Source organism: Ferdinandcohnia salidurans (assembly GCF_042680725.1).
Taxonomy (GTDB): domain Bacteria; phylum Bacillota; class Bacilli; order Bacillales; family Bacillaceae_L; genus Ferdinandcohnia; species Ferdinandcohnia salidurans.
The window spans coordinates 1-46,240 of sequence record NZ_JBHUEK010000028.1 but is presented as its reverse complement, the minus strand read 5'-3'; the positions used below and the strand labels follow the sequence as shown (position 1 = coordinate 46,240).

Here is a 46,240-nt window from a genome sequence, read left to right as displayed (position 1 = left end):
CTTCCGCCACTACGGCGTGTTCGGGACTTTCACCCGTTAGTCCGATGCGCTGCCAAGCGCACAAAAGTAGCAAGGGGCGCGCCCCTTGCTTTTTTTGTGTGAAAGTAAAGAATAACTTTGAACCCTGAAGTGTGAACATAACATATACGGAAGCTAAAAAAGCATATCAATGAGCTCACTGCCACCAAGGTATACAAAGAGTAAAATAATTAATACTAAGTATAGATTAGAAGCTTTTCCATTACGATAAACAGGGTCAATTTGTTTAGAGTTTAATAAATATAATAAGCCTAATGAAAGTGCTGGCATAAATATGGATCCAAGAATGCCATAAATAAAAACAATTGCAACGGGCTCATTAAATAACAAAAGTAACATAGGCGGGAATGTCATCCAAACAAGATACGCGCGATAAGCTGGATCTTTTTCAGAAATTGGTTGATTTAGTTTATTATTCTTCTTTCCACCATTTCGTACTATTCGCACAAAGTCAGCAAAAAGATAAGAAATACCTTGCCATGGCCCTAAAACCGATGTAAACACCGCTCCGTAGAATCCTAGCAATAGAAGCCAACGTGCTACATTTCCGAACCTCTCACCATAAGCATCGGCTAATCCAAGAAGTCCCTGGTTTCCATTAATGGTCGTGCCAGTGCCGAATAATAATTCAGCTGCAATAATCATGATTGCCACTGCAAAAATCCCAGTAACTGTATAGGCTACGCCATTATCTATTCTCATTGTTGGCATCCATCGCTTACCGCTCCAGCCCTTTGCCTGTAACCAATACCCATAACAAGCTAATGTAATCGAACCACCTACTCCACCAATTAATCCGAGTATTGTCGCAAATGAACCTTTTGGCACAGAAGGGATTACTTGATACGTGACATCATTCGAACTAGCCAAAATAATAATTGCCGATCCAACCACTGTAATAAACATTATGCCAACAAACACCATCATGACTTTTTCTAATAAATGATATCTACCAAACCAAACTAATATAAAACCAGCGATAGAGGATACAATCGCTCCTAACCAGACAGGCGTACCAGGTATCAATGCGGCTAAAACCATTCCACATACAGTGGGTGCTGCAACTCCATAAATAATCCCAAATAAAATGGCATACCCTCCAAAATAAGAAGTAGCAACCCACCCTAACGAATGCCAACTTTGTAGAAATGTAGTACCTGTCGCTAGATACAATCTTCCTATCCCTTCACTAAGAATAAATTTAATGAATGCCCCTACGAAGACTGCCCACAATAACATTAACCCGTAATTAACACCTGCTATAGAAGCCATAATTAGGTCCCCTGCTCCTACACCAGTTGCAGCAACAACGATCCCTGGACCAATAACTGATAATTTCCCTTTTAAAGTTGATGGTGGATTAGCTAAAGGTTCATACGTTCTTTCTACTTTCGTTTCCAAATTATCAAACACCCCATTTTTTATTAGTTTTGTTTCAAAATACACAGCACTTCTGCTAAGGTCGATATGTACAAAATACCTTTTCCCAATATAAATGCATTAAATAAAATATCACTAAAATAATGGCTATTTTTTTATATACGTTATCACCCCACCTTTGTATTAATTTTCCTAATAATCTAAATATATTTAAACTTACCATGTAAGCGTTATCAATTCATTGGTTGTAATGTAAAAAAATAACCCTGGGTAATTTTACAAAATGTAAAATTCATTACTATTTTACTATTTCTTTTTCATCTATCTATTACTTTCTACACAAGAAAAAAGCGGGCTCCAATTAACCCGCTGGGACACAGGGACAGGTACACTGTCCCACTCTCTAAAAATACCTTTTCCCTAAATATGGTATAATTTTATACATAAGCTAATTAGTTATTATTGTATAGAAATTTAGACTGGGATGAAAATAAACGGTATTTCTAATCCATGTAGGAGGTTGTAAGGTTGGCTCAATTACAAGGAAAAACAGCAATTATTACAGGAGCGAGCAGTGGAATTGGTGCAGGTATTGCAAAAGAACTGGCTAGGGAAGGCGCAAATGTTGTCTTGGCTGCCCGTAGTATAGAGAAACTAGCCGAAGTAGAAAGAGAAATAAATGAACAAGGAAATGGAAAGGTCTTAACAATACAGACGGATGTAACAAATAAACAAAATGTTGAAGACTTAGTCAAAAAAGCTGAGGAAGCATACGACCACGTTGATATTTTTGTGAATAACGCAGGACAAATGCTTTCTTCGCAAGTTCGATTAGGAAAAGTAGATGAATGGGAAAGCATGATTGACGTTAATATAAAAGGAGTACTTTTCGGTATTCATTCCGTACTACCGTCCATGCTTGAACGCTCCAGTGGCCATATTATTAACATCGCGTCTGTTTCAGGCTTTGAAGTAACGAAGACCAGTACTGTCTACAGTGCAACGAAATTTGCAGTCCGCGCAATTTCCGCAGGACTAGAAAAAGAACTAGCTAAAACCGGTGTCCGGGTCACCAATATATCTCCAGGTATGGTAGACACTTCTTTAGGTAACGGTAGTCCACGGAATAACGAACGGAAAAAACTAGAACCAAAGGATATTGCAAAAGCAGTGGTATACGCTGTAACTCAACCGGATTATGTAAATGTAAACGAAATAACCGTTCGCCCTGTTTAATAGCAACTTAAATCCTATAGAACAAGAATCAGGCTGGACCCATTCTTGGATCCAGCCTGATTCTTGTGAATTGATTACAGTCGAGTTGTCAGTAAAAGTTTGGTTTTCAATAGACTATTAAGTTTCTCTGAGCTTAGAATCATTGCTAATACAAACATAGCAACACAAATTGGGAAGATCCCAATTGTTGATTGAGATGCAATAAAACCTAAGAGAGGTGGCATGAATGTAGTGCCTGTATATGCAACTGCCATTTGATAGCCCATTATTGTTTGAGAATGTTTTTTTCCAAAACGTGTAGGTGTCTCATGTAACATACACGGGAATATCGGCGCTAATCCTAACCCAATAATAATAAAACCTATAAGTGAGAAAATTGATGGCAACGGTAATACTAATACAATGGCACCTGTTAACGCGATTATTTGTCCCACCCTTATTAGAGTACGGTTCGTCATTTTAAAGGTAATAAAACCTGTTATCAATCTACCAATTGTTATTCCGGCATAATAAAAGGAAACCCATTTTGCAGCAGTTGCCGGGCTTAAATCTTTGACATTTACTAAGAAGCTACTTCCCCAAAGCCCAACCGTTGCTTCAACCGCACAATAAAACAAGAAGGATGCAAGAGCCAGCTTAACTCCTTTTATCTGCAATGGCCTTACATCTTTTACATCTTCTTCATCATATTGTGCAACTTTTGCAGCTTCCTTCCCTGCATTTAAGGTGATATTGTTGCTTTTTGTCACTCTATTCCATAAAGGCAATGTAAAGAGAAGGATGATAACTAACGTAAACTGAAGAACAGAAATAACAAGATATCCACTTCTCCAAGCGTTTTCCTCTAAAATAAACTGCGCCATAATGATTGGTCCAAGTGTAGCGCCTACTCCCCAAAAACAATGTAACCAACTCATATGATGTGCCTTATAATGTGTAGCCACATAATCATTTAGTCCTGCATCAACTGCTCCTGCCCCTAACCCAAGTGGGATTGCACATACAATTAACCAAGCAACCGATGGAGCAAAATGAAATCCTAGCAAAGCACCAGCAGTCATTAAGACACTGACAAATGTCACCTTGCCTGTGCCGAAGCGTTTAAGCACCTTGCCGCTAACTAAACTGGAGATAATTGTACCCCCGGCAATTGTCATAAAAAGGTATCCAGCAGTCTCGAGGGGTGCCCCAAAATCTGGCCGCATCGCGGGCCACGCTGCCCCCAATATCGAATCAGGTAAACCTAGGCTGATGAAAGCCAAGTAGATGATTAATAAAAGGAATGTAGTCATATTTAAACCTCACATTAATTTTTTGTGTTAAACCATTTCGGATTTACTTTACTTACTCGTTTCACTGATCAGAAGCTCAAGTCCAAGACTTTGCAATCCAAATAAATAATCTTGTTTCCAATCACTGATTGTAAGCTTTGGAAGATGTTTAGAGGGGATATATTTTGAGCTTACGATTAAGACTCTTTCTAATACTTCGTTTTCAACTTCATCTCTACAAAAAATGATGGTATGGGGGTTAATAATAGCTACAAATGATGCAACTAATCTAGTTATTGCATCAATCTGATTTTCATCATATATTCGTTGATTGTTAGAACTACTATCAATTTCCATTGCCTCTCCAAAATTTCGATCATTATACTGTGGGATAAATGAAACCTCTCCGGAGAAAAAAGTACTTCCTCGAACGATGTCACCGTTTATCATAATTCCTGCACCTGGGCCATTCTGACCAAAATACAAATAGATTAGAGATTCATTTTTCTTAATACCTCTGTTTGTATGATAGCCCAGAACTGCAGCGTTCATATCGTTCTCTACCACAACTGGTACAGCAAAACGTTCCTCATAGTATCCTTTTAAATCAAAACCTTGGAACCGTTCGTAACCTGGAATATAAAAGATTTGACCACTGTCGACCGAACCTGGAACGCCGATTGCAATTGAGCTGATTTTTGGATACTTAGTCATCGTATTTTCAATACACTTAGTCAATAAATCTAATCCATCATCATTTAATACACTCGGAAGTATTCCTTGTTCTTTTACTTCTCCCACGCAATTAAAAACAATATAATTTGTCTCTGTCTTCTCTAAGAAAAGGGCTAGGCCAAGCATGTACTCAGGATTGTACGAATACCTTTTTGCTCTTCTCCCACCGTTTGATTGATCTAAGCCGACTGAAAGAATTTCCCCATTTCGCTCCATCTCTGCTAAGAACTTACTGATTGTAGGAAAACTGATCCCCAATTTGTTACTTAGTTCAACCTTTGTTGCACTCGCTTTTTCTAAAAGAACTTTACGAATACCTATAAGAATCGTCCTTTTCATTGATTTTGGAGTGGTATTCATAACTGTTTCCTCCCTATCTATCAAACTTATTAAAGACCTTTAAAAAGTTTTGTGACTTATTAAACGTATTTAATAAGTACCCAATAATGAAAATCTTACCAGATTTAATTCCTGGAAGCAATCTAAGAGATACCTATACAAGTAGATCGCTTCAATGATGCAAAAAAACGAGACAGTGTCCTCTCCTCTGCCCCGCTAATATCGGCAAAAAAGGCTGAATAAAGGGTAGCTTAAATAAAAAAACCAAAGTGTAACAGAATTCTATGGAGCCATTTGTTTTTATAGAATCGAGGTTTCCAATAAATAAAAATAAAAAGACTGGATCCTATGGATCCAGCCCTATATCGGTTGGAATAAAAGAATGGAACCAATTTTGTTAATTTTACTTGGTCCAAAGAAGGAGGTGGTAACGACTAAAAATAAAAAGTATGGAACCACCAGAAAATACCACATAAAAAAAGTTGGAAACCTAATCTTGAAGGAAAGCACCCGTTACCTGAATATAGTTATTAATGTGCTACTGAATTAGTCGCTAGATAAAAAGCCATAAATACACTAAAACAACCTAAAAGAATAAGAATTGTAAAAACAATCTTTCTACCTATCTGTCCTAAGAAATAAGTATTCACTAATAAGTAGTAGATAATAGCAATTCCACCAATAAATAATAAAAATTCTTTGGTGTAATCACTTGAAGGGAGTGGACTTGTTATATTAGTTAATGCTAATCCACTAAAAATGAATATACCTATTATATTAAGCAATTTTCTCATACTTATTTCTTTACTGGTTGCAATTTCAACGTTTTGAGAAGTTTGAACATTGGTTTCCAAAATGACACCTCCACATTATAGACCTTAATAACTATACTGATTTATCGAATAAATGTTTCGTAAATATTCTATTTGCTTATTAAATAATCCTGCCCGTTTGAACAAGAAGTGACTATTATTTCTTATCTTTGTGTTTAAGAACCAAATAGTAAAACACCAAATACTTAGCACACAGTTTATATATTTATCGTATTAGTAGCTAATAATAAGATCTAAAGAATAGGCTCTGTTAAAGTCTATTGTTGATAATTTGATTTACAGGAACCTACGTTCTATATTAGGTTTAACTATTTAAAAGTAGGTGATGAAGGTGAGAGCAACTGATATTCTTAAAGCCATTCAAAAACTAAACCCAGCAGAAAAACACCGACTACGAGAGTATTTAATTGATGCTCTTACTGCATCTTCCTCGACCTCCCAGAACCGTGCTTGCGCTATTAACGACAAGGCTCCTCCTAGTTACCATTCACAAAATATAACTATTCTTTTAGAATCAGCTATTGCTAATTATGCTATCCTTACTAGTCTTGTTTCCACTTATCATTCCTACCTCTGTGTGTAGTAAATGTGTCCCTAGCAAGGGTGATAACTGGTAGCTAGCCTTTCCTCCATCGGCATTACCCAACTTCATTGGTACTACCCTGCTATCCTACTCCCTATATCGGCGTTTGGTTTCCTTACTTTGTATCGCTTGTACACCATACTCTTCTAACAAGAAAAGACCGATAGGGTCTCCCGAGTTGCCGTATCATATCAATGTGTAACGTGCCAAGGTCTATGACCCCAGAGAGGTTTCATTCTTCTTGCCATATACGAAGAATGAAATGTTGCTTTCTGCTGCAGGTAAAGCATCAGCCCTCTCGATCTACTAACATTATGGGGCTCTATCCCTTCAACCATTTGGCTTTCGGCCCGTCACCTAACTGTCTACGCTTAAAGACTAAAGTTACCCTTTAGCCCTCCAAGACTCGCTACGAGTGAATGGCTAGTTCTTACTCGACGGGAATCCCATCCGTTATATGATACGACCTATGCTCGGCCGCACACCTGCTTCGTTAGTTTAAAATATAAAAAACCAAATATGATTTCAAACATAAAATAAATTATCTCTCCCAAATTAATACAGCACGCTTTAAGATTGAATCCCAAGAATCTTTTCCAGTAGCGATCTTATGTTCATCGTAATCTACATAATAAACAGCATCAATTTTTTCACTTTCAGAAAACTCCCAGATATAATCCTGTTCATTAAGATTCTTCTCGTTATTAATTATGTTCCTTGAAGGGGAATCAGCAATTGTTTCTTTATAAGAGATAAAACTCACATTCTTTTTCTCTCCGTCAATTTCAATGGGCATTGGATGGGTCTCACTAACACTAGAATAACTTTTACCGTAATAATGAGAAACCAATTGATTATCATTTTTCATTTCGATTTCAATTAGATCTTTTGAGTATGGAATAACCCTTTCATAATGAAAAATATATGAAAAAGCTCCTAATAAAACTATAGCAGTAGTAAAAATGGAAGCAAATGAAATTATTACTTTTTTCTTACGCCATTTTTTATTTATCTGTTTTATAAGAGGGGCTTTAATTTCTGCTGGAATAAAAAGTTTACGTTTCATTGTTTCATATTCCCTTTGGCATTTTTCACAATGCTTTAAATGCTGGTCTACCATTTCTTTTGTATCTTGATTTACTACCTCATCAATATAAAGGGGCAAAACATCTTGAATAATTGTACATTTAATCTCTTTCATTATCCTTCTCCTCCATATACTCAATAATTTGTTTCCTTGCTCTGTAATAGGTCACCCTTGCCCATCCTGCACTTTTTGCAAAAAGAAACCCTATTTTCTCAAACGGTAACTCACCAAAAGTACGTAGTGAAAAGACCTCCTTATATGGCTCATTCATCGAGTGAAGAAACTGATGAACTGCGAAGGCATCTTCTTCATTCATCAAATGATTTACAATTTGCACCCCCATATCAGATTCTTCCACTATATCTGAATCTATTTGTCGTTTATTTCTTTTGTAGTGGGAGAAATATGTATTTTTTGCAATTGTAAAAAGCCACGCTCGAATATCTTTAGAACCATCAAATTTTTCAATTGCTTTTAACGCTTTAAAAAATGCTTCTTGCGTAATTTCTTCTGCTATACTCTCATCGTGACTTAATGATTTAATAAACAAATAAACTTCTTTAAAATATTCGTGATAGATTTCCTCAAAGTCCATCCCTATTCAGCCCTTTCACTTATATAACTTCTAGAATTCAATTACGTTACAAAAATATTTGAAATATTATAAGAAGGACAATTATGTTTTATCGGTTAACAATCTCCAAATGGTTCAAAATCAATCTAATTAATTTTCATTAAAATAAAAAGAGGCATATTCAAAAAAATATACCTCATCCTCCTCTATATGCTACTATCAATTAAGCACACCATCATTATAATATGTAATTAATTTTTATTAATATTTTTTCTCCGTGAAATATACCAATTGTTGAAAACTACATCAACTAAATGCCGGAAACAATTATGTAAGTGGGCTATTTGCAACGATTTCTTCTATTATATATCTACTAAGACTAATCCATCTTTAGAGCTTTTTAAAATCCTGTAATACCATGTTTAAAGCTAATCCTATTGCTAATCTATGTATACTTACCTTAGTTTCCCTTTTATCACCTGTATCTACAGTAAAATGGACTTGTTCTGCATCAGTAATATAAGTTTCTAAAGTTGTTAAGTTACGCTCCACATAAGACTCAAATGATATCTTTTCTTCTGTATTCTCAAAATATAGAACAACTTCATCAAGATTTCTTTTTGCATAAACTTCTTCCATATCCTCATCATCAAAGAAGAACTCCTGCAGTTCATAAGCTATGCTATCTTTCAAATAATACTTGTACGAGTATTTGTGATTGATACCCCATTGATCACGGCCGACATACCCCCACTGAGGTATTGGTGTTTTAAACCTTCCGCTATCTAAAATTACTAATTGAAAATCATCTAAAATCGTTTCATTACACATGATTTTCAAATTTTTATACATGAACTTAGAGTTTGTCTGGGAGTATACATAAAACTCCCCTTGTCTTCTATAGTATTCATCGTCGTCATATTCTTCTACAAGCTTAAACTCTGGTTTATAAATATTATAGTGTGTTCTGTTGTTTTCAACCCATTCAGATTTGTTCTTTAATCTATTTACTATCTGTTTCAATGGTGGTTGGGTTAAGCCAAGTCGTTTCTTCCATAGCATTTCAATCTGCTGCATATAAGCATTTTGACTAATCGGGGTATTCTTATCTCCAATTCTTGTGTATATGTACCCTTCTTTAATATTGCTGTACCTTTTGCTCTTTTTCTTTAAGTAAAAAGGTACACTATAAGAGTTTAATACTGTAAGGATATCAATTTCCTTATCCTCAATTTTAATTGTCTCAACCTTTATTTCCGGAATATTATCACCTGCAAAAACTGTGTTGGAAAGTAAATCTAGTATTGATACTTGCTTAACTCGGTTTTCATCATTAAGCCCAATAATCTCACCATCATCCGAAACTCCTATAATTATATAGCAATCTCTATCGTGCACAGTATTTGCAAAACTAAGAATGTCATGTAGCAGCCTTTCATTATCCTTATGCCACTCTTGTTTAAAGTCCCAATAATCACCTTCAGTTCTTTTGCTAATTAACTTATAAATTTTCTCCTCAATGTTACCTCTCATCACTAACCCCTTTATTAAACAGTGTATTAAAAAAGCTGTTTCCAATCATCATCGTAACGATCCATAGACATTGGCATTATTATTTCGTCAGAATACTTGTCTTCTCTTTTACGTAGTTCTTCAAGATGAACTGCCATTGACAACAAAATAATCCCTTCGCGCACATAAGTAAGTAGCCTCATAGCTGCATCTTTAAATTCATCAACGGTTATCGAATAAGCCAAAGGATCATCTCTATTCTCCCAAGATTCTTTTGTTATGGGATACAAAACACTGTCGTGAACTTTTAAATAACGATGCTCCAGATGGTGGCGAATTTTCGATATATGTTCAATTGCAGGTTCTATATAGTGATGCTCTATCTTTTGCTTCCCTATATCTTTACATAACCAGTAAAGTCCGATTAATGGAAGGTTAAACGTTTCCTCATCTGTCATCCTCGACTTTAAATTCACTTTTAAGTTATATGAATTTTTTCCTTTTCTAATTTTATCCTGCCATATAGAACGGTAGGACACATCCCTTTCCTTAATCCCAATTTCAAAATACTCATTTACAAAAAATGCAATCCGATCAATTAAGGAATATAAACTTCTATAGGAATATTTCATTTTCTCTATTGAAATACCGTAAGCTGGGTAATCTAATGTATTAACAAGGTGAACATCTTTATCTGAAAAATGGGCTCCTTTAGAAGACAAGGCATCATATACCATATATCTAGCAGACACAAATTCCTGTTTTATCTGATTATATAAACCATGAAACCTTGGTACTTCGTCAATTTTAGTAACGAAACTAGGTAAATGAAGGATATCAGTTGCAGAGACGGAATATGGAAAAGCATCATTTAACGTATTAAGAAAAAAGGTATTTTCAAGACACCACTTCCGATATCCTACTTCTGCATCAGAGTCCCCCAATGAGTATTCATCAAATTCATACGGTTCCTCTAAAAATTCAATCGGGTAAAACTGTTCTAATTTAGCGACTAAGCCCTCATAGTGTTTATAAGTATATTCTTCAATATTATCAAATTCCAATACTTCTTTTAATAATTGATAAGATTCATTAGCAAGAACAGATTGATGTCCTTTGTCATAATCAAATGTAGCATAGTCCATTAAAAAACCAGCAAAGTTCCCAATGGCAATCGGAAAATCCCTTCCCACACCAAATTTCAAATAAGAAAGTGCCTTCATAAGCCTGCCACATTTTTGTAGCAAGTTAGCATAGTTAGTGTATGCCATTAATAGATATGTAGTAAAATACTGACTTTCTTCTGACTCTTCCTTCAAATCTGCTTCCTCTTGATACAAAGTTAAATTTTCAATAGATAATCGAAACAATAATAAACACATCTCAAAATCTTGTTCGTTATTCATATCACGAGAATAACGCAAAGCATCCTTGAATTCTAGATGTATATAGTTGCTGTATGATGTCGCACCATGATAAGCAAGAATCCCTTTCTCAAGAAGGTTGTACTTTCCAGATTCGACCCATTTCAAACAATCCTGAGCTATTCTTTGTAAAGTGTCTGTATCTTTTTCATCAAAGGCTCTATCAGCAAATATTCCAACAGTATGCACATTTTCATTAACCATGGATTTTCCTCCTCATCATCTATATCTAATATTTTACAATATTAATAAACAAAACTGATGGTCTTAGTCAGATTCATTGCTGCTCATTAATTGTCTACTACATAATACAAGAGTTAATCTGACCGGTTTGCAGAAGCCCGTCCTTATTGAAAATCAATCAATTTTTTTCAATATTGACAAATGAATGTCGCTTCTCCCAAAATACACTATATATAGTGTTGTTAAGAAAGGTCTAAATACTATATACTGAATTTATTTTCTACATTTAAAAATTCCTTAGAAAGGTGGGTGTCATTATGCTAACGGAATTTAGTAAAGCTAGATTAAACAATCAAATACATTTGGGTAAAAAATTAACTAAAGCTTGAACTAAAAAAGCCGAGCAAGACATTAACAAAGAGCTTAGTTAGATTAAAAGACAAAAAAAGAGCTTCTAATGTGTTGCAGCACATAGAAACCCCTAAACAGGAATATTGAATGACTTTATAGTAACTTTTCTACTAAGTAGTCTTCTTTCATTGCGTTAGACAACGCCATTTGTTCTGATTTTGAAGAGCATAGAAAAAGACCTCATACGAAGTCTTAATTAAAATGTGATTCAACTAATTCAATCAATTTAACAGTCATCTCTTCTGAAACAGTATAAATGGTATGCGTGTCTTCTGTTTTCATAAGTGTACTTCTTTGCCCTTCATCGCCTATCCATAAATACAAACTAATGCGATTTTCTTTATCGTAAATGACTTCTAAATAATATTCGGGGTCAGCCATATTAACGATACCTTCTTCTTTTACCGCACTTGAAAAGACATTTTGAAAGACACTAAGGGATTCATCATCATCAAAGGAAATTGATTTGGAAATAGTGATGCTTGTAAAATTACTGTCAATTGAAAGTTTTTTAGAATGATTAACTGTTTGTTCATTAGTGATATTTTCTTTTGATTTGCAACCCAAAAGAACCAAAGTCAATAAAACTAAAGATAACGCTATTAATATTATTTTTCTCAAATATAGTACCTCACATGATTCTAAATTTTTTTCTAAAGCCGTGAATTCGTCCTTCTTCTAAAATTTCTTCCTTTAGTTACCTTGTATTCTTCATACTTCTAGGATATAACAAATTAATTCAAAGTCTTTAACTTTGCTATAAGAATTTCTTTCATCCTATCAGTTATTTGTCTATATGATCTTCTATAAGACATGACTATATCTAATGTGACTTCCTCATAATTATAATAAGTTCTTAGTTGCTGAACTATTGCAGGTAAATGTCTTATTTGGTATTGTTCCTTCGTTTCAGCACTTTCCGTTAATGCTTGGTCTGTCAAGGGCAGATGTTGTATGTATGACTTTATTCTCCCTCTTTCCTTGGTGGTCAGTGCACCCATAATAGTATATCTTGCAACTCTTTTATTAGGGTTAGATTCAATTAGCTCAGCTGAAACCTTCTTAACACGTTGTGCCAAAACTTGATCTACTTCATTCCAGTCAAATTTTATTATAGATTTAGAAGGTGGTAATTGTTTTTCCAACCATTCCTGATCATTTTTTTTAAGCCAAATATATGCCGTTTTACACTTTTTTTTGATTTCACTTCTCATTAATTCTCTATTACCCCTTATTACTTTTAATAAGATAGAACGATATTTTTCTCTATTTAATTGGAAGTTTTCTATTCTATTAAATTTTCCTGTAGATTTAGAAGGTGGTAGATTTTCTTCAAGCCACTGCTTATCATGTTGTTGTAACCACGTATACGACGCTTTACAATTATTTTTTATTTCACTTCTTGATAATTCCTTACCATTATCTAAAACATTCAATAATTTATTTCGGTGCTTTTCCTTGATGATCTGCATTTTTTCATTTAATACAAATACAGCAACTTCCTTATTGGGATTTACTTGATTGATATTACACCCCTTATATTTTTGTTTTACCACATTTTTCACAAAATAATGTGAGCAATACAACTTGTCTACTATATCCGCAATAGGTAACCCACTTTCCCACAAAGTAAGTATCTTTTCCTGTTTTGAATCTAGATGCTTTAGTTTCCTATGCTTAGCTTGTTTTTGATCTCCTCTTTGATTCCAATTTATAACATAACTAGTATCACAAAAACTACAAATAAAATTTCCTTTTATCTCCCCTGACATATAGGTTCTTTCACATTGATGTATAACATCTTGTTTATATTTAGGACAATACTTATTTTCACAACACCATGGGCCTTTTCCAAAAGGGATTTCACAGAGATAAGGTTTACTATCCCTTATAAAACTCTCAACAGATCCAGAAAGAAATTGAATATAAAGAAGGATTAGAGGTAAATTAATAACTAGTTTAGAGCCACGAAACAAATTATCCAGTGTGTTATGTTTAGCTAAATAATTAATATCTAGTCCAAAGTCTGTAACAACCTCGGATGAGTAATAATTCATAAAATCCTTTACTAGCTTTTTTGTCATAATACTATTTCCTGTTTTACTAATATATCCTTTAGAATTAAGCTGTTCTAAGAATCTTTGTTCTACTAACCATCTACTAATCTTTCTAGAATTATTTAAAATATAATCTAAATCTTTTAATATACTTTTTTGAATATCATCACTTATTCTAGGTTCTCTTTGCCTATCATAATAATTATGGTGTCCGTTTTTGCAATGTTCTATTAGTGGAGAATACTCTAAAGAAACTCCACATTCTTTGCAATGAGTAATCAGTTTGTTTGAGTGTTTACTACAAGTATGAATAAAAGCATATTGATGTTCACGGTGTATATAGGAACAACCATAACTTTCCGTATCCTCTTCGATACATGATGGACAATACCTTATTAAGTCAGACATATTCTTTCCATATTTATTGCCAACTAATTTACCTACACTGCTATCCTCCAATGCTCCACCATTGTACAATTCCTCTAAAATTTTTGAGTGATGATGTTCTGGTATGAATGGTAATATCGTTGGTAAAATAGTATTATTGTAAATCAATGAATCAACAGTAATATTTGTTGTTTTTGGTAGTTTTGTTATTAAATTTGTCAATGCTTTTGGAAAAAAGGAAAAGTTATTCCTTATTCCAACCAACTCCATATTCGTATCAATTATTTCAGAGTTAAATGAACTTTGATGGTACCTATAAAAAATACTTCTGAAATCCTCATTAGGAAATGGAGTTGGGAAAAATGCAGATAAACTATCCATTTTTATTCCCCGCTTTGTTAATATCTAATGATCAGACTCTGTAATTAAATCTTGATATTTTAATTTAACATTCTCATTCAATGGCTTATTTAAGCCTGCCTCTTTTAATAACTTCCAACCCTGTACTTTGAAGCCTTCCCTTTGCAATTGTTTTGCTGCCCAAACTAAACGCCTTATTTGGAATTGTTCTGTAGTCTCGATTATTCCTTTTAGATATTTATTAGTTTTAGTTAATTTGTTTAAACATGTGTGAAGGTAACCCGCTATATCCTCTTCCATATTTCGAGATAACTCAGAAACAGTAATTCTTTTAGGTCTTTTTTCATTCTGCAATAATTTAAATGCCATTTTCACTCCACACAAAACAACATCATCTCTTTTTTCCCAATCAACAATAGAATACGTTTTTTTATTTTTTTTACTTTGGGTTATGTTTTTCTCCAACCAATCTTTATCATGTCTGTATAGCCACATATAGTCTTTAGAGTTCAACTGACGTACAGGAATATTATTAGCTTTAGCATCCTTTAAGGAAGCCATAAAACGCTCTCGCCTTTTATTCTTTTCTAACTTGTTTTCTTTATCTTCTTTATCCTCTTGTTGTTGTGTTCGAGAGTATGAATACTTTTTTACCGTCGTAGGGTCTACCTCCAATAACCTGGCTTTTTCCCTCAACGATAAACCCAGTTGGTTATACTCATTTAATTTTTCTATCCAAGTAACACCAAAAAGTTTTATTCTTCCTATTCTATATCTGTCCTCCGTAGATTTATCTGGACCTTTTCTTGAATATATGAACCCACAGGAGCATTCAAATGTACCCACAGGCAACCCGCTCTTGGAATCCCTCGTAACAAGACATTTATTTATAGTGTTTTTCATATAATGTCCTGCAGCCTTATTAAGACAAGGCCATGGTCCTTCTCCAAATGGGAAGTCAACCTTTCTTAATTGTTCCTCCTTAGTTATTTTAATACCTAAGAAGAGCTGAATAAGGATGTGTTTGAGAGGATGAGAACCTGAATTCTTTCCTCTTATCATCTTGTGAAACCAAGTGTCATCACTATTAGCATCAATATCGCAATTAAGATACCCAAGCAAATCACTAGAGAAAAAATGACAAAAATCATTTATCAAACTCTTAAACCTAATTCTACCTCTAGCAGTTATATATCCTCTTTGATTCAAACAAGCCTTATAACTTTTAGAAATACCAGAATAATCATTTTCTGCAATTTTTAGTATTTCATATGATAATTCTGCTATTACTATCAAAATACGTTTCCATTTAGGATTAATTAACTCTTTCTTTGGTTTTTCTAACTCAACTTGAATTAAGGGAACATATCTGAATTTATGTTCGCGCGTAGGACTTAATATATCAGTCTCCACCAATTCAACCTTATGGATAGGGCAAAAAATAACACCTGGAATTTGATGAGACCTATGCCAATATGGTTCTTTGTAACTAGTAATATCCTCAGTTACACATTCCCTACAATATCTAAGATATCTTGGGCGTTTCACTGCTGAAGAAGCTAATCCCAATGAGATATGGACTTCTCCCCAAGGACTACCCTCAGACATTAAGTTAAATATTTGTATAGCCTTTTCTTTTGGGAGAAAAGTTGAGTAATAGGCGTATAATGTATGATCCCGAATTAATTGCTTTACAGTATATATATTATTAATCTTATTGGACAAATATTTAACGTGAGTTGGGAGATCTACCGTTGAACATACTAATTTTTCCTCAAATATATTATTTACTGAATGTTTATGGGCAAAGTTGCCCGACATTAAATGGTATCTTGCAATCCCACTATATAACAGCTCGTCAGGGAATAACGTAGGGAAAAAAGCAAGCAATCAAATCACCCTTTCTAATTTGATTGCTATTTTTCCCTATATTTAAATACTTATAACTATGTTAGCGATTTATATTATTAATTTATCAAGGTCATCTTTAATTGGTACATTACCCATATCCGCAAGTTTTGCGTAAATTTCTTCACCTTCAACATTTTTGCTTTCAACGGCGTTTCTCAAATCATCTTCATCACGCCACTCAGTTCCTTTTTTCCCCTTTGGCTTAGATTTATTAGTTTTACTACCACCTTTTTCCGGAGATGAATTAATAATCTCTGTATTACTAATATACCTATTAACTTCACTAACCACTTGATTACGTAGTTTTACAATATCTACTTCATCCTCATTTATCTTCAGCAAATTCTGGGAAATGCTTTCCGCAACATCTGTTGGTGCTCCAAATTCTATTGCAGTTTTAACCAACTCAATATATATATCTTTATCATGTTCTACTTTTTCATCTCGTGTTAAACTCTTTTTTATTTTTCCTTTCATACTAACACTTTCCTTCGATTGCTTTAAGAATAGGTCTAGTTCGGTCCAGTTTGGGTATAAATCATCTACTAGAGCATGTTTATCTGGATCGTTATTCTTTAGCACTCTTAGCAAAGGTTGAACAAGTCGCATATGTCTGTTAGCAACGGATTTTAACAATCCTACTGTCAACTTTTCATTCTCTCCACCGTTATCAATAGCTTCCCACTGTGCTAACATATAAAGTTTCACTGCTATATCTATGATTCCTTGAGAATTCTCGTACATTGCTCTTTTTAATGGCTCAGATAATTTTGTTTTTTTAGCAGTCCACTGATATTGCCAAAGGTTTTGCAAGAAGAAGTCCCATTCTACACCTTCTTCCAACCGGTCCATTATCAAATCCCCCTGTCCTGTACTTCTACGTGCTTGACTAAATGAACCCGATAATAGCCTCATTGCCTTAAATGTTCCAATTAATACAACTGGGACTCCTATTGTATTAATTAATTGCGTAAAATAATTTAACATTTTTTCAGCACCACCACTTTTGGCGAAGCTTAAGTTCTGAATTTCATCAATTACTAATACACCAAGTCCATGAAGAGTAGCGATATGGGCCATTATCGGAATCAAAATATCTACTGATGAACCCTTTGAAACGAACTTTTGAAAATAATTTGTTCCTAAATTCGAGTCAACTGCTTGAAAGAAGTTAAAACATAACCCCTTTATTGAACCATCAAAAGGACAATTCAACTTAAGCCAAACTAGCTGTTTACGAATAAATGGCTGGTCCTTATACATCGAATGATGAATTACTTGCGGATATAGAAGTAGTGAACTTTCAATCGATGTTGTTTTTCCTTGTCCACTTACTCCTAAAATTGCGAAACCAGCTGCTGTTGAACGAACACCCGCTAAATTAAATCCTTCTTTATCTACACCTTTTTCAAGAATATCTTCAAAACCAATATGAAATTGTCTAATATGCTCAGGCGAAAAAGGGTTTCTAGCTTTATAACCATGGCGCACTAATCTTGACAACCTTTGTTCCACCAAAAGATGTGTAGGTAAAGGCTCAACGTAATCTGAAATCTGCTGAACTAAATGTAATCTAGTTTCCTTTCCTAACGCTCGATGTTCCTCGGTATAATCAGGAAACTTTCCAATTTTTGAAGCTACATAATCTTCTTCAAATATTGGAGGTAAAGCTTCGATATACGGATTATCCTTGTAGGCATGTATAACCTGTTCTAAATACTCTGCTTCTCTCTGACTTCCAATTAACGATGGCATAAACTGATACATAGATTCTAAATGCATTTTTTTAACCATTCGATTTTTCTCCTCCTTTTAGTCTCGATAAAAATGAAAGCTTTGACTTTGGTTTATAGATCTCTATAACATTAGATTCTGACATTGCTGGTTCTTCTGTTGGAACTGATTTTCCTAATTCAAAACTTTGAACTTTACGTAATTGATCTCGTTCTCCTTTTTGTCTTATCTTGATACCAGATTGTCTCTTGGTATCCGAGATTGAATTATCCTTATTTTCATTAAAGCGAGTCTCTGCCCTATTTTTAATTGCCTCCAGCTTTGTATGAAGCGAAACTTCCTCCTGAAGTTGAGATGAAACATACAACTTTGAAGCTATTTTCTCCTCATACCGGAGCATTTTAACCTCCTCCAAGCTTAAGTCTTTAAAACGTGACGACTTATCCAGTAGGTGACACTTGATAAAGCCCTTCCCGTCCTCTGTCTTTATATATACGAAATTCATGCAGCGTCTATCATATGCTATAATAGTTTTAATAGATTCACCCTTTACAAACCATCCTTGTTTTTCTAATTCTCGTGATCCAAAATACATACCCTCAAAATATATCCCTTCACGATTTGCGGTTACCTTTGCTTCGGGCAATACATTTAATCGAACAATATCTGGATGCACTTCCTTAAGAAAGTGGTTATGAGCTAATCCCCAATTCCATATGTTTTTAGCTATCGGTAGCACTTTATCCTTACTCATGGCCTTATCTAATGGATAGTGTTCCATATGGTGATAATTGTTCCGATGTAGTATCATTTCAATAATCATTTTTGTAAAATCCTTTAATGTCAGTTTTGCATCAAGGACATATTTTGGGCCACCGCGCTTCTTATATTCTTTTTTTACAGCTCCAGGCATCCAAGATTGGAGAGTAGTATTTAAAATGTTAAATTGTGTCTCAACCAATCCCTTAGCATCTGCTCTATACGGAGGTGCATTCTTTAGTTTAATACCAAGTGAGTTTCCTAATGAATCTGCACTTTTGCTTTCCATCTCACCACGGTCTGCAAAAAACGCCTCTGGCATGTGATGACATGGCCAATCTTCTTCTTCAATAGGAACATCATACTGGGCACAAAATTCAACCTTATTCATAACAGTATTCTCAATTGCCATCATAACTCCTTGCCATGACGGACCCTCGAATCCAACATACAGTCCTACAATCATATGGGTGAACACGTCTATTACAATATAAACAACGGGTCTTCCAATAATCTGATTTGAATCATCTGAACTCACAAGATAAACATCAGCAATAGTTGCATCCACTTCAAAGATTTCTCCTGGACCTGTAGCTTTTCTTGTTTCAGATCCTAACAGTGGTCTAAAATCTCTATTAAAACTCACCTCACCTTCTCTGGCTATTAGTTTCGTTTTATGCTTGTAATTGGCACGAATATGGTACCGTAGTTGATCAATACTAGGTAACAAGTAATCAGGTGGGATTATAGGGATTTCTACACCATTTCTTATTTCCGTTTTGATACCAAATCTTTCTTTAAGCATTACAATGTATGTGTATTTTACAGAATCTCTTCTATTAACCTTTAAATAAACCTTACGTATGTATTCATCAAAAATTTTTCGCATACCCTCAGTAACGATAACCCCTTTAAATTCTGGATTTACATCCGTAATCATTCTACTCCTTCCCATTTTTTCCTTTGGATTTTTCTTTTTCCCTCGTCCTCCACACTTCCTAAAGCGTGGAAGCAAAGCATTAACCATTTTTCCTCCCGTCCAATAGTATCTAAGATATTTATATATGAACTTCTTTCCTTTACCAGTCTTTTCACATAATTCCTTTATTAATTGGTACCTTTCTTTAGGGTCATAAATATTAGGCTCAAGTTCTACTATATCTTTGATACAAACCCAAGCATTATCCCTAATCTTAATCTCTTTTTCAGACAGTTTCTCTTCTGGAACCATGAACTTTGAATAAGGATCATATTCCAATTTCAGTATTTTCCCCTCTTTTTCTTCTCTTTCCAATGTTGATAAAACTTTTAAATTCGGTAGTCCTTTTTTATCTATAATAGAAATTGTAACTGCTGCATCTTTTTCTCTATCAATCCATAAAACCCTCTCACAATCCAATAGTTTAGCTTCATCATCCATCGTTTGAAAAATGTTATTAACAAATATACTCATCTGACTGTTCCTCCTTAAAATTATTTGTAGCCAATATTCTTAATGGTTTTAAAGTCGGCAGAATTCTCTTACTCATTGCTACTTCCCAATAACGGTTTGCAATTAAATAACGAACTATCTGGATACAAGTTCCTTTTGGTAAACCGTACTGACTATCAGCATCCAATGTGACTTTTGCTAGAGGCTTGTCTCCTTTTTGCAATTCCATAAGAAGCAATGGCTGAATTTCCATAATTAAATCGAGAGTTATTGGATGATATAAATCATCAATAAATCTAGCAGAATGAACCCATTCTACATTTTTTACAAGATCATAATTAATCTCGTTCTCGGTAATTAATGCCCATTCAATCCCTAAATCTTTAAAAAATTCCTTTTCAATTTGAAACTTTTCAATCACTCTTTTATTTAATTTAGAAACTGGTTTTATTGTATGTGCAATAAAACGGTATTCATCACCATCCTTAACAGTTAGCAACATATCTGTAGTCATAATAATAGGTTGTTTAGTTTTAGGATCTACAGGATGTTTAATGCCTAATTTTTCTGCAATAAACAGCGTTTTTTCTAACGGCAATAAAGGATATTGTTCTCGTATATCAATGACATCTGCTTCCCATTCCATTTGATAAAAATGTGCAAGTTCGTAATGTTCCGACAATAGATGGTGCAACCTTCCACTTTTCCAACCTTTTATTCGCGTAACCACACCATGAGATGGGACATCATGAATCGTCAGCCAAGGTTTATAGTTTGAAAAATGCCCTCTTCCCCTACCTTCTTTTATCCTCCTTTCAATTGATTTTGCAGACATTTCCCTTCTACGTTTTGCCATTCTTATATACCTCCGAAATAAAATTTGTTTTGACTTAGCTATTTGATTTTGTAAATCCTGCTTTTACAAACCAATTTATAACACATTTAAATTTGACTATCAAACACCCTCTTTGTAAAATTCACTTTTACTTTCTCTAGGTTTTGTGGTATGGTTTTTTAGCGTAAAACGGAAATTGGAGATGGTAAATATGGAAAAATTAGGAGACAGAATAAAAAAATTACGACTAGAATACAATTGGACTCAGGAAGAACTGGCAAAAAGGATTAATGCTACAAACAAACAGGTCATATCAAATTGGGAACGAAATATTGCTAAGCCCGAACTTAAACATTTAGTTGCATTAGCTAAAGCTTTTAGAATTAACTCAGATTACTTATTAGGCCTTGATAAAAGAGTCCGTTTCATGCACCCTCAAGGTGGAGAACATGATAGACGAGGTAAACATTGGGACTGGGTATTTCAGAGTTCCTATGATCTTATAGAAGTAATAAATTCGGATTATAGATTTAGATTGAATAACCGTTACTTAGATAAAAAAGATAAAGAGTTTATTACTTTTTATATAAAGGATTTATACAAAAAGATAGAAAGTATAAGAGTTGAATATGAAGAACAAATTCATGATCTTGAAAAAGAAATAGATGAATTAAAAGGTATCAAGCAAACTGATTTAACTAACCCTTTGTTTTAACAAGCGCTTTATTCGTTCAAAACGATAGACCCCTTTTACATTTTTTTCAAAAAAGTCTATGCAAATTTGACAATTTCGGACCGAATTTTTCACAAAAAAAATTTAGAAATCCTGAATCAAAGATTATTATATCCGCATACGGATATTTTATTATAATTTTTATCGTTTTATTTTATATTTTTTTATAGCAATACTTTTGAAAAAATACATTTTGGATGGGCTTGTAAATTGTTTCATTTAAAAATAAATAAATTCTTTAATACTACCAACACTCTCTTTAATATCGCCTGTTTTCTGAAATAATGTGGTTTTGGAATAAAAATTAGACTGATTGTAATCATCTGATAAATATCCTTATATATGAAGGAGTGAGAGAATGCACTGGAAAAATATGCGATACTTTTACCACCATTTGTTCTTATAGGTCTGCTTTTAATCTTTTTCCTACCAACAGGTCAAAAACATTATGCAATATTATTTGCCTTAGTGTTTTGGGCATTTTATTATGCTTGGGTTTACATCGATAAGAATAGAAAAAAAGATGACATTGAACAATCTTCAGTTAAAGACATCCACATATAAGACCTAAACCAATAACGGGTTCCGTTTCCTTTCTCAAAATCTTTATTTACAAAATAAAATGTATTGCAAAAAGCACCACAATTTGTGGTGCTTTTTGCTTAATAAAATAGTCCAGTCACTAAACTGAACTATTTCCTATATTCATTCAACTAAATCTCGCCGTTTGCGGTATATGTTTATTTTAACCTTTTCGTTTTATAGCCTCGCTCGCGAAACCTATAATACAAATTATAATTACAAAAGGAATAACAATCGGTATTACGGAACCAAGGAATTCCATAACTTGTCCTCCAATCTTCTAAATTGGTATATATTTATGCCGCAAATTGTTAATTAGAAGTAGATTGCTATCAGTTTTATAAGTGTTATCGTTTATATATATAATATCTTTCTAACTATACGCCCTATCGGCAATTCCAATCCTCTCGGCAGGTGTTTTATCGACACCATTTACCTTGATTGTTTCACAAAAGTTATAGTAGATTCTCAAGATAATAACTGCCATTTAATAAACAGTAACAAATACTACTGATGTTAAAAAAATTTTACGGAAAGTCCGGTACATGCGTTAAAAAATAAACAAGATAGCAAATTCCATTCATTCATCCCTTTAAAATATGAACAAGAATTCCCTATAAGAGAACAAAGAAATACTCTAGAAACTTGTATGAATAGGACAAATCTCCTTGTACATAACAATGGATTAGGGGGTGTTCGAAATTGGATGCAATTACAGTCTTTGGTGCATGTACCGTAGGAGCTTCAGTTATAGGTTATATACTTTTTAAGAATGGAAGACAAACCAGGCATACAACTAATACTCACAATATGTATGATTTAGATTCAACAGAGGAACAGGATACTATTACCCTTGATTATGCCTTTACAAAAACACATAAAAAACCTGATCAATTATTGATAAAATTAATTGACCAGGCAAAAGAAAATATTGATCTCGCCGTATATACATTTACAGACAAAGGAATATTACAAAGAATTATTCAAGCAACAAACAGAGGAGTAAAAGTACGATTAATTACAGACCAAAGGCAATCAGTGAATGCATATGGACAGGATGATATCTTAAAACAACTCATGTATGCTGGGGTTCCTGTTAAAGAAAACAACCATAATGGTTTCATGCATTTAAAAATTGCTATTGTGGATTCTTCTGTTGTTTCGGTTGGCTCATATAACTTTACAAAAGCTGCAAAAGAAAAGCATGATGAGATTATAGTAGTGATTAATAATAAAAAGTTAGCAAGCGAATGGACAAAGCACTTTGATACAATGTGGAATAATATTAGTAATTATCGAAGCAGAGGAAAAGTTGTACCAAAAGTTTCATGATCTATTTGGCTGAGCGACTACCCTTAAGATTGATAGAGCCATTATAATTAAAATAATAAAGGCAACACCAAACATAAGTGCATGAAAAAGACCATAGAGAAGATACTTGAACCCACTAATACAAAATAAAAAACCCATAAAACATACAACAAAAATCATAGCTAACTTAATCAATTTATCCAAATTAGATAGACTTTTCCATTCATTAAACTTTGTATAAATAATTACTGCAAATACAGAAAATATGGTTGCCAAAAGATACATTAGCCCTGGAAGCCAAAAACTTCGACTTACATTATAGGAGGAATTGTACGATTGTGTTTCTAGATTATCAGTAGCGTCTTTCAGGGGAGCGGTAAAAGTTGATACGGCATCCTTAATCGCATCCGATGCTAAATCTGTAAAGTTGGTTTCAATGGGAGAAAAATATTTACCTCCAACAAACGCAAAAGTAAAAGCCAATAAAACAAGTCCTAAAAACAAGAAATCCTTAAACCTTCCGATAAATACCATTTAAAATAGACCCACCTTTCATACCTGTTATAATCCATATTTATTCATAGATAATCACAATTAGGACAAATATACTATGTGATTTTTAGTGTTACAAATTACAAGGGAGCTTAGGCATATTCTTTTTGTATCCGGTTAATCTTAAAAAACACATCTGTGAAACTTTCGATAACCGATGTAGCACAGATGTGTTTTTGAAAGTATTGTGGTGCATACTCGGCATAAAAAAACGCATGGTTTTTTTCTAACGGGTTCGGTTCAGGGAGAGAAAATTAAAAATCACAAATGGATTTATGAGTGTTTTAGTGACAGTTTCAACATTAAATTAACATAAGAAAACGCAAGGAATTAGCATCCTTGCGTTTTTATGTTTATATGGCTTCTTTCTAACCTATTCCCAATCCAAATCTAGGTTTTCAATTGTTTCTAAATAATCGGTATCGCTAACTATTTTGTAGATACCAGCTTTTTTTCCGTCAACTATATCAATGAGATTTTCAGTTTTATTTATCCCCACAGCATATCTATAACCATCAACATAAATAAACATTGTATAATTTGGCACGACATTCTCATTTACCTTTTTGAGTTTCACATCGGAAAAGTCTTTTAAAATTTCGGCTACCAAATCCTTATCACTTAAAGAGACTGAAGCCTCATTACCTGACTTTCTAGAAATATCAATGTTTTTTATTTCATCTTGGTTTATTTCATCTAAAATAACTTCTTGAAAAGTTGTATATTTCATCCTATCCGTGATATAAAAAATACCAACAATAACTACTAAAAAAATTATACCAGAAACAATGAACTTTTTATTCATATGATTCCCCCCTTGACTCTCTTTCATTTGTAACATTTAAGTTTAGAAAATGTGTAAATATTTAGTTATCTATAAATATATTAACATAAATTTCCGAATAACCTCAAAAAATCATCCTATTATTTAAACAGGATGATTTATCTTAAATAAATTATATCTTTTAACGAAAATTGTTTATCTGTTAATCCTAATCGTTGTGCAGGTGTAGCAATAACCTTTTTCTTTCCTTCTGTTGTTTCATAGGTTAAACAAAAATTGTAATAAGTTCTGAGAATGGTAAGGGACATTTGAGCATACTTGGGGTTGAAGTTCGAATAAATATAGCTCTTGCCATCGCCACGAGCAGTCGTCAAAGGTCTTTCTAGGATAGATAGTCTCCTCCTGATATTTTGGATGAAAACGTTTGTCGCATTGTCATTAACATTTAATATGAGTTTAGCAATATCTTTCGGTTCTAGGGAAGAAAGGTCTGTTTTGCAATCAACTGAACGAAACCCTCTATCTGGCGTTGCTAACGGGTGCTGTATCGGATTGTTCGCATAGATGTTATAGCTGCTAGTTCCAGAAGATATTTCTTTATGGAAGCTGTGTGTTTCGAACAAATCACACAAATAATAATACGCTAAATTCCGTAATGAGTTTGTTCCAAAATCTCTCAAGGAACCCCATTCAATTAGGTCGAACTTTGCTTGTTTGAATTCTTGTTGTGCTTGTTTTCTAGTTTTCGTTTTATCTGTTTGACATAAGAAATGGTGAGCATCGTATCGTCTAAATTCATCCGAAAATACTCGATATATCGCAGTCATAAGTGATTTATCATCGTCAGTGATAAAACGCCATTCAGAAGCCTTTACGAGTTGTTTTATTAGCCACATATGAGCGATTGTGGTATAGGTTTGATGAACGTGTAATCCATTCACATATTTATCTCTTTGATTAAATTTAGCAATGTCATTGTCGTACTCTGATTTTGTCTGGGTGTCATTCTTTGACGGGGGTTGCGGATAATGGCTGTATTGACCAAATCTTGCGTGTTTCTTCGCAAAATCGTTTAAATGGTCTTCTTTTAATAACACTGTATCAAGTGCTATATCAGCCATCGCAATTTCCCAATCATATGCTACATCTGACCGAAATACATACCTTGATAAAACATCAGCAGTTACAACGACATTCGTTGGAAACTGTGGTTCTTCCGTATCCAAGAATCTGGAACCACCTTGACCTTTTTGACGAACATTGTTCAAGTGATAGGTCATTTTATCTGTGTTCAACCATATTTCTTTAAACTCCAATCCATCAAACTTCTTGGTTTCATTTCGTTCCAAAAATTCAAGGCAATTATGATACAAAAGTTCCAATTTGTCATAATAAGTCCCTCTGCCAATCTTAAGCATTTCGCAAGTTCTTGTGATTGGTGTTCGGTTCAATAGTTCCTCAGCAAACCTAGGCATTATTTCACTTCGTTTTTGTTTATAGGTAGTTGTTTGAACCTTGCTTGGCAAAATGTTTGTTTTCTTCTTGCAAACTTTGCATTGCCAAACTTGAGCACCAACTTTACTTTTTCCTTGTTTATAAAATCCCTCTGGCGAACCAAGTGGCGTTAATTCTTCAGTCGGACAGCCACTTTTATGAAACTGGTAATCAGGTACAATATCTTGGACTTTATTTATTGTAGTTAATCTTTCAATTTCAATAGCCACTGACCAATTTGAAACAGTAGAAGTATTACAATTTAGTGAGATACCTCTTGTAGTATCAATTGGGTCAGGGTTGCATACAAGGGATTTATCTGTTCCAGAACGACTCAATCTATATCGACTGGGCTTGCTTTTTACATTTTCAAATTTCTTTTGGGGTAATCCACACCATTTACAAAATGGATTCGCACAATGATTGAATTGTATTTTATGTGTTTGACCGTCCCAAGTGAATGTTACAGGAACAAACAGAAGGTCTTTATATTTCGTGGCAAATTGCTTCGGGCTTAAGACATTATAATCCTTAGCACGATTTGCTGTTTCCGTATTCGTGAGTGGAGAATAAACCTCGACTATATTATCTTCTTTTGTGACTAATCGTTTTAATTTAGCCAATCTTACTCTCCACCAGCATTTCTTCCAGTTCAAGCTGCTTTACAATCCTTCTATTGTTTCGTTTACTTTCAATCCATTTGATGAAGTTTTCATCCTCAAGCAAGTTACGAAGGAATATATCGACGATTTCGCTTTCGCTATATTCCGTGTATTCGGAGTAATATTTAACGATTGCCCTTGTCTTTTCAGATAACTTCCAATCCACTTTTTCTACGTTTTTGTTCTTTGGTTCAACGAATTTCATCCTTTTTCACCTCGAATTATTAGCAAATATTCAACAAAGCAATTAGCAGAATTTTAGCATAGGTTTTAAACGGGTTACAATATTTATTGTAATGCCAATAATTAGTATGTTAATTTTTGTGCTAATTTATACGCCAATGTGTAATAGAGGTTGGTTTTATTACAAAAAAAGAGAGGTTAATTCATATGCGAATTACCTCTCTAATTACTTTGTTATTTAATGTTTTCTCTCCGCCAACCGAACCCGTTAGTTTTTTTCCATGCGTTTCATAACTTTATATTATGGTTCCTAAATTAAAGGACCTCTTGTTTGTCGAATGAGTTTAAATCAGTTGTCTAATTTTTAGAGCATTTTTCCCAATCAAAAGGCTTTAGTTCGAACATATTGGCTTGTACTTCATCTACAGACATAACAACCCAAATACTACCCGTTTTATATAATTCTTTTTTTACATTGTTTCCATCAATTCTTTTGTACAGAAAATAGCCTTTTTTTCCCTTTAACCCTTTCTCTAAGAATAATCGCATTGAGCCATTACTTGTACCTACAAATAAATGCTGTAATGATATCTTATCAGAATGTTCATTAAGTTTATCTCCTACTTTTAAATTCAAGTCAGCGTGTGTAAATTCTTGATATCCTGATAAATCTAAATTATAGCTTTTAACAATGTCTTTTAACACTTTGTTATCAAATTCTTTCCTTTTCTTTTCAAACTCCTCTACACAAATTCCTTTAGGGGGCTTTCCTCCATTGGTGGTGGCTGATACAGTTACAATATTTGTTCCATAAATTATGAAATTAACCACAAGTAATAATAGAAATAGTCTTTTATTCAATTTATTCATCACCCTATATTATGTATAGGCGTATTTTTCCCAATAAAATTGTAACTATCCATCTTAATTTAACCTACTTATTATAACAGTATGATTTTGATTGTATTCATCGTTTAGAATGAAACAACAGCAATCAAGCTGCTATGAATTAAAATCAACAGTAGATAATTTCTTTTTGTTTGCCTTAACTAAAGTAAAAGATAATATCGCAGAAACAAGGATTAGGATAGAACCTAGTATATAAACAACACGAATTCCAATAAAGTCAGCAATAAAACCCATTAGAAAAATGGATATACCCGATACAATTGATAATAGAATACCTTGAGATGCATACACTTTTGGTAAATGTTCGGGCTGAATATTTACTTGAAAAGCAGTTTGTTGAGCCACATCCCTGATTTGATAAGCTGGACCCATTAGTACACAAAGTATCAGTGCTAGAAATGGAAGGCTTGTAAGTCCGTATATTAGAGTGAAAATACTAAAGAATAATGAGCCAAATGCCATACTAACTATTAAGTGTTTTTGAATTTTCTTAGCAAGTGATAAGGTTATTATTCCACCAAGAATAGAACCAATATAATAACTAGCATTTATAAAACCCCACCATTGTTCCCCTTGGTTTAAAGCTTCTTTTACATACACTAACGTAATAGCCCCAATCCAAATGGATCCAGCCATACCTTCGATAACATCCATTAAAGTAACCATTCTTATAGTTCGGTTTCTCCATAAAAGGATCCACCCTTCTTTCATTAGTTCCCATTTGGATTGATTTTGCTTTTGAACTTCAACGCTTTCAGAAATATATCTTGTTGTAATTAATAAACACAATACGGCAAACCAAAACAAAACTATATTAAAAGTTAACGTCGGGCTATGCCCCCAATTTATTACAGCAAATCCAGTAAAGCTATAACCAGCTATTTGAACAGATTGAGTTGTAATGGAAATAAAGCTATTAGCTTTTACAAGGTTATCTTTCGGAACAATTTTAGGTATAACAGAATTAAGAAGAGGCCCCCCCAAACCTGCTAAAAAAGAAATTACTAAAACAAATAAAAGCAGAACATAAATATGATCAGTAATTTGTCCAAAACCTAATAGTAAAAGTGTAAGCAGTATAGCTTTTAGACATTGAAGATTTACAAATAATTTGGAATAAGAGAATTTCCTATAAAGTAATGGTGATATAAACCCTGCAATTAAAGTAGCCAAGGATTGAAATAAAGGAAATAAAGAAGCGATTAATGCTGATGAAGTCTCTTGATAAATAAATGTTGTAATCACCATTACATATACGACATCAGCTAAGGCTATACTTGTTTTTGCTAACCAAAAACTAGAAAACGGTATTCTTTTCACTACATCACCCACTGATAGATATTTAAATTCTATACAGACTGTCCTTAATTAATATCAAATTTTCATCCGTTTACATAACCAAGAGTTTACATTACTATGCCTCTTGCTTTACTAGCCTATATCAATACTTGTGAACTTTTAGTGCTACTATTCCCTCTTTTCAACAAATAACAAGATTAGTGTCGCCAATGGACCTAATACAAGAGAAAGCAAAAACCAGTTTAATCCCGTCCTATTCTTCCCTTGTGCAAGTGCAGCATTTATCAACGCCAGCGTACCCCAACCTACAAAATATTGATTCTCCATCATCTGTCCTCCAATTCTTATATAACTATACTGGTCCTTAAAAGAAAAATCGATTGTCCTGATTTACATCCGCTACCCTTTAGTGATATACCCTTGATTATTATAAGTTCACTGAAGCTAACTTGCTCCTCATATATTTTTGGTGATTATCCAACTACCGCTATACTTAGAACTTTACCTTCATATATTCCAAAATCGGGACTTTGGGTGCGGGTAATGCAAAAAATAATATAATTGCAAGAAATGTAAAAACGTACTGTTTTCTTTTTATTAATTTCATAAATATCTCCTTTATTAAGTAGAACAACAAGATTGTTTACCAATCTCTCTACCAAATTCCTTCCAATTAACATTTCAACAAAAGTAGCGTTAATCCTTTTTTGATTTCTCTATCGAGTAAACTCACATTAATTATAAAAAGCCTAAATCACTAGTGACATAGGCTTTTAAAAGAATCAGTGAACCTCGTTTACTATCTAGTAGACTTTGCATTTCACATATCTACTTTCATTTATTTTTTAACAGTCAACTTATTTAGAAAACTATCTGTTGATGATATCTCAACACCCTGGTAGTAATAAGTAATGATTTCCTTATAACTTTTACCTTCCTTCGCCATTCCATTAGCACCATATTGGCTCATCCCAACTCCATGGCCGTTTCCCTTTGTTTGAATGACGATGTGGTTGCCTTTACGCTCCCATGTGAAATCGGATGAACGAAGTTCCAACGCTGTTCGTACTTCTTTACCGGTAAAAGCCTTCCCTCCGACTTCAACTTTTGCGACACGATTGGTTTGTGTTCGGGCTATTATTTTTCCGATATCTTCACTTTCTCCAAGCTTAATCTCCAATTTTTGTTCAAATTCTTGAACTGTCATTTCTGTTTGAGCATGAAATTTATCATTATGTACATCCCAAGGACTTGGTACGCTTTTTAAATATGGGTATGGGTTTTTATAGTAATCTTCTGAGTTCTCTGTGTATCCATTACTCATTGAAAAAAATTGTGCGTCTATTGGTGCACCATTATATGTTAAAATTTGACCTTGTGTTTCATTTACAGCTTGTTTAATTTTATTAATTCTCCAGTCATATTCCCCCTTCCATTCGGCTTTTAATTCTTCAATACTTTTATATACTTGATGATTTGTTGTGTCTGACACGTCTGCACCATTTGGCACCTTTACTTTTTGATCACTTAACATGTGTCTGACAACGTATGTTCTTGCTGCCAACGCTTGGGCCTTCAATGCCTCGATTTCAAACTCAGTAGGCATTTCTTTTGCCAACACCCCCACTACATATTCTTCAAGTGGTACATTTTCAATTTTTTGTGCGCTAACACGATGAACAGCCACTTCAACTGTTAGTCCTGATGCGATCTGTTGTGGTTCTGGATTTGATTGCTGCTCTTCTTCCACCTTTCCTAATTCTTTACCAGAAAAAGGAATAACCAGTACAGAAGGTATTATTAAAATCATGACAAATAGTACAGAAACTAGTAAAATAACTGGTTTTATCTGTTTCATGAAACTTAGCCCCCTTAGAAATAGATTCATCTATATATCAATACTATGGGGGTGGACAAGCATTTATCACTTATGCATTGAAACATTTTGAAATATTTACCATGATTGTAAATCGGGGTGTATTTTAGGCTTTTTGTACTAGCTATGAAATTGTTTGTCGAGGAGATTTTTTCCTTTGAAATTTAATATTTTGTTTATTTAACAGGTACGTTAATCCCCATGGACCAACGCACCTAAACCTGAGATTTAGGGACCTAAAACGCAATTTATTCCCTTAAATAAATTATTTAAGACATCAATGTTGATAGTAAAATAAGTAAATGACAACAATTGAATTTATAATACTAATTAGTTGAAATGTATAATTATTTGTATTTTTATTTTATTTTTTAAAGGAGATTCTACTCAATCTTCTTGTAGCCTTCTAAATTCGGTAAGAACAGTTTTGTATCTATTGGCACATTTATTTGGAGTTCAATTGGATATAAATAGTCAACAACCTCGCCTTTTTTATTATATGTTTCGTATTTTAAGAGAACTCCAGAATCTTTATCAATCCAAAAACGAAATGTTTTAGAGCTGTGTTTTTCTGCGGCGTATTCATTTAAGTCCCCTTTTATAACAATTGAATTATGGGAAAGGATTTCTTCGTTTTGATTTTCAATTTCCCAATTTTCAAAGTCCCCTAAATAATTCAATGTTATTTCTCGTGGAAATAATGAATTTTGAGCTAGACCGATAAGGGGGCGGCTACCCTCTATATACTTACCTTCGTTATAAGTTTTGGTATTAACTTGTATAGACCAAAGCTTCCCATTACCAAAATATGTGTAATTTTTATCGTCTTCCTTACTATTCTTCTCATGATTAGTATCTTCGCTGAATCCAGCCTTCACTTGACCCCAACTTAACGCATATTTAACATTGACAGTACTACTTTGTCCGTCAATATATTCATAGTGCAACTCGAATTCTCCTTTGGCAGTTTCAAATTTATCTGATGATAATAGTTTCTTGTACACTTCCTCTTTTGTAATTTCTACGTAATTTTCTTCCTGGGAAGGGGGAACAATAACGGTGTTTTGTGAAATATCCTTTTTGGGGCTTGAAGTGATTTTACTCGTTTCATGCCCTTTATAAATCTGCTCTGCTTCATTTTTAGAGAATATATCATCAATACCTGCAATGAAATACGTACCAACTAATAAAACAAAAGTAATCACTACACTAAACAGCAGATGAATTCTGCTATTAAACGACCTTGAAAAATTGTTTCGTATAGAATTTATTTTAATAGTTTTTAAGACTCTATTCTTATGTTCTTCAGTAAAGTGAATATTTTTTTCATTTGTTAAAGAATCCCTTAAAGTACTTTTTAATTCCTTAAGCTTATCTTCCATTAGGCTCGCCTCCTTTTATCTTTTTGTCTAGTACATTCCTCGCTCGATGCAATCTTGTCTTCACCGTATTAACCTTGGTCTCCAACATCTTGGCTATATCGTCAATTTTTAGATCCTCATAGTAATATAGAATAATAACCTCTCTTAACTTAATTGGTAAGCCCATAACCATTTCTGCCACCAATAATTTTTCTTCTCGCTTTATATTCTCAATCTCAGCCGAGTATGCAGCTTTATCTTTTTTCACCTTAATAAAATCGGTAAAAATAAGATGTTTATAATGCCAACTCCTGAAAACATCTTTACATTTATTAATAGTTATTCGATAAATCCATGTCTTGTATGAAGATTCATGCCTAAATGAATCTAACTTCTCAAAACACTTTATAAAAACTTCTTGAGCAATATCCTCTGCTAATTGCTTATCTTTCACATATGTATAAGCCAGCATGATAACTTCTTGACCGTACTGATCCATTAACCACTTGATTTTCTCTTCGTTGTCTAGATTTTCATTATATATATCAGGTTCCCTTTCCATTTCAAACATTTATTCGCCCCCTTTTAGTTTTTAATTATTAGACGAGACAAATTATATTTAGGTTCTCAATTATAGAATTGTTCGAAATAAATTAGAGTCAATTACTATTCTCTACATAGAAACCCATACTTCAACAATGAAGTATGGGTTATTAGAACAATATTCCTATTGATTTTAATTAACCTCAAGTATTTTTTAACCTTTGGCAGTTATATTTATACTAACATCTTTTATTGAAGAAATTTATCTGAGTATAAAATAAAGAACAATTGCTCCAACAACGATAATCCCCCCAATAGTTGGACTTCCATAGAATGCTCTATTCCATCCATCGTCAGTATCAATGTTGCTTTTTTCTCGTTTATTATTGTCACTCCTCATTATGTTTCTACCCCCAATTTATATCTTATTAATGCTTACACTTAACCCTTTCTAATGTTTCACCACTATAAGGGTTTTCATTAGCAAAGGCTCTGTTAAAGTCTGTTGTTGAAAATTTGATTTACAGGAACCTACGTTCTATAATTGGTTTAGCTAATATAAAGAGTTGGTGATGACCGTGAGAGCACTGATATTCTTAAAGCTATTGAAAAACTAAATCCAGCAGAAAAACACCGACTACGGGAGTATTTAATTGATGCTCTTACTGTATCTTCCTCGACAGGAACTGTTTCTGAACGGAAAAACAAGAGCGATTATCGTTGCCCTGATTGTGAATCAGAGCATATATTACTATAAGTAATCGGTTTCATTATAACGTAATATTACAAATTTTTATAAAATATCCTATTACTGTTCTTTTACGAAAGTATTGGGACTAATTTATAATGAATCAAGTTCTGGCAATGCATAGTTTGTTAAATCATCTAGTTATATTGTTCAGTTAACTTGTTACCTTCTCTTCGTTATAAACAAAATGCGCCAATCCTGCTTGGATCGACGCATATGTTTACAAATAAACCTTCATCACTTTTTTTAATGAGATTAAGTACTTCTAATATTGTTGTCTTAAATATTTTATCTTCTAGAATATTCCTCCACTCGGTGGAGGAGGCGGGTTATTCCGATGATCATATGGATTTTCTTTTATATCTTTCCGCATTTTCCTTGATGTAGATGAGGATAGGTTAAGGAGGATTATAGGTATTGCAACGATAAGAAGTAATACTACCCAACTATTAAGAAGCCAATTTATCAATTCGACACCCCCTTTATATAGGGTATGTCATAGGACGCGAAAAATTATTTTCAGGTTTTGTTAGGCAACTTAAAGTTTTGGTCTATAAATTGTATATCGACTTATTATGTATTATACTGCGGAGCTGTTTTTTCATTGTTTGCTAAAACTTTGTGTAATCATAGTACCATTTTCGTTTAGAGATATATCTAATATGTCCATCCTCTAATGCTTTTTTCCACCTGTAAATAGCTAATTGGTGTTGCGCTTCAATTTCGTCTCTTCTTTTGCTTGGATGGTTTTTTCTTCTCCTTAAGTGTGAAGCTATGAGTTGATTAGCATTTGTTCTTTCACATTCTTTTACTTGATCCAGTTTTTCTATCTTCTTTCTTCTCATTGTAATCTCCATAATATTAAATTTCTATTGCAGCTTGTTGTCGAATCATATCTCCTTTGTATTATAGGAGGGCTTATCTTTCAAATAGTCTCGCTATGTTTTGATCATTATTTCTTTGATTTTGTGATAAAGGAGTGTATTGTTAATTTGCACTCGTTAATCACTTAATGTTGTAGCTCATGTATCCTCATTTTTTTCATCTTCGCATATCTCTTTGATCAAGTGCCATAAAGCGTTATTTTCTTTATTATTTGGCTCTAATTTTTTACAGTGACTTTCAACAGCCCTTTTAAATTCTTCAGATACACCTTCATCCTTATTATCCATTTTTCATAAGCATCTCCTAAAATCCTGCTACTTTATTTTTGAAAATGATTAATTACTAATCTTCACCGATGGATTACTATAACCAATAGTTTTTTTAAACATTTAACTAACCAAGTTGGATAATAAATAAAAACTTATATTTATAAAACTTATACTTTGCCAAAGGACAACCCCAATAAAGAATAAGATTATTGTAAAGTATTACTAACCGTAAAAGTTCATTTTGTCTCGTAGTATTTTATATGTAAAGAAGAGCAGACTAAAAATTAATATTGCCATTCTCGTTCTTGCAAATATCATATAAAGCATAATCATAGTCAACTTCCTCAAGAATTAAGATCCACCGTTTTGTAGTTCTTATTTTTAAGAAAAGTATAAATCAATCCCATACTTTCATAAAGTCCATATTTTATTGAACTAACCGTTATACCTTTTTATTTTTAAATCCATAATTGCTAAAATTTCATCCTGATCATCCTTAGACAACTTTCTAAATAATGTATATAGTTCAATTTCCTTATCTTCAACTACTGATATGTATGTATTTTTTATACCATTCACTTCATTAGAATTCACTAACAACCATTCCAAATCGACCTTAAAATTCTTATGTATAGATATGATTATCTCAAGTGATGGGTTATATTTACCTTTCTCTATTTCACTCAAGGTTCCCTGAGAAACACCAATTAGTTTTGCAAATTCAACTTGATTTAACTTATTTGTTTTTCTTACATACTTTATTCGATTACCTAAGGTCAACAATAAGGATACCTCCAATTTATAAAAAGTCCCGATGATATAGATTTCCATCGGGACTTTATTGTGTAGTTCCATATTTTTTTAACTAGTTCCATACATTTTTTACTGGTTCCATACATTCTTTATTGGTTCCATACATTTATTTTACTTAACACCCTAAATTTACAGTGCATATTCTTTATTCAACCGTTACACTCTTCGCCAAATTACGTGGCTTATCTACGTCACAGTCACGGTGTAGTGCTGCGTAGTAAGAGATAAGCTGTAACGGAATAACAGAGATAAGTGGTGTTAACATTTCATTAACTTCTGGGAGCACATAACGGTCTTCATCAGTTTCTAAGCCCTTCATTGAAATGATACATGGATGTGCACCACGTGCAACAACCTCTTTCACATTTCCTCGAATGCTTAGGTTAACATGCTCTTGAGTAGCTAGAGCGATAACCGGTGTCCCTTCTTCTATTAAGGCAATTGTTCCGTGTTTTAATTCTCCTCCTGCAAAACCTTCTGCTTGGATATAGGAGATTTCCTTAAGCTTTAAGGCACCCTCTAGTCCAACGAAGAAGTCCATCGCACGACCGATGAAGAAGCAGTTACGAGTAGTAGTGAAGTACTCCCAAGCAATAGCTTCCATTACTTCTTTGTCATCACACAGAGCCTCCATGCTGTTTGCGATAATCCCAAGCTCTTTGACAAGGTCCATACCAACCTTTATCTCCTTTGATTCAGCTGTTACATACGCAAGGATTGCAAGTACTGCTAACTGTGCTGTATAAGCCTTTGTTGAAGCAACTGCAATTTCTGGTCCTGCATGTAATAACAACGTATAATCAGCTTCACGAGAAAGGGTGGAACCAGGTACATTTGTAATGGTAATGGACTTATGGCCCATTTCTTTTACATGTACTAACACAGCACGGCTGTCTGCTGTTTCACCACTTTGTGAGATAAAGATGAATAATGGTTTCTCAGATAATAAAGGCATGTTGTATGAGAATTCACTAGAAATATGAACCTCTACAGGAATGTGCGCCATTTTTTCAATGAATTGTTTCCCAACAAGACCAGCATGATAACTAGTTCCGGCAGCAATAATATAGATTCGATCTGCGTCCTTCATCGCTTCAACAATACAAGGATCAATCGCTAACTTGCCACTTTCAGCTTGATATTCTTGAACTATTTTTCTCATGACTAAAGGCTGCTCGTCAATTTCCTTTAGCATATAGTGTGGGTAAGTTCCCTTTTCAATATCGCTTGCATCAAGCTCTGCTGTATATGGGGCACGGCTGATCATTTCACCCGCTAAATTTTTAATTGTGACAGACTCTTTTTTAACAATGACAATTTCTTTATCCATTAACTCGATATATTGATCGGTTACTTGTAGCATTGCCATTGCATCACTTGCTACAACATTAAAGTTGTCGCCAAGACCTACAAGAAGGGGACTTTTGTTTTTCGCTACATAGATTGTTTCGTTGTTTTGCTCATCAAGCATTGCAATTGCATAGGAACCTTTTAGTAGGCTTAATGTTTTTCGGAAAGCCGCTTCTACTTCCATCCCTTGGTTTACAAATTGAGCTAATACCTGAACAACAACTTCTGTATCTGTATCACTTAGTAACTCAACGTTTTGTAAATACTCATTCTTAAGCTGACTGTAATTTTCAATTACGCCATTATGAACAAGAGTGAATCGTCCAGTTGACGCCTGATGTGGGTGTGCATTGACTCTACTTGGCACACCATGTGTAGCCCAACGAGTGTGTCCAATCCCTGCAGTAGCAAATAAACTTTGATCTACAGCCTCACGAAGAATCGCAATACGACCTTTTTCTTTAAAAACATGTACACCTTCATCATTCATTACTGCGATTCCAGCTGAGTCATAGCCGCGATATTCAAGCTTTTCTAGTCCCTTTAATAAAATCTCTTTCGAGTCTTGATGTCCAATAAAACCTACAATTCCGCACATAATAAGTTTCCTCCCTAAAAAAGGGAACAAGAAAGCACGGGGCTATCTTGCCCCTTTTTTTCCATATTTATCTCTTTTACTCAATCATATCCTTCCGTTTGTGCAGAGAGTCACCCCTCTGTTTTGACTAAAAGGACTTTCGGTCGTGATTGAAATCAACCGGGAGGCATCCGCCGAATTTTCGATAAACCTCCACCTCGTCAACTAAACCTATAACAATAGCCTATGCATTGTTATTTCTTCCGTTCATGGTTTAGTTCTGGCGCTTTAATTAGGAATACTATTTTTAACCCTCCTTTACAAAAATTTGAACAAGAACAATAATACAACACAATCTCTAAACTCGTCAATCATAACATGGCATTTATTTTCCATGTATACTAAAAAATATGCATACTTGGTCCTATTTGTGCCAAGTATGCATATTTTTAATGAAAATGTATTATATGAAGTTCAAAAAGTCGGCTTAAAATGACGCATCGAATTTCTGCGTTGGCTTGCTTTTCCGTTACTCACGTATTAACTGCATACGCTCCGGTACTCAAAGCTGCGCCGCCTTGAAATTTCGACGCACAGGACGTGCTAGTGTCGACAATTCCACAGGATGTGGCGTTCTTGTCGACGCGGTCCTTTTCACCCTCCTTTTTAAACACGTATATTATTTTTTTATTCGATTCCCATCTCTGTTTTTACTACAGAAACGATACGCTCTACGTATTCTTTACAAAGCTCTTCTGTTGGAGCCTCTGCCATTACCCTTACTAAAGGCTCGGTTCCGGAAGGACGTACTAGAATACGACCATTTCCATTCATTTCAGCTTCAACCTGTTCGATAACTTCTTTAATGACTGGGTTATCCGTTACATGATATTTATCTGTTACCTTTACATTCACTAGCAATTGCGGGAATTTTTTCATTTCACTTGCAAGTTGGGATAAAGGTTTCTTTGTGCTCTTCATAATATTCACTAATTGTAGACCTGATAATAGTCCGTCACCAGTTGTATTGTAATCAAGGAAAATGATATGTCCAGATTGTTCTCCACCTAGAATATAACCACTCTTCTTCATTTCTTCTACAACATAGCGATCGCCTACCGCTGTTTGAACACTTTCAATTCCGTTTTCTTCTAATGCTTTATAAAAGCCTAAATTACTCATAACCGTTGATACAACAGTTTGATGCTTTAAACGACCTTGTTCTTTCATATACTTTGCACATATGTACATGATTTGGTCACCATCAACAATTTCTCCATTTTCATCGATCGCAATAAGTCTGTCGCCATCACCATCAAAGGCTAGTCCAACATCTGCTCCTTTTTCCTTTAAAAAGGCTGCAAGGGCTTCAGGATGTGTAGAACCTACACCATCATTAATATTCAAACCATTTGGAGATGTTCCCATTGTAGAAATATCCGCATCCAAGTCAGCAAATAAATGCGTAGCTAGGGATGATGTCGCACCATGGGCGCAATCCAGTGCTACATGGATTCCAGTGAAGTCCTCTTCCACTGTTTGTTTTAGGAATTGAAGATATTTTTGGCCACCTTCAAAATAATCATTCACTTGACCTAAATCAGCTCCAATTGGACGTGGTAACTGATCTTCTGGTAAGTCTAAAAGTGCCTCGATTTCATTTTCCTGTTCATCAGAAAGCTTAAAGCCATCTGGACCAAAGAATTTAATCCCATTGTCTTGTACTGGATTATGTGAAGCAGAAATCATGACACCAGCTTCAGCTCCTAGAGCCTTTGTTAAAAATGCAACACCAGGAGTGGAAATAACACCTAAACGCATGACTTCTGCTCCAATTGATAATAGACCTGCAACGAGTGCGCCTTCTAGCATATGACCTGAAATACGAGTATCGCGGCCAATTAATACCTTTGGTCGTTCTTTATCCTTTGTTAACACATAACCTCCAAATCTTCCAACCTTAAATGCAAGCTCTGGAGTTAGTTCACTATTTGCAACACCTCGTACACCATCTGTACCAAAATATTTTCCCATTTTAAATGATCTCTCCTTTTGCTGATACTTCAATTACTCTTCAATTTCCGTAATTCGTATCTTTGCCTTTTCTTGAGGTAATGCCCACGTAACATTGTCTGGGCCTTTGACTTCTATATCTATATCATGCTCACCAACCCCGAGATTGGTCACATCAATAAACACATCAAAATTTGTAGGACTTGTCCCTTCTATGACACTTGGTGCACCTTGCACATCTAAATTGAGTGTCCCTGCTTCAGGGTCTAAAAACGCAAGTGCAAATTGGGTTCCTAAGCCTAAACTTCTAATTGATAAATCCGAGAAGGTTTCCGATATCTCTTCTTCGATATCAACTGCTACTTCAATTTTTTCAGGGGATACTTGGAAAACCCCTTTTGGTACCGGAACCTTCACTTCAATCGTAGAGTCTTCTCTTATATTATCTAGGTCAATTTCAGCTTCAATAGATGAAATTTCGTCAATCACATCTTTCGGACCAAATATCGTAACTTGATTTGGCGTTGGTGTAATATTGACTAAGCTTAACCCATCCGGAAGTTTTCCTTTTTGCTTAAGGGTAAGAGATACTGATTTATTTGGACTGACAATCGGAACCGCAATTTCTACAACATTTGGTTCCACTGTTACCGACAATACATTTTGATTTTTATCATAAACAGCTACCCTTGATTCCTGTGTAAAATCTTTCGTTACTCCCTTTAGATCGACAACAGCTTTTACGATAGCTACTCTCTCAATTTCCTCTAAAGCTCCAGTTATTTTGACTACTCGAGGTGAGACCACTGGCTCTTCGATTGTATACCCTTCAACTACTTGGTCACGGTTGACAAAGTCCACTTCAACCGGGAATTCCTTTGTTACTTTTTCCTGAATGACAACAGTAATTTCAGCAGGATCAATTTTTACTTTTATTTTTTCAGAGATATTTCGATATTGTAGTTTTACCTTATGGGTACCAACTGATAACTGAGTTAGGTCTGCATATACTTCAATTTCCTTTTGGAGACCTTCTCTTTTAGTTACGCCTGATGGACCCTCTATCGTTACGTTTACATATTGGGGAACTCCAGATACAACTAGATTTTGATCGTCATAGTATGTATTTACCGGAATCTCCGTTAGTGTTTCCGTATAATTTGAAAATAATGGCAACCCTGCAGGACTCTTTGTAGCAGGTTGGTTCTCAAAGCTGACAGATGCAAATAAGAGTAGCGCAAGGAACAATGCAATAATCCGTGTAACCCAACGGTTATCGATTAATCTATCCATTCTTTTTCCCCCTCCATTGCCATAGTGAATGAGAGGTAATGCTTTCATTTGTTATTAGTTCTTGTTTTAGTAAATCTCGAAATGCATCAGGTTTCAAATCCCGGTGTAGTTCGCCGTTCTTTGTTAAAGACACACTTCCTGTTTCTTCTGATACAACGATCGTAATGCTGTCTGTTACCTCACTAATTCCAAGTGCTGCTCTGTGTCGAGTTCCTAATTCCTTTGATATAAATGGGCTCTCTGATAGTGGCAGATAACATGCAGCTGCCGCTACTTGGTTTCTTTGTATAATCACGGCTCCATCATGTAAAGGCGTATTTGGAATAAAGATATTGATTAGTAACTCAGATGATATGGCTGAGTTTAATGGAATCCCTGTTTCCACATAGTCCCCCATCCCCGTTTGTCGTTCAATCGAGATGAGTGCACCAATGCGGCGTTTGGCCATATAATCAGTGGCTTTTGTAATTGCCTCAATTAATTTTACCTGATGATCTTCTTCATCATTACCACTTCTTGAAAATATTTTACCACGGCCAAGCTGTTCCAGTGCCCTTCGTAATTCAGGTTGGAAAATAACGATAATCGCTAAGAATCCCCAGTCCATTACCTGGTCTACTAACCAAAACAAAGTATGTAACTCTAACAGGCTACTTAATAAGCGGATAAAAACGATAACAATAATCCCCTGCAAAAGCTGTACAGCCTTTGTTCCGCGAATAAGGGATAAGATTTTATATATCACATACCAGACAAGGAGAACATCTAGAAAAATGCCAAGGTAACCTAGTAATGGGAGTTCATTAAATGACATTCTCACACTTCCTCTATGAAATAATCCAAACATGCATAGTTAGCTATAATATTATATCATATATCTTTCCTTAACCGATTACAAATTGGTAGGTGGATAAGCTTAATTTTACCCTAAAAAAAAAGACCACCGTGTCCGATGGCCTATTCTTCATCATCAAAAATGTGGATGACATCTGTACCTACCTTTTTTATATGGTACCAAAGCCACTCAAACATTTGATTGACTACCTTAACCTCCCCTGTAACATTTCCAGCAGAGGCCATATAATTCTCACCGTTTATCACAGTGACATTTCCGTCTACGTCCCCCTCTATCACAAGCTTACCATTCTTGACAACAACATCCCCCTTCACTGTTTCACCCTCAGGAACAATGACGGTATTGTTTTCAACAATTAAGTTAGGTTGTTTTGATACAGAGAATTGCTCACTTTCATTCCAGACGGAAAAGAGACTCCCTGCCATTAATACAAGAAAGAGAGCAGCAGCTGATAGCATTGGGTGCTCCCTGAACCAACGTCTAAAGCTTACAGTGCGTTTTTCCTTCGGCAGATTTTGCATGACCTTTAATGTAAAATCATCAGGTGCAGAAATATGAGAAGTACTTTGTACCAACGCAATTGTCTTCTTTAGCTCATGAAAATGTTGATTACAGGATTCGCAGGCATGCAAATGCTCACGTAGTAGCTTCTCTTCCTCTTCAGAAATGTCTTCATCTAGGTAATTATGCATTAACGTAACCATGTGTTTTTCTGAACAGTTCATTTTTTCTCACCCCTATACATGTCGAAGTTGGTTTCGTAGAGCTTCTCGGCCCCTATGAATTCTTGTTTTTACCGTACCCACTGGCAGGTCAAGAATTTCACCAATTTCCTTTAGTGAAAACTCCTCGATGTATTTTAAAACAATAACCGAACGATACTTATCTGGAAGCTTCAGTATCTCCGCTTGGATTAATTCTTGTAGCTCCATCGTCTCAAGCTCGTCCTCTGGTAGTGTTACATCTGCAGCAACTTGGGAATACATAGTTAGTCCATCTGACCCTGCAAGCTCGGCATCCAAGTAATAATCAGGTTTTTTCTTTCGAATGCGGTCAATCGACAGATTCGTTGCAATTCGGTATAGCCATGTCGAAAACTTTTTATTCAAATCATAGCTATGGATATTTACATATGCCCGAATAAAGGCTTCCTGTGCAATATCCTCTGCCTCATGTCGATTCCCAAGCATACGATAGCATATCTGAAAAACCTTGTCTTTGTAAAATTCTACTATTTCCGCAAATGCATTCTGATCTCCATTTTTTAACTGTCTTATTCTGTTTTTAATGATTGTCTCCATTTTGTATACCTCCGCTCTACTCGCGGGTATCATTATTTACGATTCATTTCTTAAAAGGTTTCATTTTCTCCATAATTTTCATTTTAACAAATTTTGGTTGGTTTATGTGCTAAGAAATTCAAATCTTTAAAATAAAAAAACAGTATCCCTTGTTTTGAGATACTGTATGGTATTATAATAGTTTTTCTCCAAATAAAGATCCCATTAAAGCTACCGCCACAGAAGCCGTTTTATTTTTATCATCTAAAATTGGATTAACTTCTACAACTTCAGCAGAAGTAATCAATTTTGATTCCTCTAACATTTCCATCGCTAGATGGCTCTCTCGATAACTAATACCCCCAAGAACTGGAGTTCCTACACCTGGTGCATCATGCGGATCCAGACCATCTAAATCCAACGATAAGTGAACACCATCTGTTTTTTCTTTTAGATAAGCAATAGTTTCTTCCATGACCTTTGTCATACCTAAACGATCAATCTCATGCATGGTATATACTTTGATTCCTAATTTTTTAATTAACTCCTTCTCACCATCATCAAGTGATCTTGCACCAATGATGACTATGTTTTCAGGCTTTACTTTAGGACCATAGCCAGCGATCTCTGTCAATCTCTTATGACCAATTCCAAGGCTTGCAGCAAGCGGCATTCCGTGTATATTACCGGTTGGTGAAGTATCTGCTGTATTTAAATCTCCATGAGCATCGTACCAAATAACCCCCAAGTTTTGATAATGCTTCGCTACACCCGCGAGTGTACCAATCGCAATACTATGGTCACCACCTAGGACAAGTGGGAACCTTCCACCTTGAATGACCTCATCTACTGTTGCAGCAAGCTTTTCATTCGCCTCAGATACTTTTTCAAGGTTCTTTAGATTTTCATCGTTAGCAATTTCTTCACGGGTAGGGCGTGTAATCTCAATATCACCTAAATCATCTATATCATAATCAAGTCTCTCTAATCGTTCAACTACACCCGCATAACGGATGGCACTTGGCCCCATGTCAACGCCTCTGCGCATTTGGCCTAAGTCCATGGGTACACCAATAATGGAAATGTCCTTCTTCATTTTTTATGAACCTCCTTCTCCCATACACTATTGTACCTACTTTTAATAGAATGACTCAACTCAACAAAATCATGTATATATATGCAGGAATAAAGGGAACAGTATGGGCCCAAATGTGGGGTTTATGCAAAAAAAATAAACCTCGATAGGTTTATTGTTAGTTATATGTAATTGGTGGAGCCTAGCGGGATCGAACCGCTGACCTCCTGCGTGCAAGGCAGGCGCTCTCCCAGCTGAGCTAAGGCCCCACATATGAAAAAGAAGTAGTTCATGGAGCGGAAGACGGGATTCGAACCCGCGACCCCCACCTTGGCAAGGTGGTGTTCTACCACTGAACTACTTCCGCTTGAGATGAGCCATGAAGGACTCGAACCTTCGACCCTCTGATTAAAAGTCAGATGCTCTACCAACTGAGCTAATGGCTCTAAAATGGCTGGGCTAGCAGGATTCGAACCTACGAATGACGGAGTCAAAGTCCGTTGCCTTACCGCTTGGCTATAGCCCATTGATTTTGCTACGTGAATAGTCTTCCTGAATAAACATCAAGAAAAATCACCGCAAGAGGATATTTTGGGATATTTCAGTAGGAAATATCACGAAATATCGTCGACATTACTAAGTATTAATGTATTCTTAATATAGTATGTCTTTCTCATCTTCAAATGTTATCAAAACACGGAATTATATTTATTTTATTACCCTAGTATCTTGCTCAGTTAGCACATAAATTATGTGTAATCTAAGGAAATAAATAAGTAACTTCATAAAAATAGCCTACTTCAACCTTTTGAACTTGTCCAAAGAAAGAATAAAGGCTTATGAGCATATGTAAATGGTGGAGGGGGACGGATTCGAACCGCCGAACCCGGAGGGAGCGGATTTACAGTCCGCCGCGTTTAGCCACTTCGCTACCCCTCCATCATTAAATGAAGATGGTGCCGGCGATAGGAGTCGAACCCACGACCTACTGATTACAAGTCAGTTGCTCTACCAACTGAGCTACACCGGCAAATATATATATTAAAATGGTGGAGGATGACGGGATCGAACCGCCGACCCCCTGCTTGTAAGGCAGGTGCTCTCCCAGCTGAGCTAATCCTCCGAAAATGGTGACCCGTACGGGATTCGAACCCGTGTTACCGCCGTGAAAGGGCGGTGTCTTAACCGCTTGACCAACGGGCCAATTTACAATATCTCTTTTTTAAGCTTCCAAGCGGGCTCGAACCGCTGACCTCTTCCTTACCATGGAAGTGCTCTACCAGCTGAGCTATGGAAGCAATGGCTCCGCAGGTAGGACTCGAACCTACGACCGATCGGTTAACAGCCGATAGCTCTACCACTGAGCTACTGCGGAATAAATGCCTAGCGACGTCCTACTCTCACAGGGGCAATGCCCCAACTACCATCGGCGCTGAAGAGCTTAACTTCCGTGTTCGGTATGGGAACGGGTGTGACCTCTTCGCTATCGCCACTAGACTATGTTAAAGGATTCATTCCTTCAAAACTAGATAACGCATTTACATTCATCTTCGAAGTATTTTGGTTAAGTCCTCGATCGATTAGTATCAGTCAGCTGCACATGTCACCATGCTTCCACCTCTGACCTATCAACCTCGTCATCTCCGAGGGATCTTACTAGTTTAACACTATGGGAAATCTCATCTTGAGGGGGGCTTCATGCTTAGATGC

General features: G+C 34.9%; 38 protein-coding genes, 10 tRNA genes, 2 rRNA genes and 2 pseudogenes. 5 read left to right on the top strand and 47 right to left on the bottom strand.

Annotated elements, in window-relative coordinates:
- Nucleotides 1–153: 153 nt before the first annotated feature.
- Nucleotides 154–1,440: an Nramp family divalent metal transporter gene (locus tag ACFSFW_RS19415; RefSeq protein WP_388040649.1), complete on the bottom strand. Its 1,287-nt coding sequence runs from the start codon at nucleotides 1,438–1,440 to the stop codon at nucleotides 154–156.
- 507 nt (nucleotides 1,441–1,947) lie between these two features.
- On the opposite strand from ACFSFW_RS19415, the gene ACFSFW_RS19410 reads away from it, so the two are divergent.
- On the top strand, nucleotides 1,948–2,655 hold the full coding sequence (locus tag ACFSFW_RS19410; protein WP_304220576.1) for an SDR family oxidoreductase: 708 nt from the start codon (nucleotides 1,948–1,950) through the stop codon (nucleotides 2,653–2,655).
- A 74-nt stretch (nucleotides 2,656–2,729) separates the two neighbouring features.
- Here ACFSFW_RS19410 and ACFSFW_RS19405 read toward each other — a convergent pair whose 3' ends face one another.
- From ACFSFW_RS19405 to ACFSFW_RS19395, 3 genes are all read right to left on the bottom strand, one after another.
- The gene (locus tag ACFSFW_RS19405) at nucleotides 2,730–3,947 is read right to left on the bottom strand and encodes an MFS transporter (protein ID WP_388040647.1); all 1,218 of its coding nucleotides are present in this window, start codon (nucleotides 3,945–3,947) and stop codon (nucleotides 2,730–2,732) included.
- A gap of 48 nt (nucleotides 3,948–3,995) precedes the next feature.
- Nucleotides 3,996–5,021 (bottom strand): ROK family transcriptional regulator, encoded by a 1,026-nt coding sequence (locus ACFSFW_RS19400; protein ID WP_388040646.1) that lies wholly within the window; start codon nucleotides 5,019–5,021, stop codon nucleotides 3,996–3,998.
- Between the two features lie 509 nt (nucleotides 5,022–5,530).
- Nucleotides 5,531–5,854, bottom strand: a complete 324-nt coding sequence (locus ACFSFW_RS19395; RefSeq protein ID WP_388040644.1) for a hypothetical protein — start codon at nucleotides 5,852–5,854, stop codon at nucleotides 5,531–5,533.
- 310 nt (nucleotides 5,855–6,164) lie between these two features.
- On the opposite strand from ACFSFW_RS19395, the pseudogene ACFSFW_RS19390 reads away from it, so the two are divergent.
- Nucleotides 6,165–6,269: pseudogene (locus ACFSFW_RS19390) on the top strand (IS1595 family transposase); the annotation flags it as partial.
- Nucleotides 6,270–6,957: 688 nt separating this feature from the next.
- Here ACFSFW_RS19390 and ACFSFW_RS19385 read toward each other — a convergent pair.
- From ACFSFW_RS19385 to ACFSFW_RS19340, 10 genes are all read right to left on the bottom strand, one after another.
- Entirely contained in the window at nucleotides 6,958–7,617 is a 660-nt protein-coding gene (locus tag ACFSFW_RS19385; protein WP_388040642.1) for a zf-HC2 domain-containing protein, read from the bottom strand.
- Nucleotides 7,604–8,098: an RNA polymerase sigma factor gene (locus ACFSFW_RS19380; RefSeq protein ID WP_388040641.1), complete on the bottom strand. Its 495-nt coding sequence runs from the start codon at nucleotides 8,096–8,098 to the stop codon at nucleotides 7,604–7,606. The genes ACFSFW_RS19385 and ACFSFW_RS19380 overlap by 14 nt, the downstream gene beginning before the upstream one ends.
- Nucleotides 8,099–8,467: 369 nt before the next feature.
- Entirely contained in the window at nucleotides 8,468–9,610 is a 1,143-nt protein-coding gene (locus ACFSFW_RS19375) for an AlbA family DNA-binding domain-containing protein (RefSeq protein WP_388040639.1), read from the bottom strand.
- Between the two features lie 26 nt (nucleotides 9,611–9,636).
- On the bottom strand, nucleotides 9,637–11,217 hold the full coding sequence (locus tag ACFSFW_RS19370) for an LA2681 family HEPN domain-containing protein (RefSeq protein WP_388040638.1): 1,581 nt from the start codon (nucleotides 11,215–11,217) through the stop codon (nucleotides 9,637–9,639).
- A 582-nt stretch (nucleotides 11,218–11,799) separates the two neighbouring features.
- Nucleotides 11,800–12,228: a YhfM domain-containing protein gene (locus tag ACFSFW_RS19365; RefSeq protein WP_388040637.1), complete on the bottom strand. Its 429-nt coding sequence runs from the start codon at nucleotides 12,226–12,228 to the stop codon at nucleotides 11,800–11,802.
- Nucleotides 12,229–12,341: 113 nt separating this feature from the next.
- Nucleotides 12,342–14,432 (bottom strand): TnsD family Tn7-like transposition protein, encoded by a 2,091-nt coding sequence (locus ACFSFW_RS19360; RefSeq protein WP_388040635.1) that lies wholly within the window; start codon nucleotides 14,430–14,432, stop codon nucleotides 12,342–12,344.
- A 24-nt stretch (nucleotides 14,433–14,456) separates the two neighbouring features.
- Entirely contained in the window at nucleotides 14,457–16,301 is a 1,845-nt protein-coding gene (locus tag ACFSFW_RS19355) for a TnsD family Tn7-like transposition protein (protein ID WP_388040633.1), read from the bottom strand.
- 69 nt (nucleotides 16,302–16,370) lie between these two features.
- Nucleotides 16,371–18,116 carry an ATP-binding protein gene (locus tag ACFSFW_RS19350; protein WP_388040631.1) on the bottom strand — a complete coding sequence of 582 codons (1,746 nt, stop codon included), beginning with the start codon at nucleotides 18,114–18,116 and terminating at the stop codon, nucleotides 16,371–16,373.
- On the bottom strand, nucleotides 18,109–20,268 hold the full coding sequence (locus tag ACFSFW_RS19345) for a TnsB C-terminal domain-containing protein (RefSeq protein ID WP_388040629.1): 2,160 nt from the start codon (nucleotides 20,266–20,268) through the stop codon (nucleotides 18,109–18,111). Before ACFSFW_RS19345 ends, ACFSFW_RS19350 begins: the two co-directional genes overlap by 8 nt.
- Entirely contained in the window at nucleotides 20,252–21,103 is an 852-nt protein-coding gene (locus ACFSFW_RS19340; RefSeq protein ID WP_388040628.1) for a TnsA endonuclease N-terminal domain-containing protein, read from the bottom strand. Before ACFSFW_RS19340 ends, ACFSFW_RS19345 begins: the two co-directional genes overlap by 17 nt.
- 190 nt (nucleotides 21,104–21,293) lie before the next feature.
- Between ACFSFW_RS19340 and ACFSFW_RS19335 the strand changes: the two genes are divergently transcribed.
- Nucleotides 21,294–21,797, top strand: a complete 504-nt coding sequence (locus tag ACFSFW_RS19335) for a helix-turn-helix domain-containing protein (RefSeq protein ID WP_388040626.1) — start codon at nucleotides 21,294–21,296, stop codon at nucleotides 21,795–21,797.
- A gap of 1,302 nt (nucleotides 21,798–23,099) precedes the next feature.
- On the top strand, nucleotides 23,100–23,729 hold the full coding sequence (locus tag ACFSFW_RS19330; protein WP_388040625.1) for a phospholipase D-like domain-containing protein: 630 nt from the start codon (nucleotides 23,100–23,102) through the stop codon (nucleotides 23,727–23,729).
- On the opposite strand, the gene ACFSFW_RS19325 is transcribed toward ACFSFW_RS19330, so the two are convergent.
- The 11 genes from ACFSFW_RS19325 to ACFSFW_RS19275 form a co-directional block, all read right to left on the bottom strand.
- A complete protein-coding gene (locus ACFSFW_RS19325; protein ID WP_388040623.1) occupies nucleotides 23,724–24,242 on the bottom strand; it encodes a hypothetical protein in 519 nt (172 codons plus the stop codon). The two genes, ACFSFW_RS19330 and ACFSFW_RS19325, sit on opposite strands and share 6 nt — an antisense overlap.
- Before the next feature lie 391 nt (nucleotides 24,243–24,633).
- A complete protein-coding gene (locus tag ACFSFW_RS19320; protein ID WP_388040621.1) occupies nucleotides 24,634–25,065 on the bottom strand; it encodes a hypothetical protein in 432 nt (143 codons plus the stop codon).
- Nucleotides 25,066–25,202: 137 nt separating this feature from the next.
- Nucleotides 25,203–27,161 carry an insertion element protein gene (locus ACFSFW_RS19315; RefSeq protein ID WP_388040619.1) on the bottom strand — a complete coding sequence of 653 codons (1,959 nt, stop codon included), beginning with the start codon at nucleotides 27,159–27,161 and terminating at the stop codon, nucleotides 25,203–25,205.
- Nucleotides 27,154–27,405 (bottom strand): hypothetical protein, encoded by a 252-nt coding sequence (locus ACFSFW_RS19310; RefSeq protein ID WP_388040618.1) that lies wholly within the window; start codon nucleotides 27,403–27,405, stop codon nucleotides 27,154–27,156. The genes ACFSFW_RS19315 and ACFSFW_RS19310 overlap by 8 nt, the downstream gene beginning before the upstream one ends.
- Nucleotides 27,406–27,740: 335 nt before the next feature.
- The gene (locus tag ACFSFW_RS19305; RefSeq protein ID WP_388040617.1) at nucleotides 27,741–28,253 is read right to left on the bottom strand and encodes a hypothetical protein; all 513 of its coding nucleotides are present in this window, start codon (nucleotides 28,251–28,253) and stop codon (nucleotides 27,741–27,743) included.
- A gap of 132 nt (nucleotides 28,254–28,385) precedes the next feature.
- Nucleotides 28,386–29,612: an MFS transporter gene (locus ACFSFW_RS19300; RefSeq protein ID WP_388040615.1), complete on the bottom strand. Its 1,227-nt coding sequence runs from the start codon at nucleotides 29,610–29,612 to the stop codon at nucleotides 28,386–28,388.
- Nucleotides 29,613–29,759: 147 nt separating this feature from the next.
- On the bottom strand, nucleotides 29,760–29,918 hold the full coding sequence (locus ACFSFW_RS19295) for a hypothetical protein (protein WP_388040613.1): 159 nt from the start codon (nucleotides 29,916–29,918) through the stop codon (nucleotides 29,760–29,762).
- A gap of 511 nt (nucleotides 29,919–30,429) precedes the next feature.
- Nucleotides 30,430–31,449, bottom strand: a complete 1,020-nt coding sequence (spoIID, locus tag ACFSFW_RS19290; protein ID WP_388040611.1) for a stage II sporulation protein D — start codon at nucleotides 31,447–31,449, stop codon at nucleotides 30,430–30,432.
- Between the two features lie 401 nt (nucleotides 31,450–31,850).
- Nucleotides 31,851–32,849 carry a sigma-E factor regulatory protein RseB domain-containing protein gene (locus ACFSFW_RS19285; RefSeq protein ID WP_388040610.1) on the bottom strand — a complete coding sequence of 333 codons (999 nt, stop codon included), beginning with the start codon at nucleotides 32,847–32,849 and terminating at the stop codon, nucleotides 31,851–31,853.
- On the bottom strand, nucleotides 32,839–33,399 hold the full coding sequence (locus ACFSFW_RS19280) for a sigma-70 family RNA polymerase sigma factor (protein WP_388040608.1): 561 nt from the start codon (nucleotides 33,397–33,399) through the stop codon (nucleotides 32,839–32,841). The genes ACFSFW_RS19285 and ACFSFW_RS19280 overlap by 11 nt, the downstream gene beginning before the upstream one ends.
- A gap of 234 nt (nucleotides 33,400–33,633) precedes the next feature.
- On the bottom strand, nucleotides 33,634–33,771 hold the full coding sequence (locus ACFSFW_RS19275) for a hypothetical protein (RefSeq protein ID WP_388040606.1): 138 nt from the start codon (nucleotides 33,769–33,771) through the stop codon (nucleotides 33,634–33,636).
- Nucleotides 33,772–33,963: 192 nt separating this feature from the next.
- On the opposite strand from ACFSFW_RS19275, the pseudogene ACFSFW_RS19270 reads away from it, so the two are divergent.
- Nucleotides 33,964–34,122: pseudogene (locus tag ACFSFW_RS19270) on the top strand (IS1595 family transposase); the annotation flags it as partial.
- A gap of 608 nt (nucleotides 34,123–34,730) precedes the next feature.
- Here ACFSFW_RS19270 and ACFSFW_RS19265 read toward each other — a convergent pair.
- From ACFSFW_RS19265 to ACFSFW_RS19160, 22 genes are all read right to left on the bottom strand, one after another.
- Nucleotides 34,731–34,964 (bottom strand): hypothetical protein, encoded by a 234-nt coding sequence (locus tag ACFSFW_RS19265; protein WP_388040605.1) that lies wholly within the window; start codon nucleotides 34,962–34,964, stop codon nucleotides 34,731–34,733.
- Between the two features lie 177 nt (nucleotides 34,965–35,141).
- A complete protein-coding gene (locus ACFSFW_RS19260) occupies nucleotides 35,142–35,291 on the bottom strand; it encodes a hypothetical protein (protein ID WP_388040604.1) in 150 nt (49 codons plus the stop codon).
- A 417-nt stretch (nucleotides 35,292–35,708) separates the two neighbouring features.
- A complete protein-coding gene (locus ACFSFW_RS19255) occupies nucleotides 35,709–36,056 on the bottom strand; it encodes a helix-turn-helix domain-containing protein (RefSeq protein ID WP_388040602.1) in 348 nt (115 codons plus the stop codon).
- A 175-nt stretch (nucleotides 36,057–36,231) separates the two neighbouring features.
- Nucleotides 36,232–38,034 (bottom strand): glutamine--fructose-6-phosphate transaminase (isomerizing), encoded by a 1,803-nt coding sequence (gene glmS, locus ACFSFW_RS19250; protein WP_304220571.1) that lies wholly within the window; start codon nucleotides 38,032–38,034, stop codon nucleotides 36,232–36,234.
- Between the two features lie 666 nt (nucleotides 38,035–38,700).
- Nucleotides 38,701–40,047 carry a phosphoglucosamine mutase gene (gene glmM / locus ACFSFW_RS19245; RefSeq protein ID WP_304220569.1) on the bottom strand — a complete coding sequence of 449 codons (1,347 nt, stop codon included), beginning with the start codon at nucleotides 40,045–40,047 and terminating at the stop codon, nucleotides 38,701–38,703.
- A gap of 33 nt (nucleotides 40,048–40,080) precedes the next feature.
- Nucleotides 40,081–41,319: a CdaR family protein gene (locus ACFSFW_RS19240; RefSeq protein WP_304220567.1), complete on the bottom strand. Its 1,239-nt coding sequence runs from the start codon at nucleotides 41,317–41,319 to the stop codon at nucleotides 40,081–40,083.
- Nucleotides 41,312–42,133: a diadenylate cyclase CdaA gene (gene cdaA / locus ACFSFW_RS19235; protein ID WP_099354661.1), complete on the bottom strand. Its 822-nt coding sequence runs from the start codon at nucleotides 42,131–42,133 to the stop codon at nucleotides 41,312–41,314. The genes ACFSFW_RS19240 and cdaA overlap by 8 nt, the downstream gene beginning before the upstream one ends.
- A 143-nt stretch (nucleotides 42,134–42,276) precedes the next feature.
- Nucleotides 42,277–42,900, bottom strand: a complete 624-nt coding sequence (locus ACFSFW_RS19230) for an anti-sigma factor family protein (RefSeq protein ID WP_304220564.1) — start codon at nucleotides 42,898–42,900, stop codon at nucleotides 42,277–42,279.
- A 12-nt stretch (nucleotides 42,901–42,912) separates the two neighbouring features.
- Nucleotides 42,913–43,476: an RNA polymerase sigma factor SigW gene (sigW, locus tag ACFSFW_RS19225; protein ID WP_121448404.1), complete on the bottom strand. Its 564-nt coding sequence runs from the start codon at nucleotides 43,474–43,476 to the stop codon at nucleotides 42,913–42,915.
- 172 nt (nucleotides 43,477–43,648) lie between these two features.
- A complete protein-coding gene (rocF, locus tag ACFSFW_RS19220) occupies nucleotides 43,649–44,551 on the bottom strand; it encodes an arginase (protein WP_304220561.1) in 903 nt (300 codons plus the stop codon).
- 172 nt (nucleotides 44,552–44,723) lie between these two features.
- Nucleotides 44,724–44,799, bottom strand: a tRNA-Ala gene (locus ACFSFW_RS19215).
- A gap of 23 nt (nucleotides 44,800–44,822) precedes the next feature.
- A tRNA-Gly gene (locus ACFSFW_RS19210) sits at nucleotides 44,823–44,897 on the bottom strand.
- A gap of 6 nt (nucleotides 44,898–44,903) precedes the next feature.
- Nucleotides 44,904–44,976: transfer RNA gene (locus ACFSFW_RS19205), tRNA-Lys, on the bottom strand.
- A 5-nt stretch (nucleotides 44,977–44,981) separates the two neighbouring features.
- Nucleotides 44,982–45,056 (bottom strand) — tRNA-Gln (locus ACFSFW_RS19200).
- A 328-nt stretch (nucleotides 45,057–45,384) separates the two neighbouring features.
- A tRNA-Tyr gene (locus tag ACFSFW_RS19195) sits at nucleotides 45,385–45,469 on the bottom strand.
- 15 nt (nucleotides 45,470–45,484) lie between these two features.
- Nucleotides 45,485–45,560: transfer RNA gene (locus tag ACFSFW_RS19190), tRNA-Thr, on the bottom strand.
- Between the two features lie 17 nt (nucleotides 45,561–45,577).
- Nucleotides 45,578–45,653 (bottom strand) — tRNA-Val (locus ACFSFW_RS19185).
- 5 nt (nucleotides 45,654–45,658) lie between these two features.
- Nucleotides 45,659–45,733, bottom strand: a tRNA-Glu gene (locus ACFSFW_RS19180).
- A gap of 22 nt (nucleotides 45,734–45,755) precedes the next feature.
- A tRNA-Thr gene (locus ACFSFW_RS19175) sits at nucleotides 45,756–45,828 on the bottom strand.
- 2 nt (nucleotides 45,829–45,830) lie between these two features.
- Nucleotides 45,831–45,905: transfer RNA gene (locus ACFSFW_RS19170), tRNA-Asn, on the bottom strand.
- A 6-nt stretch (nucleotides 45,906–45,911) separates the two neighbouring features.
- Nucleotides 45,912–46,027: ribosomal RNA gene (gene rrf / locus ACFSFW_RS19165) — 5S ribosomal RNA — on the bottom strand.
- 63 nt (nucleotides 46,028–46,090) lie between these two features.
- A 23S ribosomal RNA gene (locus tag ACFSFW_RS19160) occupies nucleotides 46,091–46,240 on the bottom strand; the annotation flags it as partial.

Coding starts and splice junctions, on each gene's coding strand:
- ACFSFW_RS19405 (WP_388040647.1), bottom strand. CDS start 3,947: ATGACTACATTCCTTTTATTAATCATCTACTTGGCTTTCATCAGCCTA.
- ACFSFW_RS19400 (WP_388040646.1), bottom strand. CDS start 5,021: ATGAATACCACTCCAAAATCAATGAAAAGGACGATTCTTATAGGTATT.
- ACFSFW_RS19385 (WP_388040642.1), bottom strand. CDS start 7,617: ATGAAAGAGATTAAATGTACAATTATTCAAGATGTTTTGCCCCTTTAT.
- ACFSFW_RS19380 (WP_388040641.1), bottom strand. CDS start 8,098: ATGGACTTTGAGGAAATCTATCACGAATATTTTAAAGAAGTTTATTTG.
- ACFSFW_RS19375 (WP_388040639.1), bottom strand. CDS start 9,610: ATGAGAGGTAACATTGAGGAGAAAATTTATAAGTTAATTAGCAAAAGA.
- ACFSFW_RS19370 (WP_388040638.1), bottom strand. CDS start 11,217: ATGGTTAATGAAAATGTGCATACTGTTGGAATATTTGCTGATAGAGCC.
- ACFSFW_RS19360 (WP_388040635.1), bottom strand. CDS start 14,432: ATGGATAGTTTATCTGCATTTTTCCCAACTCCATTTCCTAATGAGGAT.
- ACFSFW_RS19350 (WP_388040631.1), bottom strand. CDS start 18,116: ATGGTTAAAAAAATGCATTTAGAATCTATGTATCAGTTTATGCCATCG.
- ACFSFW_RS19345 (WP_388040629.1), bottom strand. CDS start 20,268: ATGAGTATATTTGTTAATAACATTTTTCAAACGATGGATGATGAAGCT.
- ACFSFW_RS19340 (WP_388040628.1), bottom strand. CDS start 21,103: ATGGCAAAACGTAGAAGGGAAATGTCTGCAAAATCAATTGAAAGGAGG.
- ACFSFW_RS19335 (WP_388040626.1), top strand. CDS start 21,294: ATGGAAAAATTAGGAGACAGAATAAAAAAATTACGACTAGAATACAAT.
- ACFSFW_RS19325 (WP_388040623.1), bottom strand. CDS start 24,242: ATGGTATTTATCGGAAGGTTTAAGGATTTCTTGTTTTTAGGACTTGTT.
- ACFSFW_RS19320 (WP_388040621.1), bottom strand. CDS start 25,065: ATGAATAAAAAGTTCATTGTTTCTGGTATAATTTTTTTAGTAGTTATT.
- ACFSFW_RS19310 (WP_388040618.1), bottom strand. CDS start 27,405: ATGAAATTCGTTGAACCAAAGAACAAAAACGTAGAAAAAGTGGATTGG.
- ACFSFW_RS19305 (WP_388040617.1), bottom strand. CDS start 28,253: ATGAATAAATTGAATAAAAGACTATTTCTATTATTACTTGTGGTTAAT.
- ACFSFW_RS19295 (WP_388040613.1), bottom strand. CDS start 29,918: ATGGAGAATCAATATTTTGTAGGTTGGGGTACGCTGGCGTTGATAAAT.
- spoIID (WP_388040611.1), bottom strand. CDS start 31,449: ATGAAACAGATAAAACCAGTTATTTTACTAGTTTCTGTACTATTTGTC.
- ACFSFW_RS19285 (WP_388040610.1), bottom strand. CDS start 32,849: ATGGAAGATAAGCTTAAGGAATTAAAAAGTACTTTAAGGGATTCTTTA.
- ACFSFW_RS19280 (WP_388040608.1), bottom strand. CDS start 33,399: ATGTTTGAAATGGAAAGGGAACCTGATATATATAATGAAAATCTAGAC.
- ACFSFW_RS19275 (WP_388040606.1), bottom strand. CDS start 33,771: ATGAGGAGTGACAATAATAAACGAGAAAAAAGCAACATTGATACTGAC.
- ACFSFW_RS19265 (WP_388040605.1), bottom strand. CDS start 34,964: ATGAGAAGAAAGAAGATAGAAAAACTGGATCAAGTAAAAGAATGTGAA.
- ACFSFW_RS19260 (WP_388040604.1), bottom strand. CDS start 35,291: ATGGATAATAAGGATGAAGGTGTATCTGAAGAATTTAAAAGGGCTGTT.
- glmS (WP_304220571.1), bottom strand. CDS start 38,034: ATGTGCGGAATTGTAGGTTTTATTGGACATCAAGACTCGAAAGAGATT.
- glmM (WP_304220569.1), bottom strand. CDS start 40,047: ATGGGAAAATATTTTGGTACAGATGGTGTACGAGGTGTTGCAAATAGT.
- ACFSFW_RS19240 (WP_304220567.1), bottom strand. CDS start 41,319: ATGGATAGATTAATCGATAACCGTTGGGTTACACGGATTATTGCATTG.
- cdaA (WP_099354661.1), bottom strand. CDS start 42,133: ATGTCATTTAATGAACTCCCATTACTAGGTTACCTTGGCATTTTTCTA.
- ACFSFW_RS19230 (WP_304220564.1), bottom strand. CDS start 42,900: ATGAACTGTTCAGAAAAACACATGGTTACGTTAATGCATAATTACCTA.
- sigW (WP_121448404.1), bottom strand. CDS start 43,476: ATGGAGACAATCATTAAAAACAGAATAAGACAGTTAAAAAATGGAGAT.
- rocF (WP_304220561.1), bottom strand. CDS start 44,551: ATGAAGAAGGACATTTCCATTATTGGTGTACCCATGGACTTAGGCCAA.